This is a genomic window from Streptomyces sp. CNZ287, assembly GCF_007827615.1.
In genome coordinates this window covers 169,254-226,125 of sequence record NZ_VISV01000006.1, presented here as the reverse complement: position 1 = coordinate 226,125, position 56,872 = coordinate 169,254, and the positions used below count along the sequence as shown (strand labels likewise).

Annotated in this window: 50 protein-coding genes, 1 tRNA gene and 2 pseudogenes (1 of these 53 running past the window's edge); 34 read left to right on the top strand and 19 right to left on the bottom strand. The window is 72.9% G+C overall.

The window, feature by feature from the left end; translation table 11 throughout:
- Positions 1-44: 44 nt before the first annotated feature.
- The 7 genes from FB457_RS14380 to FB457_RS14345 all read left to right on the top strand — a co-directional run bounded on the left by FB457_RS14380 (position 45) and on the right by FB457_RS14345 (position 8,908).
- Positions 45-1,430: an MFS transporter gene (locus tag FB457_RS14380; RefSeq protein ID WP_047016004.1), complete on the top strand. Its 1,386-nt coding sequence runs from the start codon at positions 45-47 to the stop codon at positions 1,428-1,430.
- Between the two features lie 51 nt (positions 1,431-1,481).
- Positions 1,482-2,630 (top strand): uroporphyrinogen-III synthase, encoded by a 1,149-nt coding sequence (locus FB457_RS14375; protein WP_047016003.1) that lies wholly within the window; start codon positions 1,482-1,484, stop codon positions 2,628-2,630.
- A 70-nt stretch (positions 2,631-2,700) separates the two neighbouring features.
- The gene (locus FB457_RS14370; protein ID WP_145782117.1) at positions 2,701-3,249 is read left to right on the top strand and encodes a sigma-70 family RNA polymerase sigma factor; all 549 of its coding nucleotides are present in this window, start codon (positions 2,701-2,703) and stop codon (positions 3,247-3,249) included.
- Positions 3,246-3,965, top strand: coding sequence for a zf-HC2 domain-containing protein (locus FB457_RS14365; protein ID WP_047016001.1), 720 nt, complete (start codon positions 3,246-3,248; stop codon positions 3,963-3,965). The genes FB457_RS14370 and FB457_RS14365 overlap by 4 nt, the downstream gene beginning before the upstream one ends.
- Before the next feature lie 93 nt (positions 3,966-4,058).
- Positions 4,059-6,347, top strand: a complete 2,289-nt coding sequence (locus FB457_RS14360; RefSeq protein WP_047016000.1) for a HelD family protein — start codon at positions 4,059-4,061, stop codon at positions 6,345-6,347.
- Positions 6,348-6,745: 398 nt separating this feature from the next.
- Positions 6,746-8,179 (top strand): NAD-dependent malic enzyme, encoded by a 1,434-nt coding sequence (locus FB457_RS14355; RefSeq protein WP_047015999.1) that lies wholly within the window; start codon positions 6,746-6,748, stop codon positions 8,177-8,179.
- 447 nt (positions 8,180-8,626) lie between these two features.
- Complete coding sequence (locus tag FB457_RS14345; RefSeq protein ID WP_027741684.1) at positions 8,627-8,908, top strand: HU family DNA-binding protein; 282 nt, start codon at positions 8,627-8,629, stop codon at positions 8,906-8,908.
- A 118-nt stretch (positions 8,909-9,026) separates the two neighbouring features.
- On the opposite strand, the gene murA is transcribed toward FB457_RS14345, so the two are convergent.
- The gene (gene murA / locus FB457_RS14340) at positions 9,027-10,397 is read right to left on the bottom strand and encodes a UDP-N-acetylglucosamine 1-carboxyvinyltransferase (protein ID WP_047015998.1); all 1,371 of its coding nucleotides are present in this window, start codon (positions 10,395-10,397) and stop codon (positions 9,027-9,029) included.
- An 881-nt stretch (positions 10,398-11,278) separates the two neighbouring features.
- Here murA and FB457_RS14335 point away from each other — a divergent pair.
- The 7 genes from FB457_RS14335 to FB457_RS14305 all read left to right on the top strand — a co-directional run bounded on the left by FB457_RS14335 (position 11,279) and on the right by FB457_RS14305 (position 20,857).
- Entirely contained in the window at positions 11,279-11,860 is a 582-nt protein-coding gene (locus tag FB457_RS14335) for a YqgE/AlgH family protein (protein WP_047015997.1), read from the top strand.
- A 30-nt stretch (positions 11,861-11,890) separates the two neighbouring features.
- On the top strand, positions 11,891-12,190 hold the full coding sequence (locus FB457_RS14330) for a DUF3039 domain-containing protein (RefSeq protein WP_018843843.1): 300 nt from the start codon (positions 11,891-11,893) through the stop codon (positions 12,188-12,190).
- Between the two features lie 77 nt (positions 12,191-12,267).
- A complete protein-coding gene (locus tag FB457_RS14325) occupies positions 12,268-13,986 on the top strand; it encodes a beta-N-acetylhexosaminidase (RefSeq protein ID WP_047015996.1) in 1,719 nt (572 codons plus the stop codon).
- Between the two features lie 251 nt (positions 13,987-14,237).
- Positions 14,238-15,134 (top strand): FAD binding domain-containing protein, encoded by an 897-nt coding sequence (locus tag FB457_RS14320; RefSeq protein ID WP_047015995.1) that lies wholly within the window; start codon positions 14,238-14,240, stop codon positions 15,132-15,134.
- Positions 15,131-16,804 carry a 2Fe-2S iron-sulfur cluster-binding protein gene (locus FB457_RS14315; RefSeq protein ID WP_145782114.1) on the top strand — a complete coding sequence of 558 codons (1,674 nt, stop codon included), beginning with the start codon at positions 15,131-15,133 and terminating at the stop codon, positions 16,802-16,804. The genes FB457_RS14320 and FB457_RS14315 overlap by 4 nt, the downstream gene beginning before the upstream one ends.
- Positions 16,801-19,080 (top strand): xanthine dehydrogenase family protein, encoded by a 2,280-nt coding sequence (locus FB457_RS14310; protein ID WP_145782112.1) that lies wholly within the window; start codon positions 16,801-16,803, stop codon positions 19,078-19,080. The genes FB457_RS14315 and FB457_RS14310 overlap by 4 nt, the downstream gene beginning before the upstream one ends.
- A gap of 217 nt (positions 19,081-19,297) precedes the next feature.
- Positions 19,298-20,857 carry an IPT/TIG domain-containing protein gene (locus tag FB457_RS14305; RefSeq protein WP_145782110.1) on the top strand — a complete coding sequence of 520 codons (1,560 nt, stop codon included), beginning with the start codon at positions 19,298-19,300 and terminating at the stop codon, positions 20,855-20,857.
- A gap of 67 nt (positions 20,858-20,924) precedes the next feature.
- Here the strand turns inward: FB457_RS14305 and FB457_RS14300 are convergent.
- Positions 20,925-20,996: transfer RNA gene (locus FB457_RS14300), tRNA-Trp, on the bottom strand.
- A gap of 211 nt (positions 20,997-21,207) precedes the next feature.
- Between FB457_RS14300 and FB457_RS14295 the strand changes: the two genes are divergently transcribed.
- Together FB457_RS14295 and FB457_RS14290 are read left to right on the top strand one after the other, a co-directional pair.
- A complete protein-coding gene (locus tag FB457_RS14295) occupies positions 21,208-22,668 on the top strand; it encodes an MFS transporter (protein ID WP_186461979.1) in 1,461 nt (486 codons plus the stop codon).
- A 300-nt stretch (positions 22,669-22,968) separates the two neighbouring features.
- The gene (locus tag FB457_RS14290; protein ID WP_047015991.1) at positions 22,969-24,750 is read left to right on the top strand and encodes a DEAD/DEAH box helicase; all 1,782 of its coding nucleotides are present in this window, start codon (positions 22,969-22,971) and stop codon (positions 24,748-24,750) included.
- A gap of 45 nt (positions 24,751-24,795) precedes the next feature.
- On the opposite strand, the gene FB457_RS14285 is transcribed toward FB457_RS14290, so the two are convergent.
- The gene (locus tag FB457_RS14285) at positions 24,796-25,209 is read right to left on the bottom strand and encodes a winged helix-turn-helix transcriptional regulator (RefSeq protein WP_047015990.1); all 414 of its coding nucleotides are present in this window, start codon (positions 25,207-25,209) and stop codon (positions 24,796-24,798) included.
- A gap of 24 nt (positions 25,210-25,233) precedes the next feature.
- On the opposite strand from FB457_RS14285, the gene FB457_RS14280 reads away from it, so the two are divergent.
- Both FB457_RS14280 and FB457_RS14275 read left to right on the top strand, forming a co-directional pair.
- Positions 25,234-25,650: a YybH family protein gene (locus tag FB457_RS14280; protein ID WP_047015989.1), complete on the top strand. Its 417-nt coding sequence runs from the start codon at positions 25,234-25,236 to the stop codon at positions 25,648-25,650.
- A 25-nt stretch (positions 25,651-25,675) separates the two neighbouring features.
- Positions 25,676-26,353, top strand: coding sequence for a GyrI-like domain-containing protein (locus tag FB457_RS14275; RefSeq protein WP_145782106.1), 678 nt, complete (start codon positions 25,676-25,678; stop codon positions 26,351-26,353).
- Here the strand turns inward: FB457_RS14275 and FB457_RS14270 are convergent.
- The 3 genes from FB457_RS14270 to FB457_RS14265 form a co-directional block, all read right to left on the bottom strand.
- Positions 26,325-27,446, bottom strand: coding sequence for a hypothetical protein (locus FB457_RS14270; RefSeq protein ID WP_145782104.1), 1,122 nt, complete (start codon positions 27,444-27,446; stop codon positions 26,325-26,327). The genes FB457_RS14275 and FB457_RS14270 overlap by 29 nt on opposite strands.
- Before the next feature lie 248 nt (positions 27,447-27,694).
- Positions 27,695-27,856 (bottom strand): hypothetical protein, encoded by a 162-nt coding sequence (locus FB457_RS35225; RefSeq protein ID WP_164492528.1) that lies wholly within the window; start codon positions 27,854-27,856, stop codon positions 27,695-27,697.
- Positions 27,857-28,240: 384 nt separating this feature from the next.
- Positions 28,241-28,606: a winged helix-turn-helix transcriptional regulator gene (locus tag FB457_RS14265; protein WP_047019949.1), complete on the bottom strand. Its 366-nt coding sequence runs from the start codon at positions 28,604-28,606 to the stop codon at positions 28,241-28,243.
- 78 nt (positions 28,607-28,684) lie between these two features.
- On the opposite strand from FB457_RS14265, the gene FB457_RS14260 reads away from it, so the two are divergent.
- From FB457_RS14260 to FB457_RS14250, 3 genes are all read left to right on the top strand, one after another.
- Positions 28,685-29,359, top strand: coding sequence for an NAD(P)-binding domain-containing protein (locus tag FB457_RS14260; RefSeq protein ID WP_145782102.1), 675 nt, complete (start codon positions 28,685-28,687; stop codon positions 29,357-29,359).
- A gap of 107 nt (positions 29,360-29,466) precedes the next feature.
- A complete protein-coding gene (locus FB457_RS14255; RefSeq protein ID WP_145782099.1) occupies positions 29,467-30,021 on the top strand; it encodes a COG4315 family predicted lipoprotein in 555 nt (184 codons plus the stop codon).
- Positions 30,022-30,048: 27 nt separating this feature from the next.
- Positions 30,049-30,636, top strand: coding sequence for a DUF6529 family protein (locus tag FB457_RS14250; protein WP_145782097.1), 588 nt, complete (start codon positions 30,049-30,051; stop codon positions 30,634-30,636).
- 250 nt (positions 30,637-30,886) lie between these two features.
- On the opposite strand, the gene FB457_RS14245 is transcribed toward FB457_RS14250, so the two are convergent.
- Positions 30,887-31,600, bottom strand: coding sequence for an ISAs1 family transposase (locus FB457_RS14245; protein ID WP_145782095.1), 714 nt, complete (start codon positions 31,598-31,600; stop codon positions 30,887-30,889).
- Positions 31,601-32,453: 853 nt separating this feature from the next.
- Between FB457_RS14245 and FB457_RS14240 the strand changes: the two genes are divergently transcribed.
- The 4 genes and pseudogenes from FB457_RS14240 to FB457_RS14225 form a co-directional block, all read left to right on the top strand.
- Positions 32,454-32,972: a (2Fe-2S)-binding protein gene (locus FB457_RS14240; RefSeq protein WP_145782093.1), complete on the top strand. Its 519-nt coding sequence runs from the start codon at positions 32,454-32,456 to the stop codon at positions 32,970-32,972.
- 2 nt (positions 32,973-32,974) lie between these two features.
- Positions 32,975-33,964 (top strand): FAD binding domain-containing protein, encoded by a 990-nt coding sequence (locus FB457_RS14235; protein WP_145782091.1) that lies wholly within the window; start codon positions 32,975-32,977, stop codon positions 33,962-33,964.
- Entirely contained in the window at positions 33,961-36,174 is a 2,214-nt protein-coding gene (locus tag FB457_RS14230) for a xanthine dehydrogenase family protein molybdopterin-binding subunit (RefSeq protein WP_145782089.1), read from the top strand. The genes FB457_RS14235 and FB457_RS14230 overlap by 4 nt, the downstream gene beginning before the upstream one ends.
- A 124-nt stretch (positions 36,175-36,298) precedes the next feature.
- Positions 36,299-37,084: pseudogene (locus FB457_RS14225) on the top strand (XdhC family protein); the annotation flags it as partial.
- 40 nt (positions 37,085-37,124) lie between these two features.
- Here the strand turns inward: FB457_RS14225 and FB457_RS14220 are convergent.
- Positions 37,125-37,331 carry a DUF397 domain-containing protein gene (locus FB457_RS14220; protein ID WP_047015981.1) on the bottom strand — a complete coding sequence of 69 codons (207 nt, stop codon included), beginning with the start codon at positions 37,329-37,331 and terminating at the stop codon, positions 37,125-37,127.
- Positions 37,328-38,170, bottom strand: coding sequence for a helix-turn-helix domain-containing protein (locus FB457_RS14215; protein WP_047015980.1), 843 nt, complete (start codon positions 38,168-38,170; stop codon positions 37,328-37,330). Before FB457_RS14215 ends, FB457_RS14220 begins: the two co-directional genes overlap by 4 nt.
- Before the next feature lie 168 nt (positions 38,171-38,338).
- Between FB457_RS14215 and FB457_RS14210 the strand changes: the two genes are divergently transcribed.
- Positions 38,339-38,761 (top strand): ATP-binding protein, encoded by a 423-nt coding sequence (locus FB457_RS14210; protein WP_047015979.1) that lies wholly within the window; start codon positions 38,339-38,341, stop codon positions 38,759-38,761.
- 24 nt (positions 38,762-38,785) lie between these two features.
- Here FB457_RS14210 and FB457_RS14205 read toward each other — a convergent pair whose 3' ends face one another.
- The 3 genes from FB457_RS14205 to hppD all read right to left on the bottom strand — a co-directional run bounded on the left by FB457_RS14205 (position 38,786) and on the right by hppD (position 42,272).
- Positions 38,786-40,189 carry an FAD-linked oxidase C-terminal domain-containing protein gene (locus FB457_RS14205; protein ID WP_145782087.1) on the bottom strand — a complete coding sequence of 468 codons (1,404 nt, stop codon included), beginning with the start codon at positions 40,187-40,189 and terminating at the stop codon, positions 38,786-38,788.
- Between the two features lie 46 nt (positions 40,190-40,235).
- On the bottom strand, positions 40,236-40,964 hold the full coding sequence (locus FB457_RS14200) for an SGNH hydrolase domain-containing protein (protein ID WP_253911222.1): 729 nt from the start codon (positions 40,962-40,964) through the stop codon (positions 40,236-40,238).
- A 162-nt stretch (positions 40,965-41,126) separates the two neighbouring features.
- The gene (gene hppD / locus FB457_RS14195; RefSeq protein WP_047015976.1) at positions 41,127-42,272 is read right to left on the bottom strand and encodes a 4-hydroxyphenylpyruvate dioxygenase; all 1,146 of its coding nucleotides are present in this window, start codon (positions 42,270-42,272) and stop codon (positions 41,127-41,129) included.
- A 125-nt stretch (positions 42,273-42,397) separates the two neighbouring features.
- Between hppD and FB457_RS14190 the strand changes: the two genes are divergently transcribed.
- Positions 42,398-42,913, top strand: a complete 516-nt coding sequence (locus tag FB457_RS14190) for an Lrp/AsnC family transcriptional regulator (protein WP_047015975.1) — start codon at positions 42,398-42,400, stop codon at positions 42,911-42,913.
- Here FB457_RS14190 and FB457_RS14185 read toward each other — a convergent pair.
- The 3 genes from FB457_RS14185 to FB457_RS14175 form a co-directional block, all read right to left on the bottom strand.
- Complete coding sequence (locus tag FB457_RS14185) at positions 42,891-43,403, bottom strand: FBP domain-containing protein (RefSeq protein WP_047015974.1); 513 nt, start codon at positions 43,401-43,403, stop codon at positions 42,891-42,893. The two genes, FB457_RS14190 and FB457_RS14185, sit on opposite strands and share 23 nt — an antisense overlap.
- A gap of 79 nt (positions 43,404-43,482) precedes the next feature.
- Positions 43,483-44,235 carry a S16 family serine protease gene (locus FB457_RS14180; protein WP_047015973.1) on the bottom strand — a complete coding sequence of 251 codons (753 nt, stop codon included), beginning with the start codon at positions 44,233-44,235 and terminating at the stop codon, positions 43,483-43,485.
- Positions 44,236-44,572: 337 nt separating this feature from the next.
- Positions 44,573-45,232, bottom strand: coding sequence for an IclR family transcriptional regulator (locus FB457_RS14175; RefSeq protein WP_047015972.1), 660 nt, complete (start codon positions 45,230-45,232; stop codon positions 44,573-44,575).
- Between the two features lie 307 nt (positions 45,233-45,539).
- On the opposite strand from FB457_RS14175, the gene FB457_RS14170 reads away from it, so the two are divergent.
- Positions 45,540-46,631 (top strand): helix-turn-helix domain-containing protein, encoded by a 1,092-nt coding sequence (locus FB457_RS14170; protein ID WP_145782085.1) that lies wholly within the window; start codon positions 45,540-45,542, stop codon positions 46,629-46,631.
- Positions 46,632-46,703: 72 nt separating this feature from the next.
- On the opposite strand, the pseudogene FB457_RS14165 reads toward FB457_RS14170, so the two are convergent.
- Positions 46,704-47,175: pseudogene (locus tag FB457_RS14165) on the bottom strand (SsgA family sporulation/cell division regulator).
- A gap of 184 nt (positions 47,176-47,359) precedes the next feature.
- On the opposite strand from FB457_RS14165, the gene FB457_RS14160 reads away from it, so the two are divergent.
- Together FB457_RS14160 and FB457_RS14155 are read left to right on the top strand one after the other, a co-directional pair.
- A complete protein-coding gene (locus FB457_RS14160; RefSeq protein ID WP_145782083.1) occupies positions 47,360-49,123 on the top strand; it encodes an RDD family protein in 1,764 nt (587 codons plus the stop codon).
- Between the two features lie 55 nt (positions 49,124-49,178).
- A complete protein-coding gene (locus tag FB457_RS14155; protein ID WP_047015969.1) occupies positions 49,179-50,333 on the top strand; it encodes an RDD family protein in 1,155 nt (384 codons plus the stop codon).
- Between the two features lie 137 nt (positions 50,334-50,470).
- Here the strand turns inward: FB457_RS14155 and FB457_RS14150 are convergent, their stop codons facing one another.
- Positions 50,471-50,755: a hypothetical protein gene (locus FB457_RS14150; RefSeq protein WP_234380447.1), complete on the bottom strand. Its 285-nt coding sequence runs from the start codon at positions 50,753-50,755 to the stop codon at positions 50,471-50,473.
- Between the two features lie 538 nt (positions 50,756-51,293).
- Between FB457_RS14150 and FB457_RS14145 the strand changes: the two genes are divergently transcribed.
- On the top strand, positions 51,294-53,477 hold the full coding sequence (locus tag FB457_RS14145; RefSeq protein WP_047019947.1) for an immune inhibitor A domain-containing protein: 2,184 nt from the start codon (positions 51,294-51,296) through the stop codon (positions 53,475-53,477).
- A 115-nt stretch (positions 53,478-53,592) separates the two neighbouring features.
- Positions 53,593-53,898: a hypothetical protein gene (locus FB457_RS14140; protein ID WP_047015967.1), complete on the top strand. Its 306-nt coding sequence runs from the start codon at positions 53,593-53,595 to the stop codon at positions 53,896-53,898.
- A gap of 327 nt (positions 53,899-54,225) precedes the next feature.
- Here FB457_RS14140 and FB457_RS14135 read toward each other — a convergent pair whose 3' ends face one another.
- Positions 54,226-54,813: an isochorismatase family protein gene (locus tag FB457_RS14135; protein ID WP_047015966.1), complete on the bottom strand. Its 588-nt coding sequence runs from the start codon at positions 54,811-54,813 to the stop codon at positions 54,226-54,228.
- Positions 54,814-54,906: 93 nt separating this feature from the next.
- Positions 54,907-56,229 (bottom strand): nicotinate phosphoribosyltransferase, encoded by a 1,323-nt coding sequence (locus FB457_RS14130; RefSeq protein WP_047015965.1) that lies wholly within the window; start codon positions 56,227-56,229, stop codon positions 54,907-54,909.
- A gap of 137 nt (positions 56,230-56,366) precedes the next feature.
- Between FB457_RS14130 and clpS the strand changes: the two genes are divergently transcribed.
- A complete protein-coding gene (gene clpS / locus FB457_RS14125; RefSeq protein ID WP_018834043.1) occupies positions 56,367-56,675 on the top strand; it encodes an ATP-dependent Clp protease adapter ClpS in 309 nt (102 codons plus the stop codon).
- Positions 56,675-56,872, top strand: the 5' portion of a protein-coding gene (locus FB457_RS14120; RefSeq protein ID WP_145782082.1) for a DUF2017 domain-containing protein. Its footprint extends 402 nt past the window's final position; only the first 198 of its 600 coding nucleotides appear in the window; its start codon is at positions 56,675-56,677; the stop codon falls past the right edge of the window. The genes clpS and FB457_RS14120 overlap by 1 nt, the downstream gene beginning before the upstream one ends.

Here is a 56,872-nt window from a genome sequence, read left to right as displayed (position 1 = left end):
CGCCCGCGGGTGCGGCACGCCGACGAAGGGCAGGGACGGCTGCGATGACCGGCTCCGGGCAGACCGCGCGCAAGGGGAAGCGCTGGATCGAGGAGTGGGATCCCGAGGACGAGGCGTTCTGGGCGGAGACGGGCGAGAAGACCGCCAACCGCAATCTCCTCTACTCCGTCTTCTCCGAGCACATCGGCTTCTCCATCTGGACTCTCTTCTCCGTCCTGGTCCTCTTCATGGGCGACGAGTACGGCATCGACGCCGCCGGGAAGTTCTTCCTCGTCTCCGTCGCCACCCTGGTCGGGGCCTGCGTGCGGGTGCCGTACACCTTCGCCGTCGCGCGCTTCGGCGGCCGCAACTGGACGGTGTTCAGCGCGCTGATGCTGCTCCTGCCGACCGCCGCCGCGTTCGCCGTGATGGAGCCCGGGACGTCGTATGGCACTTTCTTGCTGGTCGCCGCACTCGCCGGAGTCGGCGGGGGCAACTTCGCCTCCTCGATGACGAACATCAACGCCTTCTTCCCGCTGCACCGCAAGGGCTGGGCCCTCGGGCTCAACGCCGGCGGCGGCAACATCGGGGTGCCCGTCATCCAGCTCGTCGCGCTGCTCGTCATCGCCGTCGCGGGCGACGGGCGGCCGCGGGTGCTGCTGGGGATCTACATGCCGCTGATCGTGGTCGCCGCGGCGCTCGCGTGGTGGCGGATGGACAATCTGGCGCCGGTACGGAACGACACCGGGGCGGCGAAGGAGTCGGTCAGGGACGCGCACACGTGGATCATGGCGTTCCTGTACGTGGGCACTTTCGGCTCGTTCATCGGCTACAGCTTCGCCTTCGGTCTCGTGCTGCAGACCCAGTTCGACCGCACCCCGCTCCAGGCCGCGGCCGTGACGTTCATCGGGCCGCTGCTCGGGTCGGTGATCCGGCCGGTCGGCGGCTGGCTGGCGGACCGGTACGGCGGGGCGCGGATCACGCTGTGGAACTTCGCGGCCATGGCCGGCGCGACCTCCGTCGTCGTCTTCGCGTCCGTACGGGAGTCGCTGCCCGTGTACCTCGTGGGCTTCGTCGGGCTCTTCCTCTTCTCCGGGCTCGGCAACGGCTCCACGTACAAGATGATCCCCGGCATCTACCAGGCCAAGGCGATCGCCCTCGGGCTCCGCGGCGAGCAGGCCAACGCGTACGCGCGGCGGCTGTCCGGCGCCGCGATCGGGCTCATCGGCGCGGTCGGGGCGCTCGGCGGGCTCGGCATCAACCTCGCCTTCCGGCAGTCGTTCCTCTCCAACGGCAACGGCACGGCCGCCTGTGTGGCGTTCCTCGTCTTCTACGCTGTGTGCTTCGTGGTGACCTGGGTCGTGTACCTGCGCGGGCCGCGCACGCCCGCGGCGCGCGCCGACGGCGCGGACGGCCCGGATTCGCGGCAGCCCGCCTACGCGGGGGTCTGAGCGGAGCACCATGGCACGGCACGAACGGCACCGACCGGGGAGCAGCGAAACATGACCGTACCCGCCGAGGTCAAACCCCTGGAGGGCTTCTCCGTCGGAGTCACGGCCGCCCGCCGCGCGGACGAGCTGAGCACGCTGCTGGCCCGCCGCGGCGCGGTCGTGCACCGCGCGCCCGCGCTGCGGATCGTGCCCCTGCACGACGACGACGAACTGCTCCACACCACCAAGGCGCTCATCAGCGACCCTCCCGACGTCGTCCTCGCCACCACCGCCATCGGCTTCCGCGGCTGGGTCGAGGCCGCCGGCGGCTGGGGCCTCGGCGAGGCGCTGCTCGACAAGCTCGCGGGCGTCGAACTGCTGGCGCGCGGGCCCAAGGTGCGCGGCGCGATCCGGGCGGCGGGGCTGACCGAGTCGTGGTCGCCCGCGTCGGAGTCGATGGCGGAGGTGCTGGAGCGGCTGCTCGCCGAGGGCGCCGAGGGCCGGCGGGTGGCGCTCCAGCAGCACGGCGAGCCGCTGCCGGGCTTCGTCGAGTCGCTACGGGCCGCGGGGGCGGAGGTCATCGTCGTACCGGTCTACCGCTGGATGCCGCCGGAGGACCCCGCGCCGCTGGACCGGCTGCTGGAGGCGGTCGCCGCCCGCGGCGTGGACGCCGTGACGTTCACCAGCGCCCCGGCCGCCGCGAGCTTCCTGGACCGGGCCGCCGCCCGGCACTGCCGCGACGAGGTCCTCGACGCCCTCCGCCACGACGTGCTGCCCGCCTGCGTCGGGCCGCTCACGGCGCTGCCGCTGGAGCGGCACGACGTGCCGACCGCCCAGCCCGAGCGCTACCGCCTCGGGCCGCTCGTCCAGCTCGTCGCCCTCGAACTCCCCGGCCGCGTACGGACGCTGCCGGTGGCCGGCCACCGCATGGAGATCCGCGGCCACGCCGTGATCATCGACGGCGCGCTGCGCCCCGTGCCGCCGGCCGGCATGTCGCTGCTGCGCGCCCTGGCGCACCGGCCGGGGTGGGTCGTCTCCCGCGCGGAGCTGCTGCGCGCGCTGCCGGGCGCGGGCAGCGACGAGCACGCGGTGGAGACGGCGATGACCCGGCTGCGTACGGCACTGGGGGTGCCGAAGCTCATCCAGACCGTCGTCAAGCGCGGCTACCGGCTGTCCCTCGACCCGCACGCCGACACCAAATACGCCGAGATCCGGGCATAATGCCTTCGCGCGGGCGGACCGTTGAACGCCGCGGCGGCGATCCCCGTACTCCTCGACCCGGAGGTGAGGGATGCGGGACGATGCCGTGGTGGCAGCGCAGCGCTCGAAGCCGACTCCCGACGAGGAGTTGATGCGGGTCCTCTACCGCGAGCACGCGGGCCCGCTCTTCGGCTTCGTGCTGCGCCTGGTCGCCGGGGACCGGCACCGGGCGGAGGACGTCGTCCAGGAGACGCTGCTGCGCGCCTGGCGGCACGCCGACGAACTGGCGGCCGCGGACGGCTCCGTGCGGCCCTGGCTCGTCACCGTGGCCCGCCGGATAGTGATCGACGGGCACCGCAGCCGGCAGGCGCGCCCGCGCGAGACGGACCCCGCGCCGCTGGAGAGCCTCCCGGCCGCCGACGACACCGACCGGGTGCTGCGGCTGATGACGATCTCCGAAGCGCTCGACGACCTGACGCCCGCCCACCGCGCCGCGCTGGTGGAGACGTACTTCAAGGGCCGGACGGCGAACGAGGCGGCCGAGGTGCTGGGCATACCGGCGGGGACGGTGCGCTCACGGGTGTTCTACGCGCTGCGCTCGCTGCGGTTGTCGCTGGAGGAACGGGGAGTGGTGCCGTGACCGGCAAACGGCATCCGGACGTCGGGGCGTACGCGATCGGCGCGCTGGAGCACGACGAGGCGGAGCGGTTCGAGGAGCATCTGGCCGGCTGTGAGCGGTGCGCCGCGGCGCTGGCGGAACTGGTACCGGTCGCCGACATGCTGGCGGACGTACCGCCGCCGCAGGATCCGCCGCCGGGCGCGCTCGACCGGCTGCTGGCGGAGCTGACGGCGGTACGGGCCCGGCAGCGCCGGGTGCGCAGGCGGCTGGTCGTCGCGGTGACGGCGGCGGCGGTGGTGGCGGTCGCGGCGCCGGTGGTGACGGCGGTGGTGCTCACCGGCGAAGAACCGGCGCCGGAGCAGCGGCGCGCGGACGTCGCGGGGCAGGAGGTCAGGGCCGTGGACCCGGAGACGGGTGTGGAGGCCAGGATCAGCATGCGCCCGGTGACCTGGGGCACGAGCGTGGACCTGGACCTGCGCGGGGTGAGCGGCCCGCGCCGCTGCGACCTCCAGGCGGTGGGCAGGGACGGCTCGCACGAGACGGTCACGAGCTGGGGCGTCCCGGCGGACGGCTACGGCGCGGGAGACGGCAGGAACGCGGGCGCGAGCGGCCGGGGCGGCGGCACCAGCCTGCGGACCTCGGGCGGCACGAGCATGTCGCCGGACGACATCGACCACTTCGAGGTGGTCACGTCGGAGGGCGACAGGCTGGTGATCGTCCCGGCAGAAGCGGGCTGACCCCACACCCCCGCCGACCTGGGCTGACCTCCGGCCGCCTCCTCGCGAGAGGTAAGATGAACGGCTGCCTTTTCCGCACGAAGGGGGCCGCGGGTGACCGCGCACATCACCGCCCCGGACTCCGTCCGGGATCGCGAGATCCAGGCTGAGCAGGAACATCTGGACCGCGTGTACGACCGCCTTGAGGAGAAGATCCACGAGGCGGAGTTCCTCATGAGCGACGCCGCCAAGCGCGGCCAGGTCGGCACCCCCGGCGCGCTCGCCGAGCGCGACGCCCAGGTCTTCCGCGCCGGCGTCCATCTCAACCGCCTGAACAGCGAGTTCGAGGACTTCCTCTTCGGCCGCATCGACCTCCTGCCCGGCAAGGACGGCGTCCGCGGCCCCGACGGCGCGTACACCTCCGTCGAGCCCGCCGACGACGCCGTATCGCCCTCCGGTGCAGGCGGCGAGCAGCGCGCCCGCATCGCGGAGACCCTGCACATCGGCCGCCTCGGCGTCCTCGACGCCGACTACGCCCCGCTGGTCATCGACTGGCGCGCCCCCGCCGCCGCGCCCTTCTACCGCGCCACCCCCGTCGCCCCCGGCCGGGTCGTGCGCCGCCGCGTGATCCGCTCCAAGGGCCGCCGGGTGCTCGGCGTCGAGGACGACCTGCTGCGGCCCGAGCTGTCGGTGACGCTCGAAGGCGCCGCGCTGCCCGTCGTCGGCGACGGCGCGCTGATGGCGGCCCTGGGCCGGGCCCGTACGCACGCGATGCGCGACATCGTCTCCTCCATCCAGGCCGAGCAGGACACCGTCATCCGAGCCCCCGCCGCGTCCGTCACGGAGGTCGAGGGCGGCCCCGGCACCGGCAAGACGGCGGTGGCGCTGCACCGCGCCGCGTACCTGCTGTACCAGGACCGGCGGCGGTACGCGGGCGGGATCCTCGTCGTCAGCCCGACGCCGCTGCTCGTGGCGTACACCGAGGGCGTGCTGCCGTCGCTGGGCGAGGAGGGGCAGGTCGCGATCCGGGCGGTGGGCTCGCTCGTCGAAGGTGCGGAGGCGACGCTGTACGACGAGCCGCGGGTGGCCCGGGTCAAGGGCTCGGCGCGGATGGTGCGGGTGCTGCGCCGCGCCGCGCGCGGGGCGCTGACGGCGGGCGAGGTGCCGCAGCGGCTGCGGGTGGTCGCGTTCGGCGCCCGGGTGGAGCTGGACGCGCGGGACCTGCGGCGCGTACGGCAGGCGGTGCTCGGCGGCACGGCGCCGGTGAACCTGCTGCGGGCCAGGGCCCGCCGCTTCCTGCTGGACGCGCTCTGGCAGAAGTCCGGCGCCCGGCCGCGCTACGACGACCCGGAGCTGGCGGCGGAGGCGCGGGCGGGGTTCGACGAGGACATCTCCACGGAGGACGACTTCCTCGCCTTCCTCGACGCCTGGTGGCCGGAGTTGACGCCGCGCGTGGTGCTCGCCGCGCTCGCCGACGAGCGGCGGCTCGCGGGCTTCGCGCGGCGCGTGCTGAACCCGGGCGAGGTCCGCGGCCTCGCCCGCTCGCTGGCCCGGGACGGGCTGACCGTGCACGACGTGGCGCTGCTGGACGAGTTGCAGGTGCTGCTCGGCGCGCCCGCGAAGCCGGCCAGGCCGCGGGAGCTGGACCCGCTGGACCAGTTGACGGGCCTGGAGGAGCTGACGACGTACGGGGAGCGCACCGCGCCCGCCGTGCGCCGCCGCGACGAGGAGCGGCAGGAGTACGCGCACGTCATCGTCGACGAGGCGCAGGACCTGACGCCGATGCAGTGGCGGATGGTGGGCCGCCGCGGGCGGCACGCGACGTGGACGGTCGTCGGCGACCCGGCGCAGAGCTCGTGGCCGGACCCGGAGGAGGCGGCCGCGGCCCGTACGGAGGCGCTGGGCAGCCGCCCGCGGCGCCGCTTCACGCTGACCGTCAACTACCGCAACCCGGCGGAGATCGCCGAGGTCGCCTCCCGGGTCCTGGCGCTGGCCATGCCCGGCACCGAGCCTCCGGAGGCGGTGCGGTCGACCGGGGTGGTGCCGGCGTTCGCGGCGGCGGGGGCGGATCCGTACGACACGGTGCGCGCGGAGGTCGGGCGGCTGCTGGCGGACGTCGACGGCACGGTGGGCGTCGTCGTGCCCATGGGCCGCCGCGAGGAGGCCCGCGCCCGGCTCGCGGAGCTGGGGGAGCGGGTGGTGGTGCTGGGCAGCCTGGAGGCAAAAGGGCTGGAGTACGACGCGACGGTGGTGCTCTCGCCCGCGGAGATGGCCGACGAGTCGCCCGCGGGCCTGCGGGTGCTGTACGTGGCCCTCACCCGGGCGACCCAGCGGCTGACGGTCGTCTCCACGGCCCCCGACCTCCCGGACGCCGACGGCGTCCCCGACCTGCTTCGTCCGTGAGAAGGCGGCGCAGGTGCCGCAGGACGGGAATGGCCTTACGGGCAGGGTTTGTTAGCCTGAGTGTGGCACCGGCCCGATCCATGCCCCCGGGCCCAACCATCGGCGCTTCGAGCGCCCACTTGCCGCGAGGCGAGCTGGCGGGTCGGTGCCACCAGGCTTGTACGGGCCGGGTGTGCCGCAGCAGCCGCGCACCCGGCCCGCGGCCTTTCCGCAGCCCGTCCCGACCCGCCATCCGGCCCATCTCCCCGGCTCGTACCCCGCGATACCGTTTCGCGGAAAGATGATTCCGCCTTCCGGAGGGTTTCCGGATACCACCCGGTAGGTGCGACCATCGATCCGATCCGCAGCGGGGCGTGTCGCGCCCCGTGGCTTCACCACACAAGAGGGAACACACGGCCATGGCAACGGCGCCAAGCGTCTCCTACTCGAACACGGTCCGGCTGGAGGTCCCGGCGGGGGGCAACGCCGTCAGCCAGCTCACCTCCGCCGTCGAGTCCTCCGGCGGCAGCGTCACCGGCCTCGACGTCACCGCCTCGGGACACGAGCGGCTGCGCATCGACGTCACCATCGCCGCGGCCTCGACCGACCACGCGCGCTCCATCGTCGAGAAGCTCCGCGGCATCGAGGGCGTCGTCGTCGGCAAGGTCTCCGACCGTACGTTCCTCATGCACCTCGGCGGCAAGATCGAGATGCAGTCCAAGCACCCGATCCGCAACCGCGACGACCTGTCGATGATCTACACCCCCGGCGTCGCCCGCGTCTGCATGCAGATCGCCGAGAACCCCGAGGACGCCCGCCGGCTCACCATCAAGCGCAACAGCGTCGCCGTCGTCACCGACGGCTCCGCCGTCCTGGGCCTGGGCAACATCGGCCCCAAGGCCGCGCTGCCGGTGATGGAGGGCAAGGCGGCGCTCTTCAAGCGGTTCGCGAGCATCGACGCCTGGCCGCTCTGCCTGGACACCCAGGACACCGACGCCATCGTGGAGATCGTCAAGGCCATCGCCCCCGGCTTCGCCGGCATCAACCTGGAGGACATCTCCGCGCCCCGCTGCTTCGAGATCGAGGCGCGGCTGCGCGAGGCGCTGGACATCCCCGTCTTCCACGACGACCAGCACGGCACCGCCATCGTCGTGCTCGCCGCGCTCACCAACGCGCTGCGCGTGGTCGGCAAGGAACTGGCCGACGTGCGCGTGGTGATGTCCGGGGCCGGCGCCGCCGGCACGGCGATCCTCAAGCTGCTGATCGACGCCGGCGCCAAGCACGCCGTCGTCGCCGACATCAACGGCGTCGTCCACTCGGGCCGTGCCGACCTGGTGGACGCCCCGCCTGGCAGCGCGCTGCGCTGGATCGCGGAGAACACCAACCGCGACGGCCTCACCGGTACCCTCAAGGACGCCGTGCGCGGCGCGGACGTCTTCATCGGCGTCTCCGCCCCCGACGTCATCGACGGCGGCGACGTGGCCGCCATGGCGTCCGACGCGATCGTCTTCGCGCTGGCCAACCCCGACCCCGAGGTCGACCCGGCCGCCGCCCGCGAGCACGCCGCCGTCGTCGCCACCGGCCGCAGCGACTTCCCGAACCAGATCAACAACGTGCTCGTCTTCCCCGGCGTCTTCCGCGGCCTGCTCGACGCGCACTCGCGGACCGTCAACTCCGAGATGATGATCGCCGCGGCCCGCGCCATCGCCGACGTCGTCCACGGCGACGAGCTGAACCCGAACTACATCATCCCGAGCGTCTTCAACGACCGGGTCGCCCCCACGGTCGCCGACGCCGTCCGCGACGCCGCCCAGGCCGCGGGCGTGACGGCACCGCCCACCACCGGGCCGTAACCGCCCCTGCACCCCGCGTGGGAACGGGCCGGGCCCCGGCGCGTCGGCTGGCTTTCGCGCCGCGCGTACGTCATAAGTGTGCGGATGGACGGGCTGCGGTGCACGACGCGCCAGGGTCTGTCGTCGATCTCGCGTCGTTCGCCCGAAGGGCGGGCGGCGCGGCGGCTGGTGCGTGCGATCGCAAGGCGGAGGGTCGTCCTCATAGTGGGCCTATCAGGGCGATCCCGACAACGCGGCGAGCGTGCGTGCCAGGCGTCGCGACGCAGGCGGGAGCTTGACGACAGGCCCTGGGGGCGCCGGATTGGCGTTTCCGCCGCAGGTGAGGGCAGGATGCGTAGTCGGGCGCGAGGCGCTGTCACGGGACCCGGTTACGGGGACTGTCAGCGGGTCCTGGCAGCATCGGCTTTGATCTCACGCCTCAATGGCAAGAAAACACGGGAGACAGATATGAACCGCAGTGAGCTGGTGGCCGCGATCGCAGAGCGCGCCGAGGTGACCCGCAAGGACGCCGACGCCGTGGTGGCCGCCCTCGCCGAGGTCGCCGGGGAGGTCGTCAGCAAGGGCGACGAGAGGATCACCATCCCCGGCTTCCTGACCTTCGAGCGCACGCACCGCAAGGCGCGCTCCGCCCGCAACCCGCAGACCGGCGAGCCGATCCAGATTCCCGCTGGTTACAGCGTGAAGGTCACGGCCGGCTCGAAGCTCAAGGAAGCGGCGAAGGGCAAGTAAGGCCCGCAGACCGAAGCAGGAGGGCGGCCGGACCCAGCGGGGGCGGCCGCCCTTCGCCTGTCCGGCCGCCCTCGTTCGTACGCGTACGCCCCCGTACGCGTACGGGGGCGGGCGGCGCTCAGCCGGCCGCGGCTGCCGCGGAGGCTGCGGCGGGGACGTCCGGCAGCTCCGCTCGGGCGCCGAGGTCCGCGAGCTTCTGCAGGAAGTTCTCGTAGCCGCGGTTGATCAGGTCGATGCCGTGCACCCGCGAAGTGCCCTGGGCCGCCAGCGCCGCGATGAGGTAGGAGAAGCCGCCGCGGAGGTCCGGGATGACCAGGTCGGCGCCCTCCAGCTTGGTCGGTCCCGACACGACCGCGGAGTGCAGGAAGTTACGCTGCCCGAAGCGGCAGGGGGTGCCGCCCAGGCACTCGCGGTAGAGCTGGATGTGCGCGCCCATCTGGTTGAGTGCGGAGGTGAAGCCGAGGCGGGACTCGTAGACCGTCTCGTGCACGATCGACAGCCCCGACGCCTGCGTGAGGGCGACGACCAGCGGCTGCTGCCAGTCGGTCTGGAAGCCGGGGTGGACGTCGGTCTCCAGCGCGATGGCGTTCAGCGGCCCGCCGGGGTGCCAGAAGCGGATGCCCTCGTCGCCGATGTCGAACGCGCCGCCGACCTTCCGGAAGGTGTTGAGGAACGTCATCATCGAGCGCTGCAGCGCGCCGCGGACGAAGACGTCGCCCTCGGTCGCCAGCGCCGCGGACGCCCAGGAGGCGGCCTCCAGCCGGTCCGGCAGGGCGCGGTGGGTGTAGCCGCCGAGCTGGTCCACGCCGGTGATGCGGATGGTCCTGTCGGTGTCCATCGCGATGATCGCGCCCATCTTCTGCAGGACGCAGATGAGGTCCTCGATCTCCGGCTCGACGGCCGCGTTGGACAACTCGGTGACGCCCTCGGCGAGCACGGCGGTCAGCAGCACCTGCTCGGTGGCACCCACCGAGGGGTAGGGCAGCCGGATCTTCGTGCCGCGCAGCCGCTGCGGCGCCTCCAGGTACTGCCCGTCGGCGCGCTTGTCGATCCGGGCGCCGAACTGGCGCAGCACGTCGAAGTGGAAGTCGATGGGCCGGCCGCCGATGTCGCAGCCGCCGAGGCCGGGGATGAAGGCGTGGCCGAGGCGGTGCAGCAGGGGGCCGCAGAAGAGGATCGGGATACGGGACGAGCCCGCGTGCGCGTCGATGTCGGCGACGTGCGCGCTTTCGACGTGCGTCGGGTCGAGCACCAGCTCACCGGGCTCGTCGCCCGGACGCACGGTCACGCCGTGGAGCTGGAGCAGACCGCGCACCACCCGCACGTCGCGGATGTCCGGGACGTTGCGCAGCCGGCTGGGGGAACTGCCGAGCAGCGCGGCGACCATCGCCTTGGGCACGAGGTTCTTGGCCCCGCGGACGTGGATCTCGCCGCGGAGGGGCGTACCGCCGTGGACGAGGAGGACATCGGCGCTGTCAGGAGCTGTCATGAGGCTCGCGATCCTGGAGACGGACGGGGACAGACAGAAATGCTAATGCCCCGCACACCCCCTTCCCCCGGGCCGGGGCGGGGCGGGGGACGTCATGAATTCGCTACAGATCCGGAGGGACGAACGCGGGGGACTCCGCGTACGGCGCCGGGCCGCACAGGGTGACGGGGTGGGGGACGGCGGGGCGCCGGGGCGGGGGCGGAGCCCTTGGGGCGTCCGGGTGAGTGGTGAGCGCCGGGGCGTGGAGGGAGCGCTGATGCCGGGGCGGCCCAGGTGGGCGCGCTCGGGAGTCGGGCGCCTGCGGCGGGGCGGGGTGGGAACCGGAGGCCCGGGGGACCTGGGGGCTGGTGTGGGGTTGCGCCTGACGGGTTCGGGCCCGGTGGGTGGGGCGCGTCCCCCGCGGGTTCGCGTGCGGCTGCGGGGTGCCGGGTCTCTGGGGGCGGAGCCCCGTGGGTCTGCGCGGGCGCGCGTGGCGGGGGCCTGGGGGCGGAGCCCCCGGTGGAGAAGCGGTGGGCACGGGGAGAGTCCCCTCGCCCCGTGCCCGGGGCTCCAGGGTGCGAGCCCCGGGCACGGGGCGGGTTGGGGGACCTGGGGGCGGAGCCCCCGGAGGCCCGCGCGGGCCCGCGCGGACGGGGGGCCGGGGCGGAGTCCCCGGGTTCGGGGAGGGGCGGGGGAGAGTCCCCGTCCCCCGGCGGGTGGGGACGTGGAGGGGTCCGGAAGCCCCGGGGTGCGCGCCTTGGGTGCGCCGGTGCGTGCCCCCTGGGTCGCGAGAGGCGGCCGGGGGCGGCCCCCGGGGCGCGTGCGTGCGCGCATTGCCGTATTCCTCGGCCGTCCTCGGCCGTCCGCTCCCCACACGCCCGTAACTGCGGGATCATGTCCGCATGACGGAGGTGTCATCCCTCACGGGCCGGTTGCTGGTCGCGACGCCGGCCCTCACCGATCCGAACTTCACCCGGACCGTGGTGCTCCTGCTCGACCACGACGACGAGGGGTCGCTCGGCGTCGTGCTCAACCGGCCGACCCCCGTCGGCGTCGGCGACGTGCTGCGGGACTGGGCCGACCTCGCCGGCGATCCCGGGGTGGTCTTCCAGGGCGGCCCGGTCTCCCTCGACTCCGCGCTCGGCCTCGCGGTGGTCCCCGGCGACAAGGGCGGCGTGCCCGGTGGCGAGGGGCCTCTCGGCTGGCGCCGGGTGCACGGCGCCATCGGCCTGGTGGACCTGGACGCGCCGCCCGAGCTGCTCGCGGCGGAGCTGGGCACGCTGCGGATCTTCGCGGGGTACGCGGGGTGGGGCCCCGGGCAGTTGGAGGAGGAGCTGGACGACGGCGCGTGGTACGTCGTGGAGTCCGAGCCCGGCGACGTGTCCTCGCCCGCGCCCGAGGGCCTGTGGCGGGCGGTGCTGCGGCGGCAGCGCAGCGAGCTGGCCATGGTCGCGACATATCCGGACGACCCGAGCCTGAACTGATCCGCGCTGCCGTCGGTACCCTTGGCCACCATGAGCACTCCTCTCCCCGAGCCCGAACGCGGAACCGGCACCGGCACCCTCGTCGAACCGACGCCGGAGGTGTCGCACGGCGACGGCGACCACGAGCGCTTCGCCCACTACGTCCAGAAGGACAAGATCATGGCCAGCGCGCTCGACGGCACCCCCGTCGTGGCGCTCTGCGGCAAGGTGTGGGTCCCGGGGCGCGATCCGAAGAAGTACCCCGTCTGCCCCATGTGCAAGGAGATCTACGAGTCCATGGGCGCCGGCGGCGGCAAGGACGGCGGTAAGGACGGCGGCAAGAAGAAGTAGCGGCTTCCCGGCCGCGGCCCCCGGGTCGCGGCCGGAATGGTCTAGTCCAAATCGCCGTCCTGGGGCAGGATGAGGCCATGGATCTCATCCCCGCGCCCCGCAGCGCCGCCCGCACCAGCGACACCGCGACCTTCGCCCTGGGCCAGGGCACCGTCCTCGCCGCCGGCGAGGGGGCCGAGGGCGTCGCCCGGTGGCTGCGCGCCGAGATCGGTGCGGCCACCGGGCTGCCGCTCGCCCCCGCAGACCCGGCCGCCGCGGACGCCGCCGATGCCGCGGACGCCCCTGCCCCCACAGGCGGCCCCGGCGCCGACGGCGTCATCCGCCTCACCGTCGACCCCGCGCTCGCCCTCGCCGGCCGGCCCGCCGGCGCGGCCGGCGCCGAGGCGTACCGGCTGGAGATCGGCCCCGGCGGCGTCCGCCTCACCGGCGGCGGCCCCGCGGGGGTGTTCTGGGGCGCGCAGACCCTGCGCCAGCTCCTCGGCCCGCAGGCGTACCGGACCGCCCCCCTCGGCGAGCGCACCTGGGAGCTGCCGCACTGCCGCGTCGAGGACGCGCCGCGGTTCGGCTGGCGCGGCTTCATGCTCGACGTCTCCCGGCACTTCCTCACCAAGCGCGAGGTGCTGCGCCACCTCGACCTGATGGCCGCGCACAAGCTCAACGTGCTGCACTTCCACCTCACCGACGACCAGGGCTGGCGCATCGAGATCAAGCGCCACCCCAAGCTCACCGAGGACGCCTCCTGGCGCCCGCGCACCAAGGTCGGCCACCGCGCCTCCGACATCTGGGACGAGCGTCCGCACGGCGGCTTCTACACCCAGGACGACCTCCGCGAGATCGTCGCGTACGCCGCCGCCCGGCACATCACCGTCGTCCCGGAGATCGACATCCCCGGCCACTCGCAGGCCGCCATCCACGCGTACCCCTGGCTCGGCAACACCGACGTCGTCGACACCGCGGCGCTCGACGTGTGGGGCGACTGGGGCGTCTCGGAGAACGTCCTCGCGCCCACCGAGGAGGTGCTGCGCTTCTACGAGGGCGTCTTCGAGGAGGTGCTGGACATCTTCCCGGCCGGCATTGCCGAGTACTCGGCGTTTGTGCACGTCGGCGGCGACGAGTGCCCCAAGCACCAGTGGAAGTCCTCGCCCGCCGCCCAGGCCCGTATCCGCGAACTCGGCCTGGCCGACGAGGACGAGCTGCAGTCGTGGTTCATCCGGCACTTCGACCGCTGGCTCGCCGACCGCGGCCGCCGCCTCATCGGCTGGGACGAGATCCTCGAAGGCGGCCTCGCCGACGGCGCCACCGTCTCCTCCTGGCGCGGCTACGCCGGCGGCATCGCCGCCGCGCGGGCGGGACACGACGTCGTCATGTGCCCGGAGCAGCAGGTCTATCTCAACTACCGTGAATCGGGCGCTCCGGACGAGCCCGTGCCGATCGCCCAGGTGCGTACGCTGGAGGACGTCTACCGCTTCGAGCCCGTGCCGCCGCAGCTCGAAGGCCCGGCGGCGGAGCACGTCATCGGCACCCAGGCCAACGTCTGGAGCGAGGTGCTGGAGAGCCCGCAGCGCTTCGACTACCAGGTCTACCCGCGGCTCGCCGCCTTCGCCGAGGTCGCCTGGTCCGCCCTGCCGCCGTCCGCCGAGCGGGACTTCGCCGGCTTCTCTGCCCGCATGGAGGAGCACTACGCGCGCCTCGACGCCCTCGGCGTCGACTACCGCCCGCCCGGCGGCCCGCGGCCGTGGCAGCGGCGCCCGGGAGTGCTCGGACGCCCGATCGAAGGACCGCCCCCGATCGTGTGAGCCTCGACCGCCGTTCCGGAAGTAGTACAAGACTCCCCGAAGAGTGACAATCCCCACGTGGTGTGGAGCAGGTCCCCATCCGGGCCCGCGAGTTGGGCGCCGAGCGGGGTACGCTCGTGTTCTTCCGCGCCGCCGGAGGCGGCCCCGGACCGTGACGGATGTGCCAGAGTTGCCACGTCCCGGCCGGGAGCCCGTACCGTACGGCGGAACGGCCGGAACTCCTGGGGGACACTGCGGAAGGGGCAGCCGGGTTGACCACTCACGCACCGCAGGCCGCACCGACGGTGGTGCTGCCGGACTCGCTCGACGAAGCGGTCGCGGCGCTCGTCGCCATGCCCGCCGCCGTGCCCGTCGCCGGCGGGACCGACCTCATGGCGGCCGTCAACGCGGGCCTGCTGCGCCCCTCCGCGCTCGTCGGCCTCGGCCGGATCAGCGAACTGCGCGGCTGGCAGTACCAGGACGGCGCCGCCCTCCTCGGCAGCGGCCTGACCCACGCGCGCATCGGGCGGCCCGACTTCGCCGCGCTCATCCCCGCGCTCGCCGCCGCCGCGCGCGCCGCGGGCCCGCCGCAGGTGCGCAACGCCGCCACCCTCGGCGGCAACATCGCCTCCGCCGACCGCACCGGCGACACGCTGCCGGTGCTGGCCGCGCTCGACGCCACCGTGGTGATCGCGGAACCCGGGGGCGGGCACCGCGAGATCCCGGTCAGCCACCTCCTCGCGGGTGTGGAGATGCTGCGCACCGGCGAGCTGATCGCGTTCGTACGGGCGCCGCTGCTGCACGCGCCGCAGGTGTTCCTCAAGGCCACCGGGCGTACGGGGCCGGGGCGCGCGGTCGCCTCGGTCGCGTTGGTGCTCGACCCGGCGCGCCGGTCGGTGCGGTGCGCCGTCGGCGCGGTGGCGCCCGCGCCGCTGCGGCCGATGGAGGCCGAGCAGTGGGTCGCGGGCCTGATGGACTGGGACGGCCACCGCGGGCTGCCGCCCGAGGCGCTGGCCGCCTTCGGCGAGTACGTCGCCGCCGCGTGCATCCCCGACCCGCCGCCGGGCGCGGAGGGCGAGGAGCCGCCGCGGCTGCCGGCGGCGGCGCTGCACCTGCGGCGTACGGTGTCGGCGCTGGCCCGCCGGGCACTGGGGAGGGCGCTGTCGTGAGCCGGGAGCACCAGGACGACCAGCAGCCGCAGTACGGCACGGGGGGCTGGCAGCCCATGCCGCAGGGCGCGGACGGCGACCCGGACGCCACGGCGTTCGTGCAGTTGCCGCCGGAGGCGTTCCCCGAGGCCGACGCGGGCGCGCCGCTCGCGGCGCCGGGGCACGGGTACGTGCCGCCGCCGATAGCGGTTCCGGCGACGGACCCGGGGCAGACGGGGCAGTTCCAGATCCCGGAGGGGCTGAGCGGGCAGACCGCCCAGGAGGCACCGGAGACGTACGGGCACGGCGGGGCGTACGGGTACGGACCGGAAGCGGCCGGGCCCGGCCCGGACGACGGCCACGGCGGGGCGCACGGCCAAGGCCACGGCGACCAGCACGGCGACGGCGGGGCCCGGCCCCGGCGGTCGGGCGCCGGGGGCTTCGGGCAGGCGGGCCTGCGCGCGGTGGCGGAGAGCCGGCGCGCGGCGGCCAATGGGGGCACCCCCGCCAATGGGGGCGTAGCCGGTGGGGGAGGGTACGCGCAGGACGGTCCGGACGGCGGGCAGAGCGCGTACGGACTGCGGCTGGACGCCGGCCACGACGGCGGCGCGAAGCCGTGGGCGGACCCGGGCTACCCCGTGGACCCGGGCACAGGCACGTGGCCCGGCGCCGCCGCGCACGCGGACGCCGGCGAAGGACCGTACGGCGAGGTCCCCCCGGGCCCCGCGCAGCACCCCGCCGACCGTGAAGGCCCCCCCGCCGAGGGGCAGATCAGCGCCTGGCGCCCGGTGCCGCAGGACGGCGACACGTCGCCCGGCTGGGCGATCCCCACCGCGCCCGACGACCTGCCGGAGGACTCCGGCGAGTACGCGCTGCACGACCGCTCCGCGGGCGAAGGACAGCCGGACGGCGACGCCCGGGAGCACGCGGCGCCGGAGGCGGACGTACCGCTGCCGCCGGAGACCGGCCGGGCCGGCCCCGTGGACGAACCGGCGCCGGAAGCCGTCCCGGCCGGGACCGGGCCGGAGCCCGCCCCCGCCCCCGCCTCCGCCCTCGCGGCGGACGAACACCCCCTCGCGTCGTACGTGCTGCGCGTCAACGGCGCCGACCGCCCGGTGACCGGCGCGTGGATCGGGGAGTCCCTGCTCTACGTGCTCCGCGAGCGGCTGGGCCTCGCCGGCGCCAAGGACGGCTGCTCGCAGGGCGAGTGCGGCGCGTGCTCGGTGAAGGTCGACGGCCGGCTCGTGGCGGCATGCCTGGTACCGGCGGCGACGGCCGCGGGCGCCGAGATCCGCACCGTCGAGGGCCTGGCCGACCAGGGCGTGCACTCCGACGTGCAGCGCGCGCTGGCCGCGTCGGGCGCGGTGCAGTGCGGGTTCTGCGTGCCGGGCCTGGCGATGACGGTGCACGACCTGCTGGAGGGCAACCACTCGCCGAGCGACCTGGAGGCCCGCCAGGCGCTCAGCGGCAACCTGTGCCGCTGCACCGGCTACCGGGCCGTACTCGACGCCGTCCAGGAGGTCATCGCGGGCCGCCGCGCCCCGGACACGGAGGACGACACCGAGGGCGCCGAGCGCGCCCGCATCCCGCAGCAGGCGGGCCCGGGCGAAGGCGGTGCCCACCCCGCCCACGACACGGTCCGCATGCCCCCGCCCCGCCCCCCGAACCCCCACGAGGGAGGCCCCCGGTGACCTCCTCCCCGGAGCACACGGCCACGACCCCCATCCCCCCGGGCGGCCCCGAGGCGCACGGAATCGGGGCCTCGCTCCCCGCGGCGGACCTCGTCGCCAAGACCGAGGGCACCTTCCCGTACGCCGCCGACCTGTGGGCCGAGGGCCTCCTCTGGGCCGCCCTGCACCGCTCCCCGCACGCGCACGCGCGGATCGTCTCCGTCGACACCTCCGCCGCCGAGGCCATGCCCGGCGTCCGCGTCGTCGTCACCCACCGCGACCTGCCCGACGCCGCCGACCACGGCCGGGGCGTACGGGACCGGCCCGTCTTCGCGCACGACGTCGTACGGCACCACGGCGAGCCTGTCGCCGCCGTCGCCGCCGACCACCCCGACACCGCGCGGCTGGCCGCCGCCGCCATCGCCGTCGAGTACGAACTGCTCGACCCCGTGACCGACCCGCAGGCCGCCTTCGGGGCCGAGCCCCTGCACCCCGACGGCAACCTGATCCGGCACATCCCGCTGCGCTACGGCGACCCGCAGGCCGCCGGCGAGGTCGTCGTCGAGGGCATGTACCGCATCGGCCGCCAGGACCCCGCGCCCATCGGCGCCGAGGCCGGTCTCGCCGTGCCGCGCCCCGACGGCGGCGTGGAGATCTACGCGGCGGCCACCGACCCCCACTCCGTACGCGACCAGGTGTCCGCCTGCCTGGGCCTGGCCGCGGACCGGGTGAAGGTCGTCGTCACCGGCGTCCCCGGCGCCACGGGCGACCGCGAGGACGGCTCCATGCAGTTGCCCCTCGGGCTGCTCGCGCTGCGCACCGGCTCGCCCGTGAAGCTCCTCGCCACCCGCGAGGAGTCGTTCCTCGGCCACGCCCACCGCCACCCCACCCTGCTGCGCTACCGGCACCACGCCGACTCCCGCGGCAAGCTCGTCAAGGTCGAGGCGCAGATCCTGATGGACGGCGGCGCCTACGCCGATACCTCGGCCGACGCGCTGGCCGTCGCGGTGTCGTTCTCCTGCGGCCCGTACGTCGTCCCGCACGCGTTCGTCGACGGCTGGGTGGTCCGTACGAACAACCCGCCCTCGGGCCACGTCCGCGGCGAGGGCGCCATGCAGGTGTGCGCGGCGTACGAGGGGCAGATGGACAAGCTCGCCGCCGCCCTCGGCATGGACCCCGCGGAGCTGCGCGCGCGCAACGTGATGGCTACCGGCGACCTGCTGCCCACCGGCCAGACCGTCACCTGCCCGGCACCCGTCGCCGAACTCCTCACGGCCGTACGCGAAGCGCCGCTGCCGCCCGCGGAGGCGGGCCTGCTGCCCGGCGGCCCCGAGGGCGCGGGCGAGCCGGGCGTCGTGCGCCGGGGCGTGGGCTACGGGCTGGGCATGGTGCACATGCTGGGCGCCGAGGGCGCCGACGAGGTGGCCACCGCGACCGTCCGCGTCAGCGGCGGCGTCGCCACCGTCATCTGCGCGGCCGTCGAGACAGGGCAGGGCTTCGCCACCCTGGCCCGGCAGATCGTGCAGGAGGTCCTCGGCGTCGACGAGGTGCACACCGCGCCCGTCGACACCGACCAGCCCGCCGCCGGGCCCGCCTGCCACGGGCGGCACACCTGGGTCTCGGGCGGCGCGGTGGAGCGGGCCGCGAAGATGGTCCGTACCCAACTGCTGCAGCCGCTGGCGCAGAAGTTCGGCATGTCCGCGGAGCTGCTGACGATCGCCGACGGCAAGATCACGTCGTACGACGGCGTGCTGTCGACGACGGTCGCGGAGGCGCTGGAGGGCAAGGAGCTGTGGGCCACGGCGCAGTGCCGCCCGCACCCGACGGAGCCGCTGGACGCCAACGGGCAGGGCGACGCGTTCGTGGGCATGGCGTTCTGCGCGGTGCGTGCGGTGGTGGACGTGGACGTGGAGCTGGGCGCGGTGCGGGTGGTGGAGATGGCCGTCGCGCAGGACGTCGGCAAGGTGCTCAATCCGCGGCAGCTCGCGGCCCGGATCGAGGCGGGCGTCACGCAGGGCGTGGGCGCGGCGCTCATGGAGAACCTCCGTACGAACAAGGGCATCGTCCGCCACCCCGACCTCACCGGCTATCCGCTGCCCACGGCGCTCGACGCGCCCGACGTGCGGATCGTGAAGCTGATCGAGGAGCGGGACGTGGTGGCGCCGTTCGGCGCGAAGGCGGCGAGCGCGGTGCCGGTGGTGACGTCGCCCGCGGCGGTCGCGGCGGCGGTGCGGGCGGCGACGGGGCGGCCGGTGAGCCGGCTGCCGATCCGGCCGCAGTCGGCGGCGGTGCAGTAACCGCCGGCGCGGCAGGCCGGGGTGCAGGAGGGGCACCTTCGGGAGCGTTGGGCGCTCAATGCCCGTGATGCGCAGGATGAGGCGATACGGTCCGCGGGGAGAGCCGCGGCCGTACGCACCCCGCACCCCCTGCCCGTACCCCCGCCCGTACCGCCGAGACGTGCTCCTCCGGGGCCTCACCGCCCCGCCCCCGACGCTGCGCAGGCAAGGAGCACGTATGAAGACCGCACCCCCCGCCACCGCCGTGACCTCCCAGGCGCCGCTCAGCTCGCAGGTCACCATGACCCTCGCCGCGCTCGCCGCCACGGCCGCGACCCCGCGGCCCTCGGGGGAGACGGTGGCGGAGCAGACCGCGCGGATCCGCCGCGGCATCGTGGCGCAGTTGCAGAGCTCCACGGTCGTCAGCGGCTGGGAGCTGCTGTGGCTGGCCCTCAGCCCGGACAACGCCAACCTCGTCTACGTCGCCCTCAACACCGACGGCTCGAACCAGATCGCGGTCGTCGTCCGCGGCACCGTCGGCAGCCCGGCCGACATGCTCGAAGACCTCGACGTCGGCACGCTGGTGACGTTCAGCCCTGCCGGGAGCGTGGAGCCGCTGGCGGTCTCGGCGGGCGCGATGGCGGCGTTCACGCAGGTCGCGACGGTGCGCGGGGCGGAGGGGCTGGCCGGGGACGTGACCGGCGCCGGGCCGATCCCGCTGACGGCCACGGTCACGGAGGAACTGGCCGCCCTCCTGCAGAACCTCCCGCCGTCGCCCCAGCCCACCGTCTACGTCATCGGCCACAGCCTCGGCGGCTGCGTCGCCACCATGCTCGCCCCGTACCTCCAGGCGTGGAGTTGGCCGGCGAACCCGCCGCAGCTCGCGCTCGTCACGTACGCCGCGCCGACCGCGGGCGGGCAGGTCTTCGCCGACTACGTCGACTCGCTGCCCTGGGTGCAGTACGAGCGCCACGTGAACGCGTACGACCTGATCCCGCTTGCCTGGTCGGACCTGACGACGGCGATGGACTGGTACCCGCCGCCGGGTCCCGCGGCGACCGACAAGGTGAAGGAACTGCTGCACGTGATCGACGGGTTCAGGAAGGGCAACGTCTACGTCCAGCCCAGCGCGGACAGCCCGATCACGGTGAACCCGCACTACCACACGAACGACGTGGCGCTCACCAGCAAGACCACCGCGGACTTCCTGGGCCAGGTCGCGTACCAGCACGCCGACGACACGTACCTCGCCCTGCTGGACGCCCCGGCGCCGGACGCGGGACCGGTGGTGACCGGCCTGAGCCCCACCACCGGGCAGGGCGGCACGGAGGTCGCGATCACGGGCACCGGCTTCGACACGAACACGGCAGTCGACTTCGGCACGGTGCCCTGCACGAACTACACCGTCGACTCCGCCACCACCCTCACGGCCTACGCCCCCGAAGGCGCCGGCATCGCCGACGTCCGCGTCACCAACTTCCTCGGCACCTCCCCGGCCGCCCCGGCGGCCCGCTTCGCCTACGGCCTCACCGCCCCGGTGGCGATCACCTCGGTCTCCCCGGCCCGCGGGCGGGTCGACACCAAGGTCACCGTCAACGGCACCGGCTTCACCCAGGACGCCAAGGTCCTCTTCCGCGACCACGCCTCGACGCACGTCGAGCACGAGTCCTCCACGAGCCTCACGGCCAGGGCCCCGCGCCACCTCCCCACGGACCCGGCGACGGTGGACATCATGGTCGTCACGGACACCGCCACGTCCCCGACGGGCCCGTACGACGAGTTCACCTACGCCGACTGACGCGCCGACGGGGGCGGCACCCGGCGGGCGCCGCCCCCGTCGTCTACCCGGTCACGGGCTGCTGCGGAGGCCGTGGCGGGAATCGAACCCGCGTCACTCGCTTTGGAGGCGAGCCCCTCAGCCACTCGGGCACACTGCCTTGGCACTCCGTCGAGCGGAGGCGGGGGGACGGGCGGGGCTCAATGCGCGGCGGGGGGATGTCACACGGTGGCAACAGCGTGTGCAAGCCGGCGACGTGTCCGGGTGTGGCCCGGGCGGGGTGGGCGGGTGGGGGACTAGGACCAAGGGACCGGAGGGTTCGCGACCTCCGACAGGGGCTCTTGTCGGTGTGGGGACTTACCCTGCTGCTCATGGCCAGCCTCGAATCGCGCGACACCGACGTCGCTCCCGCCGGCTCCCCGCCCGCCCCCGAGGGCGTGCTGCGGCGGCCGTACCGGGCGCTCAGCATCGGGATCGTCACCGTCGTCCTGCTCATCGCGTTCGAGGCCACCGCCGTGGGCACCGCGATGCCCGTCGCCGCGCACGACCTGGACGGCATCGGGCTCTACGCCTACGCCTTCTCCGCCTTCTACACCACCGCGCTCTTCGCCATGGTCTTCTCCGGCCAGTGGTGCGACAGCAGCGGGCCGCTGCGGCCGCTGACCGCCGGGATCGGCGCGTTCGCGGCCGGGCTGGTGATCTCCGGGACCGCGCAGACGATGTGGGCGTTCGTCGCCGGGCGGGCGGTGCAGGGGCTCGGCGGCGGGCTGGTGATCGTCGCGCTGTACGTCACCGTGAGCCGGGCGTATCCGGAGCGGCTGCGGCCGTCGATCCTCGCCGCGTTCGCCGCGTCGTGGGTGGTGCCGTCGGTCGTGGGGCCGCTGGCGGCCGGCGGTGTCACGGAGCACGTGGGGTGGCGCTGGGTCTTCCTCGGCATACCGCCGCTGGTCGTCGTCCCGCTGGTCGTCGCCCTCCCCGCGATACGCCGCCGCGCCCGCGGCCCCGTCGACCCCGCCGCGCCGCCCGCCCTCGACCGGCGCCGTGTCCGGCTCGCGCTGGCCATCGCGGCGGGCGGCGGGCTGCTGCAGTACGCGGGGCAGGACCTGCGCTGGCTCTCGCTGCTGCCGGCGCTGGCCGGGGTCGCGCTGCTGGTGCCCGCGGTGCGGGTGCTGCTCCCGCGGGGCACGTACGTCGCCGCGCGCGGGCTGCCCACCGTGGTGCTGATGCGCGGCATCGCGTCCGGGTCGTTCATCGCCGCGGAGAGCTTCGTGCCGCTGATGCTGGTCACCCAGCGCGGGCTGTCGGTGACCGAGGCCGGCATGTGCCTGGCGGTCGGCGGGGCGACGTGGGCGCTGGGCTCCTGGACGCAGGCGCGGCCCCGGCTGGATCCGTACCGGACGCAGCTCGTCCGCATCGGCATGCTGCTGGCGGCCACGGCGATAGCGACGGCGCCGCTGGTGCTGGTGGAGTCGCTGCCGGTGTGGATCGTCCCCGTCGAGTGGGCCTTCGGGTGCTACGGGATGGGGATGGTCATCTCCGGTACGAGCGTGCTGCTCCTGAAGCTCTCCGCCCCCGAGGAGGCCGGCACCAACTCCGCCGCCCTCCAGCTCTCCGACAGCCTCGCCAACGTCGTCCTCCTGGCCGTCGCGGGCGTCATCTTCGCCGCCCTCGGCGGCGCGGCCGTCGGCCACGGCGCCCTGGGCGCCGGCGGCGACGCCCACGCGGGCGCGTTCGTGGCGGTGCTGCTGCCGATGGCGGCGGTGGCCCTGGTCGGCGCGGCGGTGGCGGGGAGACTGCGTACGGCGCCGGGGGCGAAGACGGTTACGGGCTGAGGCGTACGGGAGCAGGGGGCGTACGGGCTCGGAGGGGCGGTGCGCCGATGCGTCACGGGTCGTGTCGTGTCGTCTCGGTGCGAACCGCTTCGATGCGAACTCCTTCGAGCTGCACCGCTTCGCGTCGTATCGCTTCGACACCCGTCGCCTCGCGTCGCGACGTGAACCGGACGTCTCCCGGTACGGGTTCGTGTGAGGCTCCTCTCGTCCGGTGTGCCGCGGGTGGTGCGCGGGGCGGCGGTAGGCTGACGCGGTTGCCGACGTGCAGCCGCCAGTGACGACCGACCCCACCCGGAGACCGTGAGCACCACCTCTCATCACCTCTCACCGGCCTTCCCCGGCCGTGCCCCCTGGGGCACCGCCGGCAAGCTGCGTGCCTGGCAGGAAGCGGCCATGGACCGCTATCTGCAGTCCCAGCCGCGCGACTTCCTCGCCGTCGCCACCCCCGGCGCCGGCAAGACGACCTTCGCGCTCACCCTCGCCTCCTGGCTGCTGCACCACCACGTCGTGCAGCAGATCACCGTCGTCGCGCCCACCGAGCACCTCAAGACCCAGTGGGCCGAGGCCGCCGCCCGTATCGGCATCCGGCTCGACCCCGAGTACAGCGCGGGGCCGGTCGGCAAGAGCTACCAGGGCGTGGCCGTCACCTACGCCGGCGTAGGCGTACGGCCCATGCTGCACCGCAACCGCTGCGAGCAGCGCAAGACGCTCGTCATCCTCGACGAGATCCACCACGCCGGCGACTCCCGCTCCTGGGGCGAGGCGTGCCTGGAGGCGTTCGAGCCCGCGACCCGGCGGCTCGCGCTCACCGGCACCCCCTTCCGCTCGGACACCAACCCCATCCCCTTCGTCGTCTACGAAGAGGGCAACGACGGCATCCGCCGCTCCTCCGCCGACTACACCTACGGCTACGGCAACGCCCTCGGCGACGGCGTCGTGCGCCCCGTCATCTTCCTCTCCTACAGCGGCAACATGCGCTGGCGCACCAAGGCGGGCGACGAGATCGCCGCGCGTCTCGGCGAGCCGATGACCAAGGACGCCACCGCCCAGGCGTGGCGCACCGCACTCGACCCGCGCGGCGACTGGATGCCCAACGTCCTCAGCGCCGCCGACCGCCGCCTCACCGAGATCCGCCGCGGCATCCCCGACGCCGGCGGCCTCGTCATCGCCGCCGACCAGGACTCCGCCCGTGCCTACGCGAAGTTGATCAAGGAGATCACCGGGCACCGCGCCACCGTCGTGCTCTCCGACGACGCGGGCGCGTCGAAGCGTATCGACGAGTTCACGGACTCCGGGGACCGCTGGATGGTCGCGGTGCGGATGGTGTCGGAGGGCGTGGACGTGCCGCGGCTCGCGGTCGGGGTGTACGCGACGACGATCTCGACGCCGCTGTTCTTCGCGCAGGCGGTGGGCAGGTTCGTACGGTCGCGCAGGCGCGGCGAGACCGCGTCCGTGTTCCTGCCGACGATCCCCGCGCTGCTCGGCTTCGCGCACGAGATGGAGGTCGAGCGCGACCACGTCCTCGACAAGCCGAAGCGGGACGGCGAGGAGGACCCGTACGCCGAGAGCGAGAAGGAACTCGCCGAGGCCGAGAAGCAGCAGGACGAAGAGACCGGCGACCAGGACGAACTTCCCTTCGAGGCACTGGAGTCGGACGCGGTCTTCGACCGGGTCGTCTACGAGGGCGCCGAGTTCGGCATGCAGGCCCACCCCGGCAGCGAGGAGGAGCAGGACTACCTCGGCATCCCCGGGCTGCTGGAGCCCGACCAGGTCCAACTGCTGCTGCAGAAGCGGCAGGCGCGCCAGATCGCGCACAGCAGGAAGAAGCCGGCGGAGGACGCGGACCTGCTGGAACTACCCGCCGACCGGCGCCCCGTGGTCACGCACCGCGAGCTGATGGAGCTGCGCAAGGAGCTGAACTCCCTGGTCGGAGCCTACGTCCACCAGAGCGGCAAGCCGCACGGGGTGATCCACACCGAGCTGCGCCGCGTCTGCGGCGGCCCGCCGAGCGCGGAGGCGACGCCGGGGCAGATCCGGCAGCGGATAGCCAAGGTGCGGGAGTGGGCCACGCGGATGAAGTGAGCCCGGACTGGGACGGGAGGGGCCGGGACGGGGCAGGGCGGGGAGTCAGTCGCGGAGCCGGGTCAGTTCCGCCCCGGTGCGGTACAGCTCCACGAGCAGCGGACGCAGCGCCCGTCCGGCGGGGGTGAGGGTGTAGCGCGTACGGACGGGAAAGCCCGGGAGCCGCTCCTGGAGGACGAGCCCGCGGTCGCGCAGCGCGGCCAGCCGCTCGCTGAGCACCTTCGGGCTGATCTCCGGCAGCCCGGCGCGCAGGGCACCGAAGGAGTGCGGGCCGCCTGTCAGTTCGCGCAGCACCAGCGTCGTCCAGCGGCCGGCGACCGCGTCGAGCGCGATCTCCACCGGGCAGTCCGGCTCGGGCCGGCACGTGCGCCCGGCGGGGGTCGGGACCAGTTCTTCGTCCCACGTCTCCGCGTCCCGCGTTCCGCGGTCCGCACCGTCGGTTTCCGTTTGGTGAGCCACGCCGCGGTCGGCTTGGCTGCGTCCATGACCACTCACCCGCGCCCCGGCCACGCCGGCTCCCTCCGCCCGTACGAGGCCGAGCAGCTCCCGTACGCCTTCGCCGCCGCGTTCAACTCCGGCAGCCCCGAAACCCTCTCCCGGATCTACGCCGACGACGCCGTCTTCGTTCCCCGCCCCGGCACCTGCGTCTCGGGGAGGGAGCTGGTGGCGGCCAACACCGAGTTCCAGGCGCTGGGCGTGCCCATCCGGGTCGAGCCGCGGCAGGTGTACGCCACCGGGGACACCGCGCTGCTCGTCGTCGACTGGGTCCTCGACGGGAAGGGGAAGGACGGGGCGCACGTCCGCATCGAGGGCACCGCCACCGACGTCGCCCGCAGGGGAGCGGACGGGGTATGGCGGTACGTGATCGACAACCCTTTCGGTACGGCGGCCGCGGCGTGACGGACCCGCCGGGCTAGGCTGCGCCATGCCCTCTTCCGACAGCCGGTCCGACGGAACGTACGACGGCACGTACGGCGGCAAGTACGATGTCAAGCGCGCGCTCAGGCATCTCTACGCGCCGAAGAACACCGACTGGGAGCTGGTCGACGTACCGGCGCAGCGCTTCCTCGCCGTCGACGGTGAGGGCGACCCCAACACGAGCGCCCGCTACGCCCGGGCCGTCGAAGCGCTCTACGCGGTCGCGTACACGGTGAAGTTCGCCAGCAAGCGCACCCTGGGCCGGGACTTCGTCGTCGGACCGCTCGAAGGGCTGTGGTGGGCGGACCGCCCGGAGGTGTTCGTGGCGCGGGACAAGGGCGCCTGGCAGTGGCGCATGCTGATCAGCCTGCCGGAGTGGATCACCGACGACTTCGTCGAGGAGGCGAAGCGGGCGGCGCTCGCGAAGAAGGGCGCCGCCGCTCTGCCCGCGCTGCCGCTGCTCCGCGCCGACTCGCTTCGCGAGGGCACCAGCGCGCAGCTCCTGCACGTGGGCCCGTACGACGACGAAGGGCCCGCGCTGGCCAGGCTCCACGACAAGTACCTGGCCGCGAACGGCCTCCGGATGACCGGGCACCACCACGAGGTCTACCTGAGCGACCCGCGGCGCGCCCGGCCGGAGAAGCTGAAGACCGTACTCAGGCAGCCTGTCGAACGGGCGGAGTGACCGCGCGCTCGGGGTGCCGGGTGCGCTCGTAGCGGAGAAAGGCCGAGATCCGGCCGGTGACCGGGTCGTGCTCCACGACGACGTAGCGGCCGAGGACGGCGAGGGCGACGACGCAGGCGCCCATCTCCAGGCCCTCCTCGACGAGGGTGCCGAGCATGAGCGTGAGGCTGTGGTCGTTCTTGTGCGCCCAGCCGTTGAACGCTTCGACGACCAGCGCGCCCCCCAGATACACCCCGAGCGCCCCCAGCAGCCCGAACCGCAGATCCCGCGGCAGCCGCCGCGCCCACACCACCGCGACCACGATGCCCGCCACGGCGAGGATCGCCCCGGGCAGCACCCAGGCGTGCGACGGAAGCGCCACGCCCGCGGTGTCCTTCCACGACTTGCCGACCTCGCCGAGGCGTTCGTGGAGGGAGACGGTCTCGTCGATGCTGAGCGTCGCGGTGGCGGCGGAGAACCCGAGCCACGACAGCCGGCTGGGACGGGCACCGCGCCCGCTGAGCAGCGCGGCGGCGAGGGCGACGCCGGCGACGGCGAGGAGGAGGGTGCTGTTCCACCAGGTCGCGAGGTTGGCTTCGAGGTCGACGTTGACCATGCGGCGGACGCCGGGTATGGGCTCGAAGTGGTTGAAGCCGCGGGTGAGGAGATCGGCGGCGAGCACGAGGACGGTGAGGCCCCCGGCGCCCCAGAGGACCCAGCGCCGGGCGGGGGGTGGGGCGGCTTCGGCGACGGGGCCGGCGGGGCCGGTTGCGTCGATGTCGGCGACTGGGGCGGTGCCGGCGACTGGGGCGGTGCCCGCGACGACCGCGGTGTCGGCGACTGGGCCCGTTGCGGCGACGTCGGTGGTCTCTGCGGTCTCTGCGGTCTCTGCGGTCTCGGCGGCCTCGGCGACGTCGGCGGCTTCGGCAGCTTCGGTGACATCTGCGCCTTCGGCGGCTTCGGTACCCCGGCGGCCCCCTTCGCGCTGCCTGCCGGGCCCGTTCCCCCCGCCACCCCCGTCGGCGTCGGCGTCAGCCTTGGTCTTGGACGCGGAATCGGCGGGTCCGCCGCCGGTGCCGTCCGCGTCCGGCTGGTGTATCTCAAGGTCGGTCATAAGCGCGGAGATTAACGGCAGGCGACGAGGGTGAACTGCCCGGGGTGCCCTTGTATGAAGCAGTTCTCACGCCTCCTTCATCCATGTGGGGAACTCGCCCCCGCCGAGGGAAAATCCGGCAACGCGCATGAAAGCCCCCTTCATCAGCACGTTCGCACGGTGAAGGGGCGGGGGCGGGCGGCCGCGGTGGCGGGGAAGCGGTGCTTCCCCGCCACCGCGGATGGACCGGGGGAGAGCGGGCCGGTGGTTCAGCAGAAGTCGGCGGAGCGCGGCGCCGAGACGTTGCCCGAGCTGTCGATGGCGCGGACGGTGATGGTGCAGCCGGTGAGCGGCGGGTCGCCGATGTTGGGATGGTCGCCGTAGAAGGTCCTGCCGGCGATGAGGTGGTCGGTGCCGCCGTCGGTGGTCACCCGGTACCGCAATCCGCGCGGGAAGTCGACGTTGTCGGTCGCGCCCCTCCACACGAGCGGGGTGGCCCGGGGGGAGCCCCTGCGACGCCCTTTTCCCTTCGCCGCTCCCCCCCGGTACGCAGGCTCCCCTGACGCAGCACCGCCGGCCCGCCACCGTACCCCCGTACCCGGCCCGCACAGACTTGACGTACCAGCTCAGCGCCCTGATGCCCCCCGCGTTGTCAGTCCGGGCGCATACCCTTGGGTGGGTGTGAGGGGACATGCGGGCAAGCCGATGTGCGGGCGTGAGCGGACGTAACGGGAGGGGACCCATCAGACCCTCCGCATCCCTTGGGCGGGCGTGTGGGATGTGCGGGCGAGGGGTGTACGGGCCCGAGCCGGGCCCTATCCCTCCCCCGATGACGCGCACGACGCCTCCTGGGCCGCCATCACCTCGTCCCCGTGTGCGAACGCCCACGCCCCGAACGCGCCGATCGGCGTCAGCAAGCTTTCCCCCAGCTCCGTCAGCCCGTACTCCACCCGTCCCGCCGCCCCCGGCCGCACATCCCGTTCGACCAAGCCGTTGAACTGCAACCGCCGCAGTGTCTCCGTCAGGACCTTCGAGCTGATGCCGCCGATCCTCGCCCGCAGTTCCACCGGCCTCCGGGGGCCGTCGCGCAGCGCCCACAGCACCACGGCGTTCCACGTGTTGGAGAGCAGGTCGAAAGCGAGGCGGGCCCGGCAGTCGGCGAGAAACGCGTCAGTCGTCACGTACCAAATGGTGCCTGCCCCGCCTTCTAACGTCGTTCCGAACCCGCCTTCCAGCACCCACGCGAAACGGAACACGCGATGAACATCGGCATATTGGGGACCGGCAACATGGCCCACGCCCTCGCCTCCCACTGGGTACGCGCCGGGCACCACCTCACCATCGGCGGACGCGACACCCGCAAGGCCCGGCACCTCGCCGCCCGCCTCGGCGGCGCCACCACGGCCGGCGGCCTCCGCGCCGCCGTCGAGGGCGGCCAGGACGTCGTCCTCGCCGCCCTGCCCTTCGGCGCGGGCGTGCCCGTCGTACGGGAGCTGCGCACCGCCCTGGACGGCAAGGTGCTCCTCGACTGCTCCAACCCCGTCGGTCCCGGCTTCCGCCTGCTCACGGACGGCGGCCCCTCGGCCGCCCGGCTCCTCGCCGCGGCCGCCCCCGGCGCCCGCGTGGTCAAAGCGTTCAACCTCTGCCACGAGGACGTCTGGCGCATGCGTCCGCCCGTCTTCGACGGCCGCCCCCTCGCCGTGCCGCTCTGCGGCGACGACCCCGCGGCCCTCGCGCTCGTACGCGAGTTGGTACGCGACATCGGCTGCGACCCCGTCCCCGGCGGCGGCCTCGACCGCGCCGGGCTCCTCGAAGCGACCGCCGCGCTGTTCATCGCCCTCTGGGTAGGCGAAGGCGCCGACGTCCAAGCGATAGCCCCGCCCCTCGCCTATGCAGCCGGCCGTGGCGGCGCCTTGCCTCCGCCACTCCGGTGAATCTCGCGGCGCCCCGCGCGAACCATGATCCGCAGAAAACCCACAATCAGGCAATATGCGGTCATTCGGTCCCGTGAGCGTCGGGCCGCACGACTTGTGGAGCTGAGATGAGGCGTATCCGCCTGGCCGTCGTGGGTGCGGCCGCGATCGCGATGATCACCACCGTCAGTGGATGTTCCGACAGCGACGGCGATTCCTCCGCCTCGACGCCGTCGACCGAAGCCTCGGCCAAGGCGTCCGCCAAGGCGTCGAAGGTCGCGCAGGCCGCCGGCGACAGGGCCACGGTGAAGACCGCTTCCTCCGACAGGCTCGGCACCATCCTGGTCGACGAGAAGGGGCGTACCCTCTACCTCTTCGAGAAGGACAAGTCGACCACTTCGACCTGCGACGGAGCCTGCGCGAAAGCCTGGCCGCCGCTGCTGACCTCCGGGACCCCCGAGACCGACGGCTCGGCGAAGTCCAAGCTCATCGACACGTCGAAGCGCTCCGACGGCAAGACCCAGGTCACGTACAACGGGCACCCGCTCTACCGCTTCCAGGGCGACTCCAAGGCCGGCGACACCAACGGCCAGGGCCTCGACCAGTTCGGCGCCAAGTGGTTCGTCCTCGACGCCGACGGCAAAGAGGTCGAGAAGGGCGGCGAGGGCGGCACGGGCTACTAGTCACCGCCTGTCGGACGGGCGATCGACATGCCGTCGAAGACCGGGCGCCACCGAGCCCCCCGCCGCCCCACTCGGGCACACCGCGTCTTCTTCGCCCTCGGCGCCCTGCTGCCGGTGGCCACGGGGGTGGCGATCTGGCTGGTCGGTCAGCACCACACCCCCGAGTACGCGACGAGCCTCTTCGGCGAAGAGGGCGAAGGCGCCGTCACCCTCAAGGCCCGTCTGGGCACAGCCCTGTTCGGCCTCGCCGTCATCCAGGTTCTGCTCGCCTTGCTGATGTACGGGCGGCGCGGCGGCCTCACCGCCGCCCCCCGCCGCGTCCGCCTCACGCACCGCGTGATCGGCTGGGGGGCCTTCGTGCTGTCGGTGCCCATCGCCTACCACTGCGTCCGCACCTACGGCGTGGAAACCAGCAGCACCCGCGTCTATCTGCACTCCGTCGCCGGGTGCGCGCTGTACGGAGCCTTCGTCGCCAAGGTCCTGGTCGTCCACAGCCGCCACCTGCCCGGCTGGCTGCTCCCGGCGGCGGGCAGCACGCTGTTCGCCGCCATCGGGGTGCTGTGGTACTCGGCGCCGCTGTGGGTCCTCAACGAGTACGCGGTTCCCGGTCTGTAGCGACCGTCTCAGCGACGCTCTGCCCTGACGCTCAGGTCCATCCCTTGAGGTCATTGATGAAGTCGGTGTACGAGTCGTTCTTCCCTTCGAGAGCAGAGATCAGATCGTGCTCCCGGGCTTTGCGCGCGACCGAGGGGCCGTCGCGCTCGCGAAAGACTGGGGCGCCCAGCCGCTTCTTGAGTTCCTCCTTCGGCTCTCGGGTCTGTGTAACCGTCCCGGGTCTTTGCGTGTAGTCGATCTGTCCGATTGATCACGTGATCCCGAGGGCTGTGAGGGGTCGTTGTGGATCGCGGGCGGTGTAGCGGCAGGCAGTGGCGATGTTGGTGTGGTCGTCCTGGCGGAACACGCTGATCGCGAGGTTGCGCAGGCTGGCCATCACGCGGGGAAGACTGCCGGTACGGATTCTGGAGGCGTCCTCGGCAAACGTGGTGTCGCGGACGTGGTGGAGTTGGTTCTCGATCTTCCAGTGGCCGCGGATCCAGGCGGTGATCTGGGCGCCGGATGCCGCGCCGGGTGGGAGGCTGGTGACGAAGTAGAGGCGCTCGATGGTGGTCTTTGCGCTGGTGTGGTCCTTGCGCCAGCGCATGACGCGCAGGGCTTGGCGGGCGCCGGGATAGTTCAGCTGCCGGAACGTGGGAGCCTTCAGGTGCCGGACCTCGAGTCGGCCCCGGCCCTTGGTTCGGTCCTTGTGGTCCAGGGCGATGCCGGCCCCCGGCAGGCTTCTCAACTGCTGGAGCAGGCCGGGGTGGTTGCCCTTGACGGCAGCGATGTAGTGGGCGCCACGGTCGCGCAGCCACCGGCCGTTCGCGTGCTGCGTGTGCGCCGCGTCGGCGGTGATCACGGTGTTGTCCAAGTCGAGGTCGTGCAGGAGCGGGACGAATGCGGGTGTCCCGTTGCTCTCCGCGTCGATCTGTCGCTGCCCGAGGACCCTTCCGGTGTGGTCCATCGCGGCCAGCAGCCACACTGCCTTCCCGCCCGCCGGCCGTGAGTCGCGGAGCAACGGCCTTGAGGCGACGTGGCAGGCTAACTACCTCGCACCGGTCCTGCTCACCTCGTTGCTGTGCGCAGACATCGCTGTCCGCAGGATCGTCAACGTAGCCTCGGCGACGCACTTCTCCAGCTCTTTGGCCTCGATGATCCCAACCTCGCGCACCACACCTACAGCCCGTCGGCGGCGTACGCCCGTTCCAAGCTCGCCCTCGTCACGTACACAGGCTGGCTGGCCAGGCACCTGCCGTCCGGAGTCTCCACGGCAGTAAGCGTGCACCCGGGCGTGATGGCTACCGAGCTTCTCCATGCAATGTTCTCCGTCGGAGGCGGGTCGCCCGAGTGGGCGGCGACCAACGTCGTCACCGTGGCTTCGGCCTCGAACGACAACGGCACCTACTACGACGAGCACACGCCGACTGCGCCGGCGCCCGATGCGCAGGAACCCGCGATGCCACGCCCTGACCGACCGACAGCTCGCCGCCTACAGGCGTTGAGCGCATCGGCACATCGCCCCGGTCTCGGACCGAATCCTGTGGCAAGCCGTGACCTGTCCGTGGCTACCCGAGCCGAGCGCCACACGGGTGGAATGAGGGAGTGTACGCGTCGGCATTGTTTATTTCCTCCTCAGGTGTGTCTCGTTGCCGCCCGTAGCCGGCCGTGGAACGATGCGGCTAATGCCTGGCGAGGGTGGTCCCGCATTCTCAGGACTGTGTGCATCTGTCTGCGTACGGTTGGCGGCGACTCTTTCAGAGTGAAACCTTCGGATAAATCTGAGAGCTTCCTTTTTCGCAGTGGACGTTTTCTTCCGGACACATAAGTGAGGCACCATGAAGCATGTCGAGGCTGAGTCGCGGTTGTCCGGCCAGTCACCTCCTGGGCCACCGCAAGCTGATATCACGCTCAAGGTCAACGGAGCCTCCTACTCCATCAAGGTCGACGCACGTGTCACGCTGCTTGACGCGCTGCGTGATCACCTGGCCCTGACCGGAGCGAAGAAGGGGTGTGACCAGGGCACGTGCGGTGCCTGTACGGTCATTGCCGATGGCAAACGAGTGCTGTCGTGCCTCGGCCTGGCCGCCCAGTACCAGGGGCGGGAGATCACCACGATCGAGGGGCTGTCCGCCGATGGCGAGTTGCATCCTCTGCAGGCCGCCTTCGCCCAGCATGACGCCTTCCAATGCGGCTACTGCACCCCGGGGCAGATCATGTCCGCGGTCTGCCTGATGGAGGAAGGGCGTGCTGACACCGAGGCGGATATCCGCGAGTTCATGAGCGGCAACATCTGTCGCTGCGGCGCCTATCAGAATATCCGAGCGGCAATCCGCGAAGTCAAAGAGGGGAACTGAACGTGCACCCCTTCGAGTACACCCTGGCAGGTGACCCCGGCCAGGCTGTGGCCGCGGTTGCCGCTGATCCGCACGCGTCGTTCCTTGCCGGCGGGACGACGCAGCTGGACCTGATGAAGGACGGGGTGCTCCGCCCCGGAAGACTGTTTGACATCACCGGTCTTCCTCTCAAGGGGATCACCCACACCGAGGGCGCGATCCGCGTGGGCACGCTGACGACGATGGAGGAACTCGCAGCGGACTCCGTTGTCCGCGAACGTCTGCCGTTCGTGCGCGAGGCCCTGCTGCTTGGGGCATCCACACAGTTGCGCAACATGGCCACTATGGGCGGCAACCTGCTGCAGCGAGCCCGGTGCCGGTACTTCCGGGACCCCACCGTCCCGGCCTGCAACAAGCGGAACCCCGGGTCCGGGTGCGCTGCCATCAACGGCATCCATCGCATGCACGCCATCATGGGCACCAGCGATCACTGCATCGCTCTGCACGCCTCCGACGTCGCGGTCACGCTGGTGGCCCTCGACGCAGTCGTCCACACGCAGGGTGTCGAGGGCATGCGGTCGATCCCGCTGCCCCAGTTCTACCTGCCGCCACACGACACACCGCACGTCGAGAATGTGCTGCAGCACGGTGAACTGATCACGGCGATCGAGATCCCCCTGATCCCAGCAGCGGCACGGACGCACTACCTCAAGGTGCGTGACCGTGTCTCCTACGAGTTCGCCCTGACCTCGGCCGGCGTGGTACTCGTGATCGAGGACGGCCGGATCCGGGAAGCCCGCGTCGCACTCGGCGGCGTAGGCACCATTCCCTGGCGCGCTTGGGCCGCCGAGGACGTCCTGCGTGGCTCCCGCGCAGATACGGAGTCGTTCCGCTCGGCGGCCGAGGCAGCCCTTGAAGGCGCCCGGCCCCTGCCCGGGACCGCGTTCAAGGTGGAGTTGGCCAAACGCACCCTTGTCCGCACGCTTGAGACCGTTGCAGGAGCACAGTCATGACGACTCTCGAAGCCGGCAAGATCGTCGGAGCGGGCATTGACCGCGTGGACGCCCCGGTGAAGGTGACCGGAGCAGCTCCCTACCCCAACGACTTCTCCATGCCCGGCATGGTTCACGCCGGACTGGTCGGGAGCACCATCGCCGCGGGGCGTATCCGCAGCATCGATGCGACCGAGGCCCTGGCAGCATCCGGGGTGCTGACCGTCATCACGCACGAGACCGCACCGAAGCTGGAACGCGGTCCCATGACCCTGCTCGGCCCATCACCACCCGCACCGCTGCAGAACGACCGCATCCTGCACTACGGGCAGCACATCGCGATCGTGGTAGCCGAGAGCGCGGAACAGGCCCGGCACGCGGCACGGCTGGTACGGGTCGAGTACGAAGCGGACGAGGCAGTGCTCGACGTGGAGGACCCTCGGGCCGAGAGCGTCGTCAACCCCTGGGGAATGGACACCGAGCGCGGGGACGTCGACACCGGATTCAAGGAAGCGGATGTCATCGTCGAGGAGACGTACACCACCCCCGACAACACCAACAACCCGTTGGGCCTGATGGCCACCATTGCCTCATGGCACGGCGACTCGGTCACCGTGCACGATTCCACCCAGTGGCCTCACAACATCCGTACCTCGCTGGCCACGGTCTTCAAGATCCCCGAGAGCGGCATCAGAGTCCTCGCACCGTTCGTCGGAGGTGCCTTCGGCGCCGGCCTGCGGATGTGGTCCCATGTGATCCTCACCGTGCTGGCGGCCCGGCAAGTCAAACGCCCGGTCAAGCTCGTACTGACCCGACCCGAGATGTTCACCTCGGTGGGACACCGGCCCAACAGCGTCAATCAGATCAAGATCGGCGCGACACGTGAAGGCGACCTCGTCGCCATCGAACACCACAGTGTGTCCTCGGTGGCCATCGATGACGACGACTACGAACCAGTGTCGTTCAGCTCGGCTGTCTCCTATGCCTGCCCCAACGTGCTGACCCGTGACAGGCAGGCCCGGCTGAACATCCCCTGTCCCGGATCGATGCGAGGCCCCGCTGAGGCCCAGGGCAACTTCCCCCTGGAGTCCGCCATCGACGAGGTCTCCTACGCGGTCGGCATGGATCCGCTGGAGTTCCGCCTGCGCAACTATGCGGAGGACAACCCGGTGCTGGGACTTCCCTGGTCAAGCAAGGCGCTGAGGGAGTGCTACAGCGAGGGAGCAAAGCGGTTCGGCTGGTCACGGCGCACTCCGGAACCGGGCTCGATGCGCGACGGCCGATGGCTCGTGGGCTATGGCGTGGCCGGCGTCTGCTACCCGTTCTACGGAGTTCCCTGCCAGGCACGCGCCTCCGTGCGCCACGACGGTTCGGCCTATGTCCGCAGCGCCGCCACCGATATCGGAACCGGAACCTACACGGTCATGACTCAGGTGGCCGCCGAACTGCTGGGGCTCGACGTCAGCCGGGTGCGGTTCGACCTCGGTGACTCCGACATGCCGTACTCGCCCCAGGCCGGCGGCTCCGGCCTCACCGGGGCCCTCAGCAACGCGGTTCATGCCGCCTGCCGACGGCTGGTGCAGGAGTTCCTGGACGTGGTGGCCGACGATGCCGACTCCCCGCTGCGTGGAGCCCTACTCGATGACGTGGCGGTCACGGACGGTCGTATCCACCGCATCGGGAACGAGGGACAGGGGGAATCCTACGCGGACATCCTGGCCCGGCATGGTCTGGAGGAGCTCAGCGCCGACGGCAGGAGCACACCACCCACGCCAGAAGATCTCGGGATGGCCCTCGCCGGAGCCTTCGGAGCGAAGTTCGTCGAGATTCGCATCGACCCCGAGCTGGGTCTGCTGCGTGTAACCCGGGTGGTCTCCGCGATCGACGGCGGGCGCATCCTCAACGAGAAGACCGCCGCCAGCCAGATCATCGGCGGGACGGTCGGCGGAATCGGCCAGGCGATGTTCGAGGCCACCGCCACCGACGAAGGCACGGGCCGCATCGCCAACGCCACCTTCGGCGACTACCTGATGGCAGTCAACGCGGACGTGCCCGACATGGAGGTGCTCTTCGTCGGCGGACCCGATCGTGCGACGGCTACCGGTACCAAGGGAGTCGGCGAAATCGGACTGGTTGGAATGGCCGCCGCGATCGGCAACGCCGTCTACCACGCCACCGGACGACGCATCCGTTCCCTGCCCATCACAATCGACCAGCTCATCCTGAACTGAGGAGGCGAAATTCTCTGGCGGGGCAGCCGAACGAGGATCCAACACCCCCGCGCAGGTGTCGGCGTCACGTGCATGACCCTCACCCTCAAGCTTCCCTCGCGCAACTGCGCCAAAGGAAAACGACATGCTGGATATCGCAGAAGAACTGCCAGTGGGTCGAGCAGGGACACGACTTCGCCGTGGCGACGGTTGTCGCGGTCAGCGGCAGCGCCCCACGGGGTCCCGGTACTTCCCTCGCCGTGAACACCGAGGGAACGGCCCTGGGCTCGATCTCCGGCGGCTGCGTCGAAGGCGCCGTGTAAGAGCTGTGCCAACAGGCTCTGGAAGACGGCCAACCAGTGCTGGAACGCTTCGGATACAGCGGTGAGACCGCCTTCGCCGTCGGCCTCACCTGCGGAGGCGTCATCGACATCCTGATCGCACCGGTGCGCGCCACCGAACTGGGGCGGGAAACACTCGCTTCCGTCCTCTCCGCCGCATGCTCGGGCGAGACGGTCGCGCTGGCCCGCGTTGTCGACGGGCCCGCCGAGCTGATGGGCCGTGGTCTGGTCGTCAGGGCCACCGGAGCGTCCGAGGGAACGCTCGGCGACGAGGTGGAGGTCACGCGCACCGCTGTGGCGGAAACGCGAGCCATGCTCCTCGCAGGGCGCACCGGCACAGTGGGCGTAGGAGGAGAGGGAAGCTCCTGCCCTCAGCCACTCACCTTCCTGGTCGAATCCAGTGCACCGCCTCCGCGCCTGATCGTCTTCGGCGCGATCGACTTCGCAGCGGCGCTCGTACGGCTGGGCAAGTTCGCGGCTACCACGTCACCGTGTGCGACGCACGGCCGGCATTCGCCACCAGGGCGCGTTTCCCGGAAGCAGACGAGGTGATCACCGACTGGCCGCACCGCTACACACCGCGAGCCGCGTCGGCCCGCGGTGTGTGGGGTGGTGGCGGGGCGTTGCCCGTCAGAGCGTACGGGCGTACGCGACGAACTCAGCCCACGCGTCGGGGGTGAAGCGGAGTATGGGGCCCTCGGGGTCCTTTGAGTCGCGTACGTGGACGGTGTGCGGGGTGGGGGCGACCTCGATGCAGTCGCCGCCTTCCGAACTGCTGTAGCTCGACTTGGCCCAGGACAAACCCGGGACCTGGGCCTCGGCCTTGGCGGTGCTCATAGCTCTCCTGCCACTTGCTCGATGAGGCGGACCGACTCCTCAGAACTGAGGGCCAGCGCGCGCATTGAACCATAACGAAGCCAGAAGTGGCCGGTCTGTTCCCGGCCTGCTCGGGACATCACGCAACCTTGCGACTCGGTGTAGACATACTGCTTCCCGTCTGCCGTCTCCAGGAGCACCATGTGTCCGCTCATACCGCCATGTACTGCGCGTGCGGACGGCATGACCTGAATCTCGACATTCCGCAGCTCCGCGCAATCCAGCAGTCGGTGGAGTTGTGTCCGGAGTACCTCGCGGCCTCCCACCATGCGTTGCAGCGTCGCCTCTTCGATGATGAAGGCGAACGTCACCAGGGGATTTTTGCGGGTGAGCAGTCCTTGCCGGGCGAGGCGTGCCGTTAACCACTTGTCGACGGTCTCGTCGTCGACTCGTGGGTAGGTGCCGTTGAGCATGCATCTTGCGTAGTCCTCAGTCTGCAACAGCCCCGGGATCACAAGGGGGTCGTACGAGAACCTGACGACCGCCTCCTTCTCCAACGCCGCCAAGTCCCGGAAGAACGTCGGCAACTGGGCGAAGTCCACCTCATCCTGCAACTCCGCGAGCACGCCCCCCGCCTCCACCACCTCCTCCGCCCGCTCCGTGAACTCCGCCTTCGCCGGCCGTCGTCCCTGCTCCACCGACGCGCAGTGGTCCAGCGAGTACCCCATCCGCTCGGCCAACTCCTCCTGCGTCAGCCCCGCCTTCGTGCGGAAGAACTTCAGCAGCCTGCCGTACGCGACCCAGCTCCCCGGCCTGCCGTCGTCATCGATGCGCTTTCCCCGGCGGCGGTTGTTTCCCATCTACCCACGCCCCTGTCTGTCGTACGCGCGTGCTACCCGGGTACAACGACACGTATCGGCGCGGGTTCCGGGCATCGGCCCGTACAAAACAGCCCCCTTCCCGTACACAACGCCCCTGAGGCCCAGCTGCCCTGCCCGCCCCCTCCCCACCCCCGCCACCGTTGCTCCATGCACGCACCAACCGCCGCCCCCACCCTCGCCGCACTCTTCAGCCCCACCCCCCGCGGCGCCCGCCGTGCCCGGCTGCTCGCCGTGCACCAACTCGCCGCGTGGGGCATCCCCCGCACGACGGCCACCGCCGAGGCCGTCGCCGTCGTGACCGCCGAGCTGGCCGCCAACGCGGCCGTGCACGGGCGGCATCCGGGGCGGTGCTTCCGGCTGCGGCTGCGGTTGATGGAGCACGTCGTACGGATCGAGATCTCCGACGCCCGCCCCGAACGGCCTCTCCCCACGGCTGCCCCGCCCGGCCCGGTTCACCCCGAGAGCGATCGCGGCCGCGGGCTCGTCCTCGTCGCCGCGTTCGCCGAGCGCTGGGGCTGCTTCCAGGCCGACGCCGTCGTCAAGACCGTCTGGGCCGAGGTCCGGCGGTAGCGTCCCGCCCCATGGGGCACCGCGTCAGAACAGCTTGCCCGGGTTCATGATGCCCAGCGGGTCGAAGACCGCCTTGATCTGCCGCTGGAGCTCCAGACCCACCGGCCCCAGCTCCTTCGCCAGCCACTCCTTCTTCAGCACCCCCACCCCGTGCTCGCCCGTGATCGTGCCGCCCAGGTCCAGGCCCAGGGCCATGATCGCGTCGAACGACTTCCGCGCCCGCGCCGACTCGTCCGGGTCGGCCGGGTCGAAGCAGACGTTGGGGTGGGTGTTGCCGTCGCCCGCGTGGACGCAGGTGCCGATGGTCAGGTCGTACGTCGCGGCGATCTCGGCGACGCCGTCGAGGAAGTCGCCGAGGCGGCTGCGGGGGACGCAGACGTCGTCGATCATCGTGGTGCCGCTCACCGCCTCCAGGGCGGGGAGGGCCGCGCGGCGGGCGGCGAGCAGCAGTTCCGACTCGGCCGCGTCCGCCGCCGGGACGACCTCCGTGGCGCCCGCCGCCGTGCAGAGGGCGCCCACGGCGGCGAGGTCGGCGGCCGGGTCCGGGGTGTCGAAGGCGGCGAGGAGGAGGGCTTCCGTGGTCTCCGGGAGGCCCATCTTCGTGAGGGAGTTGACGGCCCGTACGGTCATGCGGTCCATGAGCTCCAGCAGCGACGGCACGTGCCCGCCCGCCATGATCCGGCAGATCGCGTCGCACGCCGCCGCCGCCGACGGGAACTCCGCCGCCAGCGCCAACTGCGGCCCCGGCGCCGGCTTGAGGGCCAGCGTGGCGCCGACGACCGCGCCGAGGCTGCCCTCGGAGCCGACGAAGAGCCGGGTCAGGTCGTAGCCCGCGACGCCTTTGGCTGTGCGGCGGCCGGTGGTGAGCAGGCGGCCGTCCGGGAGGACGACGTCGAGGCCGAGGACGTACTCGGCCGTGACGCCGTACTTCACGCAGCACAGCCCGCCCGAGCCGGTGCCGATGTTGCCGCCGATCGTGCACGTCTCCCAGCTCGACGGGTCGGGCGGGTAGAACAGGCCCTCGGCGGCGACCGCGCGGGAGAGCGCGGCGTTGACGACGCCCGGTTCGACGACGGCGATCCGGTTGACCGGGTCGATCTCCAGGATGCGGTCCATCTTCACGAACGAGAGCACGATCGCCCCGTCGTCCGCGTTGGCCGCGCCGGACAGGCCCGTGCGGGCGCCCTGCGGGACGACGGGGACGCGCAGCTCCGTCGCCGTCCGCAGCACGTGCTGCACCTGCTCGACCGTCTGCGGCAGCACCACCGCCGCGGGCGTGCCGGAGGGGCAGAACCCGGCCATGTCGCCCGCGTACGCCACGGTGACGTCCGGGTCCGTCAGCACCGCCGCGGCGGGCAGGCCCCGCAGGAGGGCGGTACGCACTGCCTCGTCCCGGGTCGCGTGTCCGGCTGCTGCCTCATCGCTCATGGCTCCAGACTGCAACGCCTCCGCCCGCCGCGAAACCCCGCCCGCCTCAGGTCACCCGGCGTAGCTGGCCGTCCAGCCAGTCCGTCAGCGTCTCCATGTACGACGCCGTGATGTGCGCCCCGTTGCGGTACACGATCACGTTCCCGATCACCGCGGGGCAGGTGCCGTCCTTGCACATCACCGGCTTCGGGTCGATGAGCCCCACCTCGTCGAACTTCGCGTTCGCCCGCGCGCTGACCGGCTCGTACCCGTACCCGTCCGCCTCCGAGAACGCGCAGTCGTCCAGATCCCGGACCGCGCCGGAGACGCAGGACGGGATGTCCTCGGGCGGGTACGGGTTGTCGGCGAGGGTGACGACGGTGGCGCCGGTGCCGAGGAGGTCGTCCATGGTCTCCTCGTAGCCCTTCTGGTGCGCCTTCGCGCTCTCCTTGCCGCTGAGCCGCTTGCCGTCCTCGACGACCGTCTTGACGTCCTGCGTGCCCGTGATGATCAGAGCCGGGCTCTCGTCCTCGATCCGCTCCAGCGCGTTGTCGCGCCACTCGTCGCCACCGCCAGCGCACCGGCGGCGAGCGCACCCCTCCGGGCGACGGGACCGGCGCCCGGCCCTGCGGCGGGCAGGGCGCGGCGCCATGCGGCGGCGGGGACCAGGGCGAGGAGCCCGCAGACGGCCAGCTCCCAGCCAGACGTCCACGCCGACGTATCCCCCGGGGAACCAGGGGACGCCCGCGTGGTAGAGCAGGACGAGACCGAGCGCCACCGCCCGGAGCCCCTCCACGTCGGGGCGGAACGCCGGGCGGCGCCGCTCGTCCTGCTCGTCGTCTCGCGCAGCCTCCTACTGCTCCCGCTCGATACGCATCACGATTGCGTATCATCTCTGTCGCGGAACGGCCAAGCCGGGATGGGAAACCGACAGGGATGAGGCAGGAGTCACGCGCGCTCAGAGGTTGCCGCGCTTGTCCTGTTCGCGCTCGATGGCCTCGAACAGGGCCTTGAAGTTGCCCTTTCCGAAGCCCATCGAGCCGTGCCGCTCGATGATCTCGAAGAACACCGTGGGCCGGTCCTGCACCGGCTTGGTGAAGATCTGGAGCAGGTACCCGTCCTCGTCGCGGTCGGCGAGGATCTTCAACTCCCGCAGCTCGTCGATCGGTACGCGGGTGTCGCCGACCCACTCGCCGAGGGTGTCGTAGTACGCGTCCGGCACGCTGAGGAACGCGACGCCGGCCGCGCGCATGGTCCGTACCGTGCCGACGATGTCGTTGGTGGCCAGCGCGATGTGCTGCACGCCGGGGGAGTTGTAGAACTCCAGGTACTCGTCGATCTGCGACTTCTTCTTGCCCGGCGCCGGCTCGTTGATCGGGAACTTGACCTTGAGCGTGCCGTCCGCGACGACCTTGGACATGAGCGCGGAGTACTCGGTGGCGATGTCGTCGCCCACGAACTCCTTCATGTTCGTGAAGCCCATGACCTTGTTGTAGAAGGCCACCCACTCGTCCATCTTGCCGAGTTCGACGTTTCCGACGCAGTGGTCGACGGCCTGGAACGTCCGCCGCGCGGGCGGCGCGACCAGCGGCTCCGCGGCCGTGTAGCCGGGCAGGTACGGGCCGTCGTAGCCGGTGCGCTCGACGAGGGTGTGGCGGGTCTGGCCGTACGTCGCGATGGCGGCGAGCACCACGGTGCCGTGCTCGTCCTTCAGCTCGTACGGCTCCTGGAGGCCGGTGGCGCCCTGCGCGACGGCGTGCGCGTACGCGGCGCGGGCGTCGGGGACCTCCAGGGCGAGGTCGATCACGCCGTCACCGTGCTCGGTGACGTGCGCGTCGAGGAACCGGCCGTGGTCGGTGGCGGCCTTGATGACGGAGGTGAGGACGAAACGGGCGGAACCGTTCTCCAGGACGTAACTGGCGGTCTCGCGGCTGCCGTTCTCCGGTCCGGAGTACGCGACCAGCTTCATGCCGAACGCCGTGGAGTAGTAGTGGGCGGCCTGCTTGGCGTTGCCGACCGCGAACACCACGGCGTCCATCCCCTTCACCGGGAAGGGGTCGTCCTGCCGGATCTGCGGAGCGGGCTGATCAATGGTCTCGGTCATGCTCAAAAGGGTCTCTCCGGTTGGCAAGGTGTGCAATAGTTGCCGAAATCACTGGTCAGATTGACCGGTGGGACGCGCGAAGACCCGGGCTATCTGTACAAGCTGACCAACGAGGAGCGTGCGGGATGATCGATCAGCTCGACGGCCGGCTCCTGGAGCTGCTCGCGAACGAGCCGCGCATCGGCGTGCTGGAGGCCAGCCGCCGCCTGGGCGTCGCCCGCGGCACCACGCAGGCCCGGCTCGACCGGCTGCGTTCCGGCGGCGTCATCCGCGGCTTCGGCCCGGACGTCGACCCGGCGGCCCTGGGGTATCCGGTGACGGCGTTCGCCACCCTGGAGATCAAGCAGGGCCAGGGCACGGACGTCCGCAGCCACCTGGCGCGGGTGCCCGAGGTGCTGGAGCTGCACACGATCACGGGGCACGGCGACATGCTGTGCCGGCTGGTGGCGCGGTCGAACGCCGATCTGCAGCGGGTGATCGACCTGGTGGTGGGGTTCGACGGGATCGTGCGGGCGTCGACGGCGATCGTGATGGAGAACCCGGTGCCGCTGCGGATCGTCCCGCTGGTGCGGCAGGCGGCGGGCGGCTCACCGGCGGGCGGCTCACCGGGGGGCGGTCCTACGGAGCGGCCGGGGCGGTGACCTTCCTCACGAAATCCTCCAGGTTGCCCCACATACGCGCGATCCGCTCGGCCTCGGTCAGCGACTCCTCCTGCGGCACGGTACGGAGCTTCGGCTGCCGCTTGCCGCGCAGGTAGAGCGAGCAGGCGAGATCGGCGCAGACGTACACGCCGACCGTGTTCCCCTGCCGCCCGCGCGGGCCCGCGAGCGGGGCGGCGAGCAGCCGGACGCCGGAGGCGGAGTGGGCGGTGAGGCAGAGCTGGCACATGCGGGAGCGCACAGCGCTGGCGCGGCCGGCGGCCGGGACGCGCAGGGTGATCCCGAGGGGCCCGTCCGGGCGCGGGACGACGAGGTGGGCGCGGAGCGGCGCGCCGGGGTCCACCCAGCCGAGGAAGTCCAGATCCGGCCAGGGCAGGCCGGCGAAGTCGAGCGGCAGCTTGAGCCGGCCGGCGTCGCCCTTGGTGGCGTTCACGAAGGATGCGCGGATCTCTTTCTCACTGAGCGGTTCCACGCCGGTCGAGGGTACGGAGATCGCGTACGGACCGCACGTGAATTCCGGGGCGGGCCCTGCGGGGCGTACGGGGTGCGCGTCAGCAGCTCGGTACGTCGCCGCCCGACTCCAGCGCCTTCAGCGACGTCACCGCGTCGGACAGCTTCTCCACGGGCACCAGCCGCAGCCCCTCCGGCAGCTCCGACTGCGCGTCGGCGCACTCTGCCTTCGGCACCAGGAACACCGTCGCGCCGTCGCGCTTGGCGGCCTGCGTCTTCAGCGGTACGCCACCGACCGCGCCGACGGTGCCGTCCCGATCGATCGTGCCCGTACCGGCGACGACCCGGCCGCCGGTCAGGTCGTCGGGGCCGAGCTTGTCGACGATCCCCAGGGCGAAGAAGAGCCCGGCGCTGGGCCCGCCGACGTCGGTGAGGCGCAGCTCGACGTCGACGCTGCCGGGCTTGCGGCCGAGGTGGTTCAGGGCGGCGGTGACGGCGGTGTTCTGGGACTCGCGCATCTGCTCCGCGTTGTACTCGCGGATCTCCTTGCGGGAGTCGCCCACCGGATACACCGCGTCCTTGGGCATCACGGCCTCGTCGGTGGCGAACCAGCCGGAGGCGATGTCCGCGAGCCGCAGATCGACCTCGGGGCCGGTCGCGGCGATCGTCGTCATGCGCAACTCGCCGTCGGTGGCGTGCTGTTCCGCCCCGGAGACGGTGATCACGGGGCTGCCCCGGTGGTCGCCGAGCACGTCGGCGGTCATCCCGGGCTTCGCCAGCGAGAACGGCAGCGGAGCGAACGCCGCGGCGGCGAGCAGCCCGGCGACGGGCGCGGCACAGAGCGCGAGGGTCACACGACGAGGTGGCACGCCACCAATCTACGGTGCCCCCGCCGGGCGGGGGGAACGGGAGGGGCGGGGTGGGCCGTACCGGAGAGGCCGGGTGTGCCGGCAGCGGCTCCGCCGGGCCGCGGCCGCCCCGCGGCGAAGCCGCCGGGGCACGCGCCCGGGTGGTCGCCGCGGGCGCACAGGCGCCCGGTCGCCGGCCGCGCGGAGTGCTCACCGTCCGGTGTGCACCCCGTCCCTCTTCGGCGGCGCCGCACTTCCGTGCCGGCCGCGTTGCGCCGTACCCGCGGGGTATCCGTCACGCCGTGCCGCGGCTTTCCGACCGGTCGCGCCGCGCCCCGCGCGGCTACCGCAGGGCCTGGGCGACCTCGCGCGCCGCCGAGACCACGCGGGGACCCACCTCGCCCGGGACGATCTCGTGCAGCATCACCACGCCCACGCTGCCCTCTATCCCCGACACCCCCAGCAGCGGGGCCGCCGCGCCGCTCGCGCCCGCCTCCAGCTCGCCGTGCGTCAGGGCCAGCGCCAGCTCCGCGTCCGTCTCGCGCGCGCCCGGGCCGAGGCCGCGGCCCTTGAGTATCGCCCGGCCCGCCGCGCCCTGGTCCAGGGCGTGCCGGAAGCCGGCGCGGTAGGCGACGTGGTAGTCGGTCCAGCTCGGCTCGACGACGGCGACGGCCAGCGCCTCGCTGCCGTCGACCAGCGTCAGGTGCGCGGTCGCGCCGACGTCCTCGGCGAGCGCGCGCAGCGCCGGCAGTGCCGCCTCCCGCACCAGCGGGTGCACCTGCCGGCCCAGCCGCAGCACCCCGAGCCCGACGCGCGCGCGGCCCCCGAGGTCGCGGCGGACGAGGGCGTGCTGTTCCAGGGTCGCGAGCAGGCGGTACACCACGGTGCGGTTGACGCCCAGTTTGTGCGACAACTCGGTGACGGTCAGGCCGTGGTCGGTGTCGGCGAGCAGCTTGAGCACGCGGAGTCCACGGTCGAGGGTCTGGGAGGTCTCTGCGGGCACGCCGCCTCCTCAAGTGATGTGCGGCCCTTCCCGCGCCGGCGCACCCGTCCCTTGCAGCGCCGGCGTCTGGAGCCGCCGGCCGCAGGTGGCACCGGCTTGTGTCCGCGGCGGCTCTGCCGCGGATCTCGGAGCCCCGCCTCCGCCTGCTCGGCGGGGGTGAGCGGAAACCTAGCGAGCGGCACCGCTCAGCGGAAGACCCCGTCCAGAATCCGGTCAGGATCTTGCGCGTCCGTCGCTTTCCGTGATCGTTGCGCCTGGCGCAATGCCCTCGAATGGCCGGATTGGACGCATGTGAAAGAATCGTGCCATGACCGGCTCCGCAGAAACCTCCCCCACCGGACCGCACCGCGTCGCCGTCCTCGTCCGGGACGGCGTGATGCCCCTCGAACTCGGCCTGGTCCACCAGATGTTCGGCTCCGCCGAGGCCGGGGGGCGGCGGCTGTACGAGGTGGTCACCTGCGCGCTGCGGCCGGGTCCCGTGCGTACCGACGCGGACTTCCCGGTGCTCGTCGAGCGCGGTCCGGAGGCGCTGGACGGGGCCGCGACCGTCGTGGTGCCCGCGTCGCACGCCGCGGACGCGGTCGAAAGCGCTGTCGTTAGCGCGGTCGGTAGCGCGGTCGGGAGCGCGGGGGACGCGGGGGAGGGGCCGGCCGGGGGCGCCGGGTACGGGGAGCCGTCGGCCGCGCTGCGGGCGGCCCTCGGGCGGGTGCGGCCCGACGCGCGCGTGGCCTCCGTCTGCACCGGCGCGTTCGTGCTCGCCGCCGTGGGCCTGCTCGACGGGCGCCGGGCCACGACGCACTGGAAGTCCGCCGAGCTGTTCCGCCGCCGCTTTCCCGCCGTACGCCTCCAGCCCGACGTGCTCTACACCGAGGACCGCGGCGTCCTCACCTCCGCGGGCGAGGCCGCGGGCATCGACCTGTGCCTGCACATGATCCGCGCCGACCACGGCGCCGCCGTCGCCAACGACGTCGCCCGCCGCACCGTCGTGCCCCCGCACCGCGACGGCGGGCAGGCGCAGTACGTGCCCCGGCCGGTCGCCGAGCCGGAGCTGGGCACCACGGGCCGCGCCCGCGCCTGGGCGCTGGCGCACCTCGACCGCCCCGTCGCCCTGCGGGAGCTGGCCGCGCAGGAGTCGATGAGCGTACGGACCTTCAGCCGCCGGTTCCGCGAGGAGACCGGCGTGACGCCGCTGCAATGGCTCACCCGGCAGCGAGTCGAGCGGGCGCGGCACCTGCTGGAGGAGACCGACCGCAGCGTCGACCGGGTGGCGGCGGACGCCGGGTTCGGCACGGCGGCGTCGCTGCGGCAGCACATGCAGGCGGCGCTGGGCGTCTCGCCGACCGCGTACCGGGGCACGTTCCGCGGGCCGGGGCAGCTTCCGGCGGGGACGGCGGCGTAGCGCCGAACGGGGGCGGGGCGCCGCACGGTTGCGCGGGACGGCGCGTGGGCGCGCAGCGGCGCGTACGGGCGCTCACGTATCGCCGGACTCGTCCGACGGCCACGGGTCGCTCAGCCGCAGCTCGTCCCGCGTCGCGGGCCCCAGCAGCTCCGCCGGCCCCTCGTCCAGGCCGAGCCGTGCCCTCTCCGAACCCGGGGGGCACGGCCCGTAGCGTGCGCTCCAGCCAGGTGGAGACCGCGGCGGCGGGCGCCTCGAGGAGCGCGTCCCTGTCCGAAGAGGTGAGCGCCAGGCAGATGACGCTCCCCGAACCGGACTTCGTCGGCCAGACCCGCACGTCGCCGTGGCCGCACGGCCGGAACACCCCCTCCACCAGCAGCTCCCGGGCGAACGACCAGCGCACCGGCGCCGCCGAGCCGATGGGGAAACTGATGTGGACGGCGTACGGGTCCGACGACCGGTATGTCAGTCTGGACGGAACCGGAACACTTTTCTCCGGCGACAGCACGAGCCGCAGCTCCAGTTCGCGTTCCACCACGGTCCGCATGGTGTGGCACCTCTCTTGTCGAACGTCACGCAGGTCCGACGGGCCTGCTGGGGGAGAGACGGCCAAACGGGGGCGCTCTTACGCGACTTCCGCAGACTTCCTCCCATCGTTCGACAAGTCACTTAAGGCGGAACGGGGGTGAGGCGGACCCGGCTGTCCGCCGGTTCTGGTAGATGTGGACACCATGAGCGCCCCGACACCACCCTCCGGAGGCGGGATCCCCGGCCCCGGTTACTACCCCGACCCCTCCATCCCGGGCTACGTCCGGTACTGGAACGGTGCGGCGTGGGTCCCCGGCACCAGCCGCCGTGCCCAAGAGGGCGAGGAGCAGTTGGCCGCGGACGCGCAGGAGATCGCCGACGCGGAGTCCGCGAGCGCGGGCGGCGCGGAGGGCGCGGACGCCGCGCCCGCGGAGCCCGCCGCCTCAGGGCCGTCGCTGAGCGAGACCGGTCCGGTGTTCCTCGACGAGGAGGAGCCCCGGGACTCCGTGCCCGCCCCCCGCGGGCGGCACGCGCGCGGGAGCGACGACGCGGACGACGTACGGGACGCGGCCGAGCGGGCCGCATCCGACGAGCCGCCCGCCGGGGAGCCGGCGGACGCCCAGGGCGCGTGGCAGGCGGTCGACGTCGTGGACGTGGCGGAGCGGGCCGACAGCCGCGTCGCCTGGGGCGCGCAGGACCAGCCGGCGCTCACGGTGCCGGCCGAGCTGGGCGGCGGCACGCCGGAGCCGGGCCGCACCGAGGAGGAGCCCCGGCTGCCGGCCGCGCGCCGGGCGGAGGACGCCGGGGCCGCGGACGGCGGCGCCGGGCAGGAGGGCGGACAGGCCGCGCCCGGTCCGTACGAGCAGGACCGGCCGGGCGTGCCGCTCGGGCGCGACCCGCGCGTCGGGGGCGGCTCGTGGGGCGAGCAGGTACGGCGGCTGTCGGGGCCCGCGCCCGTACCGGCACCCGGAACGCCGGAGGAGACGCGCGAGGAGGCCGGCCCGGGGGCCGGGTCCGGTGCGGGCTCCGGGGCAGCCGCCTCCGGGTTCGGGCCGGGGGCCGCCGGGTCCGGGGCCGCGGATCCGCGGCAGACCCCGGGGGTCTACGTGCCGGCACCAACCACGCCCGAGGTACCGGGTGCCCTTCCCGCGCCCACCACCCCCGACCTGCCGCAGGCGCGCCCTGCGCCCACGGCCCCGGACGTGCCGGTGGCCCCGCCGCCGACGCCGACGACGCCCGAACTGCCGCAGCCCCGCCCCGCGCCGCCGCAGCTCGCGCCGCAGGGCGGCCACGCGGCGCCGCCGCTGACCCCCGCCGCGCGCACGGCCCCGCCCTCCACCCCGCAGCCGCCGCCCGCCGCGCAGCTTCCCGAGCGGCCCGCGGCCCGCGCCGAACTGCCGCAGGGCGGCGGCAGCGAGCCGCCCGTCGTGCCCTGGCGGCCGCCGTCCGGTGACCCCTTCCTCAGTGCCGCGCAGGGCACCGCGCCGCCCGCCGGGCTCGGGCGCAGGCTCGGCGCCCGGTTCGTGGACGCGCTGCTGGTCGGCGGCGTGCTCGCGGCGGTCGCGGTGCCGCTGGTGAGCAAGTCCGTGGACCATGTACAGGACAAGATCGACGCCGCCGAGGAGTCCGGCAAGACCGTGACGGTCTGGCTCATCGACGGCACCACGGGCCCCTATCTCGCGCTCGTCCTCGGCCTCTTCCTCGTGCTCGGCCTCGTCGTGGAGGCGCTGCCGACCGCGAAGTGGGGGCGTACGCCCGGGAAGAGGCTGTTCGGCGTGCGGGTGCTGGACATCGAGTCGCAGGACCCGCCGGCGACCGGCTCGGCGCTGCGGCGGTGGCTGACGTACGCGGTGTTCCTGCTGCTGCCGTTCATCGGGCTGCTGAACGTCGTCTGGTGCGCCTTCGACAAGCCGTGGCGGCAGTGCTGGCACGACAAGGCGGGGCGCACGTACGTGGCGCGCGGCTGAGCCGTTCGGCGGCCCCCGGGATGCGGGGCGGTGACACCGGGGGTCGACTCGGTGCATGAGCTCCGACCACGGCGAGGGCGCCGACCCGCACCGCAGCAAGCCCACGCGCTCGCAGCCGCCGCAGAGCGGCGCGCCCCCCGGCGGCACGCGGGGGCAGGAAGGGCAGGAGGAGGAGGCGGGACCGCCGCCGGGTGAGGACCACGGGGCACGGGAGCCGCGCGAAGCGCCGGCAGCCGGAAGCGGGACGACGCGGCCGGTGGGCCGCCCGACGACACCGGAGGAGCAAGGCGAGGCACCCCCGCCGCCCGCGGGCCCCGCGCCCGGCACGGGCGAGGGCACCCCGGCGCACGGGGGCGGAGGGCAGGGGCCCGGCGGCGCGCCGCCCCCGCCGACCGGTCCCGGCGCCATGCCCTCGTCCGGTTCCGGCGTGACCCCGCCGACCGGTCCGGGGGCTTCCTCGTCGTCCGGTTCCGGCACCGCCCCGCCCACCGGACCCGATGCCGCGCCCTCGTCCGGGTCGGGCGTCACGCCGCCGCCCGGTCCCGGCGGCTCGTCGCCGTCCGGTCCCGGCGCCGCCCCGCCGCCCGGCTCGGGCACCGGCGGCGAGCACGGCTACGGCCCCCCGCCCTCCGGCGGTTCCCCCTACGACCAGCCCCCCGGCTCCATGCCCCCGCCTCCGCCCCCGCCCCCGTACGGCGGCGGCCCCGGCGGCTCCCCCTACGGCGCCCCCGATCCCCGGCTGGCCGGGATGCCCCCGCTCGGCGGCCTCGGCCGCCGGCTGCTGGCCCGCATCATCGACGCCCTGATCGTCTACATCCCGGTGTCGCTCTTCCTCACCCTCATCGGCCGCGTCGACGAGGTCGCCGACACCGACAACACCGGCTCCCAGTACGCCTGGGGCATCTTCGGCATCCTCGTCTACCTCGTCTACGAGGGCCTGATGCTCACCCGCAGCGGTCAGACCGTCGGCAAGAAGCTCATGGGCATCCGCGTCGGCATGCTGGAGAACGGCGCCGTTCCCGCCGGAGGTCCCGGCTGGCTCCGCGCCGCCGTCTACTCGCTGCCCGCGATCGTGCCGTGCATCGGCACCCTGTTCTGGCTCTACAACGTGCTGTCCTGCACCTGGGACCGGCCGTACCGCCAGTGCGTGCACGACAAGGCGGCCAAGACCGTGGTGGTTTCGACCGAGGGGCAGCGCTACACCCCCTGACCACCGCCTCCCCGCCCCGCCCCCCCGGGACCGGCACACCGAAGCGGCCGGCGACCACATGGTCGCCGGCCGCTTCCTGTTCGGTAGGTGCCTCGGCCGTCCCCCGTGGGCGCCCCTGCGGACGCCCCCGTGCCGTCTCAGTGCGGCGCGGACTGCGCGCCGACCGGCCGCCGGTCCGCCGCGGGTGCGGCGATACCGTCCGGCCGCGCCGCCACCACGTGCTCCGCCGTCAAGGCGGGAGCGCGGCGGGAGCGCGGTACGGGAGCGGTCAGTGCGACGAGCACTCCGAGCGCCAGGGCGGTGACGCAGATCGCCACGAGGGCGATGGCTGCGCCGGCCTGCGAGAGCAGCAGCATGGCTGCTGCTGAGGCGATGACTGTGGCCGACCCGTACAGGATTTGGGTGAGAGTCGGACGCGGCATGGCAGCCCCCCTGGTGGGCTCAGCATCGGTGCGGACGGGTGAACGTGCCGAAGGGCGGCCCCGTGCGTGCAGCCGCCCCCCATTACCCAAGGCGTTGCCCGCCCGGGGACGCAAGTAAGCGTGACCTTACCCACTCGGGGGGTGCACGAGGGGGCGCACGGTGTCATGCCGGGGTGGGCAACGCCGTCACCAGCGGCTCAGGTGCCGTAGCCCTCTGAAGTGTCCAAGTCAAGACTGTCATTTCTTTGTTCACTCCGGTCGAATGCAGGCACACCTATACGTGCGGCGACGCGGGAGGGACAGCGCAAACGTGAAGAGCAGGCAAAGAAAGTTGTCAAAAACTGCCGTTACCACGGTGGTTGCAGCCGCACTCGGGGCGGCTCTGCTTCCCCTGGGGCAGGCTGCCGCCGACCCCGGCGACGGCGCGGCCCAGCTCGAACGCCGCGACCCGGCGCGGGCGCCGAAGCATCAGGAGCACGACCTCGACGGTCCGTTCAGCAAGGAGCAGGAGGCGCGCCAGGAGGCCGCGCTGCAGCAGTTGCTCTCCGGCGAGACCGAGGCGCAGCCGCGGGCGGAGAGGGACGGCTCGACCGTCGTCAAGCTCGACGACGGCAAGTACGCCGAGCTGGGCCGGGGGGCGAAGACCGACAAGATCTTCACCGTGCTGGTCGAGTTCGGCGACGACGTCGACGACGAGACCATGTACGACCCGGACGGACCCGAGGGCCCGAAGCCGCCCGTCGTCAAGTACGGCGGCGACGCGGGACCCGCGCACAACCAGATAGCCGAGCCGGACCGGGCGGTGGACAACTCCACCGACTGGAAGGCCGACTACGACCGTCAGCACTACCAGGACCTCTACTTCTCCAAGGACGCCGACAAGCAGTCCGTGGCGAAGTACTACGAGAAGCAGTCCTCCGGGAAGTACACGGTGGACGGCGAGGTCAGCGACTGGGTCTCGGTGAAGTGGAACGAGGCCCGCTACGGCTCCAACTACTGCGGCGACTCCACCTGCGCCTCCGTCTGGGACCTGGTCCGCGATGCGACCGCCAAGTGGGCCGAGGACCAGAAGGCCGCCGGCAGGACCGACGCCGAGATCAAGGCGCAGCTCGCCGAGTACGACGTCTGGGACCGCTACGACTTCGACGGCGACGGCAACTTCGACGAGCCCGACGGCTACATCGACCACTTCCAGCTCGTGCACGCGGGCGAGGACGAGTCCGCCGGCGGCGGCGCACAGGGCGAGGACGCCATCTGGGCGCACCGCTGGTACGCCTACGGCACCGACGCTGGCAGCACGGGCCCCGGCGAGAACAAGGCCGGCGGCACCCAGATCGGCGACACCGGCGTGTGGGTCGGCGACTACACCGTCCAGCCGGAGAACGGCGGACTCGGCGTCTTCGCCCACGAGTACGGCCACGACCTCGGCCTGCCCGACCTGTACGACACCGCGGGCGGCGAGAACTCCACCGCCTTCTGGTCGCTCATGTCCTCCGGCTCCTGGCTCGGCCGCGGCAAGGACGCCATCGGCGACCTGCCCGGCGACATGACCGCCTGGGACAAGCTCCAACTCGGCTGGCTGGACTACGACACGGCCAAGGCGGCGACCCGCTCCCAGCACACCCTCGGCCGCGCCGAGGAGCAGGTGGAGGGCAAGCCGCAGGCGCTCGTCGTCGAGCTGCCCGAGAAGGCCGTCACCACCACCATCACCAAGCCCGCCGAGGGCAGCAAGCAGTGGTGGAGCGGCATGGGCGACGACCTGTCCAACTCACTGACCCGCACGGTCGACCTGACCGGCAAGTCCAGCGCCTCGCTCAGCCTCGCGGGCTGGTGGGACATCGAGGAGAACTACGACTACCTCTACGCCGAGGTCTCCACGGACGGCGGCGCCGGCTTCACCCCGCTCGACGGCACCGCGGACGGCGCGCAGATCCCGCGCGACGGCGGCGACCGGCCGGCGCTGACCGGCGTCTCCGGCGAGTACCGCGACCTGGAGTACTCCCTCGACGCCTACGCGGGCCAGGAGATCCAGCTCCGCTTCCGCTACCAGACCGACGGCGGGGTGGCCCAGAAGGGCTTCGCCGCCGACGCGCTGACGATCACGGCGGACGGCGCGGAGGTCTTCGCGGACGGCGCCGAGGGCGACGACGCGGGCTGGACCGCGGACGGCTTCTCGCGCGTCGAGGAGTCCTTCACCAAGGACTACCCGCAGTACTACATCGCCGAGAACCGGCAGTACGTGTCGTACGACAAGACGCTCAAGAGCGGCCCGTACAACTTCGGCTGGGTCACCGACAAGCCGGACTGGGTCGAGCACTTCCCGTACCAGAACGGCCTGGCCGTCTGGCTGTGGGACACCTCGCAGCTCGACAACAACACCAGCGAGCACCCGGGCGCGGGTCTGGTGCTGCCGGTCGACGCGCACCCGAAGCCGGCGAAGTGGGCGGACGGCTCGGTGATGCGGAACCGCATCCAGGCGTACGACGCCACCTTCAGCACCCAGCCGACCGACGGCTTCACCCTCCACAAGGACGGGAAGCCGGCGAAGATCACGTCGAAGAAGGGCGTTCCGGTCTTCGACGACCGCAAGGGGTCGTACTGGGACGAGCGGAACCCGGGCGGCAGCGTGAAGGTGCCGGACACCAACACGAAGATCACCATCGTCCAGGAGCCCAGTCATGGCCGGACCATGACAATCCAGGTGGCGCCCTCCGGTAGGTGATTCGGTAAAATCGCAGGTCAGAGACGTATCGGCCGCTGCCCCTGGCGGGGCGGCGGCCGATCGCGTAAAGATGGCGTGAGCAGGCTGGCCGACCGATGAGCACGTGAGGAGCGCCATGGGCGGAGGAGGATTCACCAAGCTGCCGGACGGCAGCATGGTGGTCGCCGTCTCCCTGCCGGCCCCCGTGGAGAGCCGGCGGATACGTGTGCTCGTGCACGCCGCGAACCGCGCCAGGGCCCTGACGCGGCTGCGGAACCTGGGCCTGCGCTCCGTCTACCTCCGCGGCAACGCGCACCCGCCCACGCCCGACGAGGTGACCGCCGTGCTCTGCCATCCCGACGGCCTGGTCTGGCGCGGCTCGCTCGACGACGACACGGAGCCCTGGCACCCGATAGCGGCGCTCTTCCGGCTGGCGACGTAGGCGTACGGGCGACGCCGCGGCGGGCCGGAGGGACCCCGGGGCGCCGCCTGAGGGCCGCGCGGGCTCCGGGGCGACGGCCCGCGACCGCCGCGGGCGGGCGTGAGGTGCCCCTCGGGCCCCGTCGCGGAAGCGCCCGCGGGTGGCTTGCGGACGCCCGGACGGGCGTCCGGGGCCGCCGCTGACGGCGCTGTCGGCGCAGCGCCGCGACCGCTGGCGGGCCGCCCCCGCGGTACGGCGTCGCGCCGGCCGGCAGGCCGCTCCTGCGGTCACCAGCCCTCCGCAGACGGCCGCACACGGCTCCGCAGCCCGCGCCGGCGGCGGTCCGCGTCAGCCGACGACCGGCTTGCCCGTCAGCTCCACGCCCGCCTCCGAAAGCTCCCCCAGCGCCCGCTGGGTGCTGTCCTCGGCCACCCCCGCCGTCAGGTCCAGCAGCACCTGGGTGCGGAAGCCCTCCGCCGCCGCGTCCAGCGCCGTCGCCTTCACGCAGTGGTCGGTGGCGATGCCCACCACGTCGACCTCCGTGACCTCCCGGGCGCGCAGCCAGTCCGCCAGCGGCACGCCGTTCTCGTCCGCCCCCTGGAAGCCGCTGTACGCCGCCGCGTACGCGCCCTTGTCGAAGACCGCCGAGATCGCGCCGGAGGCGACGGTCGGAGCGAAGTTCGGGTGGAAGCCGACGCCCTCCGTGCCGGCCACGCAGTGCCGCGGCCAGGAGTGCACGAAGTCCGGGTGCGCCGAGAAGTGGTCGCCCGGCTCGATGTGGTGGTCGCGGGTGGCGACGACGTGCTGGTAGCCGGCCGTGGACCGGCCGATCAGGTCCGTGATCGCGGCGGCGACGTCCGCGCCCCCGGTCACCCCCATGCTGCCGCCCTCGCAGAAGTCGTTCTGCACGTCAACGACGATCAGTGCACGATGCATGGTGCGATGCCCTTCGTGAGTCGGCGTCGGACGGGCGGACCGCTGGGAGCCAAGCCGCCGCGCGTCCCGGTTCTCTGCCCGCTGGGCCGGGCGTCATACGTACTCCGTCGGCAGGACCGGCTCGCCCCTGGAGAGCTGGGTGGCGGACAGCGGCAGCCCGTCCCTGGCCACGACGTGCCGGGCCCTGGCGTCGTCCATGGGCTCCCGGCCCACGATCTTCCCGCCGCGCACCAGCGGCACCAGCAGCTCCCGCCCCGCCAGCTCCGCCGGCACCTCCCCGGTGCCGACGACCTCGGCCTCCGCGACCCCGTACGCGTCGAGCCGCCGGGCCGCCCACTTCCGCCCGCCGATCGACGTCTTCCCGCCCGTCGACCGCTTCGCCACCGGCGCCAGCGGCGCGTCCGGGGCGTCGGAGGCGGCGCGGGCGACCAGCTTGTAGACCATGGAGCACGTCGGGTGCCCGCTGCCGGTGACCAGCCGGGTGCCCACGCCGTACGCGTCCACAGGGGCGGCGGCGAGCGAGGCGATGGCGTACTCGTCGAGGTCGCTGGTGACGATGATCCGGGTGCGCTCAGCGCCCAGCTCGTCGAGCTGCTGGCGCACCCGGTGCGCGACCAGCAGCAGGTCGCCGGAGTCGATGCGCACCGCGCCCAGCTCCGGGCCCGCGACCTCCACGGCGGTACGGACCGCGGCTTCCACGTCGTACGTGTCGACCAGCAGCGTCGTCCCCACGCCCATGGACTCGATTTGCGCGGTGAACGCCTCGCGCTCGCTGTCGTGCAGCAGCGTGAAGGCGTGCGCGGCGGTGCCGACGGTGGGGATGGCGTAGCGGAAGCCGGCGGCCAGGTCGGAGGTGGAGGCGAAGCCGCCGACGTACGCGGCCCGGGAGGCGGCCACCGCGGACAGCTCGTGGGTGCGCCGGGCGCCCATCTCGATGAGCGGCCGGCCGCCGGCGGCGACGGCCATCCGGGAGGCCGCGGCGGCGATGGCGGAGTCGTGGTTGAGGATCGACAGCACCACCGTCTCCAGCAGCACGCACTCGGCGAAGCTCCCCTCGACGCGCAGCACGGGGGAGCCGGGGAAGTACACCTCGCCCTCGGGATAGCCCCAGATGTCGCCGGTGAACCGGAAGTCCGCGAGCCACTCCAGCGTCGGGGCGTCGACCACGTCGTGCGCGCGCAGGAAGCGCAGCACCTCGGGCTCGAAGCGGAAGCTCTCCAGCGCGTCCAGGACGCGCCCGGTGCCCGCGACGACGCCGTAGCGGCGGCCCTCGGGCAGGCGGCGGGTGAAGGTCTCGAAGACCGAGCGCCGGCCGGCGGTGCCGGCGTGCAGCGCGGCCTGGACCATGGTCAGCTCGTAGTGATCGGTGAAGAGGGCCGTCGAGGGGACGGTGACCGGCAGCTTCAGTTCCGACATGCAGCTGATCCTACGCCCATACTCGTCACTCTGACGATTTCCGGTGTCCGAATGGCTGCGGCACCGTCTCGGGTGGCAGCATGGGGACCGTCAGGGCTGCGATCGCAGCCGGAGCTAACGAGGAGTTGCCGCCAACCGTGAGCGTCGCACCCACGGAGATCGAGCGCCCGGAGACCGTCGAGTCCCAGTCACCCGCGGCGGTGCCTGAACCGGACGTCCCCTGGGTGACGATCGTCCACAACGACCCGGTGAACCTCATGAGCTACGTGACGTACGTCTTCCAGGCGTACTTCGGATATCCGAGGGAGAAGGCCCGCAAGCTCATGATGGACGTACACACCAAGGGGAGGGCCATCGTCTCCAGCGGGTCCCGCGAGGAGATGGAGCGGGACGTGCAGGCGATGCACGGCTACGGCCTGTGGGCCACCCTCCAGCAGGACCGCTGATGGCAGGGCACTTCGAAGCGGTTCCCGGCGGCGGCGCTGCCGTCGAGCTGGACGAGCTGGAGATCTCCATCCTGCGCACCCTGACCGTGCAGTTGCTGGAGCTGATCGGCCCCGGCGACACCCCCGCGGACGCCCCGCCGCCCGCCGACCCGCTGGACGCGCTCTTCGCCGAGGGCCCCAGCAAGCCGCCCTCCGAC

Excerpts from the sequence above, each read along its gene's own strand:
- FB457_RS14155 (WP_047015969.1), top strand. The coding sequence starts at position 49,179 with ATGAGCTCCGACCACGGCGAGGGCGCCGACCCGCACCGCAGCAAGCCC.
- FB457_RS14280 (WP_047015989.1), top strand. The coding sequence starts at position 25,234 with ATGACCACTCACCCGCGCCCCGGCCACGCCGGCTCCCTCCGCCCGTAC.
- FB457_RS14270 (WP_145782104.1), bottom strand. The coding sequence starts at position 27,446 with ATGACCGACCTTGAGATACACCAGCCGGACGCGGACGGCACCGGCGGC.
- FB457_RS14260 (WP_145782102.1), top strand. The coding sequence starts at position 28,685 with ATGAACATCGGCATATTGGGGACCGGCAACATGGCCCACGCCCTCGCC.
- murA (WP_047015998.1), bottom strand. The coding sequence starts at position 10,397 with ATGACAGCTCCTGACAGCGCCGATGTCCTCCTCGTCCACGGCGGTACG.
- FB457_RS14305 (WP_145782110.1), top strand. The coding sequence starts at position 19,298 with ATGAAGACCGCACCCCCCGCCACCGCCGTGACCTCCCAGGCGCCGCTC.
- FB457_RS14375 (WP_047016003.1), top strand. The coding sequence starts at position 1,482 with ATGACCGTACCCGCCGAGGTCAAACCCCTGGAGGGCTTCTCCGTCGGA.
- FB457_RS14250 (WP_145782097.1), top strand. The coding sequence starts at position 30,049 with ATGCCGTCGAAGACCGGGCGCCACCGAGCCCCCCGCCGCCCCACTCGG.
- FB457_RS14210 (WP_047015979.1), top strand. The coding sequence starts at position 38,339 with ATGCACGCACCAACCGCCGCCCCCACCCTCGCCGCACTCTTCAGCCCC.
- FB457_RS14335 (WP_047015997.1), top strand. The coding sequence starts at position 11,279 with ATGACGGAGGTGTCATCCCTCACGGGCCGGTTGCTGGTCGCGACGCCG.
- FB457_RS14230 (WP_145782089.1), top strand. The coding sequence starts at position 33,961 with ATGACGACTCTCGAAGCCGGCAAGATCGTCGGAGCGGGCATTGACCGC.
- FB457_RS14380 (WP_047016004.1), top strand. The coding sequence starts at position 45 with ATGACCGGCTCCGGGCAGACCGCGCGCAAGGGGAAGCGCTGGATCGAG.
- FB457_RS14135 (WP_047015966.1), bottom strand. The coding sequence starts at position 54,813 with ATGCATCGTGCACTGATCGTCGTTGACGTGCAGAACGACTTCTGCGAG.
- FB457_RS14220 (WP_047015981.1), bottom strand. The coding sequence starts at position 37,331 with ATGAGCACCGCCAAGGCCGAGGCCCAGGTCCCGGGTTTGTCCTGGGCC.
- FB457_RS14205 (WP_145782087.1), bottom strand. The coding sequence starts at position 40,189 with ATGAGCGATGAGGCAGCAGCCGGACACGCGACCCGGGACGAGGCAGTG.
- FB457_RS14240 (WP_145782093.1), top strand. The coding sequence starts at position 32,454 with ATGAAGCATGTCGAGGCTGAGTCGCGGTTGTCCGGCCAGTCACCTCCT.
- FB457_RS14170 (WP_145782085.1), top strand. The coding sequence starts at position 45,540 with ATGACCGGCTCCGCAGAAACCTCCCCCACCGGACCGCACCGCGTCGCC.
- FB457_RS14345 (WP_027741684.1), top strand. The coding sequence starts at position 8,627 with ATGAACCGCAGTGAGCTGGTGGCCGCGATCGCAGAGCGCGCCGAGGTG.
- FB457_RS14130 (WP_047015965.1), bottom strand. The coding sequence starts at position 56,229 with ATGTCGGAACTGAAGCTGCCGGTCACCGTCCCCTCGACGGCCCTCTTC.
- FB457_RS14275 (WP_145782106.1), top strand. The coding sequence starts at position 25,676 with ATGCCCTCTTCCGACAGCCGGTCCGACGGAACGTACGACGGCACGTAC.
- FB457_RS14140 (WP_047015967.1), top strand. The coding sequence starts at position 53,593 with ATGGGCGGAGGAGGATTCACCAAGCTGCCGGACGGCAGCATGGTGGTC.
- FB457_RS14370 (WP_145782117.1), top strand. The coding sequence starts at position 2,701 with ATGCGGGACGATGCCGTGGTGGCAGCGCAGCGCTCGAAGCCGACTCCC.
- FB457_RS14330 (WP_018843843.1), top strand. The coding sequence starts at position 11,891 with ATGAGCACTCCTCTCCCCGAGCCCGAACGCGGAACCGGCACCGGCACC.
- hppD (WP_047015976.1), bottom strand. The coding sequence starts at position 42,272 with ATGACCGAGACCATTGATCAGCCCGCTCCGCAGATCCGGCAGGACGAC.
- FB457_RS14355 (WP_047015999.1), top strand. The coding sequence starts at position 6,746 with ATGGCAACGGCGCCAAGCGTCTCCTACTCGAACACGGTCCGGCTGGAG.
- FB457_RS14150 (WP_234380447.1), bottom strand. The coding sequence starts at position 50,755 with ATGCCGCGTCCGACTCTCACCCAAATCCTGTACGGGTCGGCCACAGTC.
- FB457_RS14160 (WP_145782083.1), top strand. The coding sequence starts at position 47,360 with ATGAGCGCCCCGACACCACCCTCCGGAGGCGGGATCCCCGGCCCCGGT.
- FB457_RS14255 (WP_145782099.1), top strand. The coding sequence starts at position 29,467 with ATGAGGCGTATCCGCCTGGCCGTCGTGGGTGCGGCCGCGATCGCGATG.
- FB457_RS14215 (WP_047015980.1), bottom strand. The coding sequence starts at position 38,170 with ATGGGAAACAACCGCCGCCGGGGAAAGCGCATCGATGACGACGGCAGG.
- FB457_RS14325 (WP_047015996.1), top strand. The coding sequence starts at position 12,268 with ATGGATCTCATCCCCGCGCCCCGCAGCGCCGCCCGCACCAGCGACACC.
- FB457_RS14190 (WP_047015975.1), top strand. The coding sequence starts at position 42,398 with ATGATCGATCAGCTCGACGGCCGGCTCCTGGAGCTGCTCGCGAACGAG.
- FB457_RS14295 (WP_186461979.1), top strand. The coding sequence starts at position 21,208 with ATGGCCAGCCTCGAATCGCGCGACACCGACGTCGCTCCCGCCGGCTCC.